This is a genomic window from Frankia torreyi (assembly GCF_000948395.1).
GTDB lineage: Bacteria > Actinomycetota > Actinomycetes > Frankiales > Frankiaceae > Frankia > Frankia torreyi.
In genome coordinates this window covers 115,343-173,013 of sequence record NZ_JYFN01000004.1, presented here as the reverse complement: position 1 = coordinate 173,013, position 57,671 = coordinate 115,343, and the positions used below count along the sequence as shown (strand labels likewise).

General features: G+C 72.3%; 47 protein-coding genes, 1 other RNA gene and 2 pseudogenes (2 of these 50 running past the window's edge). 19 read left to right on the top strand and 31 right to left on the bottom strand.

What is annotated here, in order from left to right; translation table 11 throughout:
• Nucleotides 1–49, bottom strand: a pseudogene (locus FF36_RS37070) (chromosome partitioning ATPase); its annotated part reaches 123 nt to the left of the window's first position; the annotation flags it as partial.
• A 309-nt stretch (nucleotides 50–358) separates the two neighbouring features.
• On the opposite strand from FF36_RS37070, the gene FF36_RS04235 reads away from it, so the two are divergent.
• Nucleotides 359–1,447: an S-(hydroxymethyl)mycothiol dehydrogenase gene (locus FF36_RS04235; RefSeq protein ID WP_044883634.1), complete on the top strand. Its 1,089-nt coding sequence runs from the start codon at nucleotides 359–361 to the stop codon at nucleotides 1,445–1,447.
• A gap of 282 nt (nucleotides 1,448–1,729) precedes the next feature.
• The gene (locus FF36_RS04230; protein WP_044883633.1) at nucleotides 1,730–2,380 is read left to right on the top strand and encodes an MBL fold metallo-hydrolase; all 651 of its coding nucleotides are present in this window, start codon (nucleotides 1,730–1,732) and stop codon (nucleotides 2,378–2,380) included.
• Nucleotides 2,381–2,387: 7 nt separating this feature from the next.
• On the opposite strand, the gene FF36_RS04225 is transcribed toward FF36_RS04230, so the two are convergent.
• The 3 genes from FF36_RS04225 to FF36_RS04215 form a co-directional block, all read right to left on the bottom strand.
• Nucleotides 2,388–2,693, bottom strand: a complete 306-nt coding sequence (locus FF36_RS04225) for a GlsB/YeaQ/YmgE family stress response membrane protein (RefSeq protein ID WP_044883632.1) — start codon at nucleotides 2,691–2,693, stop codon at nucleotides 2,388–2,390.
• Nucleotides 2,694–4,958: 2,265 nt separating this feature from the next.
• Nucleotides 4,959–6,159 (bottom strand): serine/threonine-protein kinase (locus FF36_RS40655; protein WP_422615070.1); only part of this gene is annotated, 1,201 nt, incomplete at its 3' end.
• A 2,067-nt stretch (nucleotides 6,160–8,226) separates the two neighbouring features.
• Nucleotides 8,227–8,754, bottom strand: coding sequence for a lipopolysaccharide assembly protein LapA domain-containing protein (locus FF36_RS04215; protein ID WP_044883692.1), 528 nt, complete (start codon nucleotides 8,752–8,754; stop codon nucleotides 8,227–8,229).
• A gap of 111 nt (nucleotides 8,755–8,865) precedes the next feature.
• On the opposite strand from FF36_RS04215, the gene rnpB reads away from it, so the two are divergent.
• The 6 genes from rnpB to FF36_RS40650 all read left to right on the top strand — a co-directional run bounded on the left by rnpB (nucleotide 8,866) and on the right by FF36_RS40650 (nucleotide 12,726).
• Nucleotides 8,866–9,280: RNase P RNA component class A (rnpB, locus tag FF36_RS31385), an RNA gene on the top strand.
• 612 nt (nucleotides 9,281–9,892) lie between these two features.
• Nucleotides 9,893–10,201, top strand: coding sequence for a hypothetical protein (locus tag FF36_RS04210; RefSeq protein WP_044883631.1), 309 nt, complete (start codon nucleotides 9,893–9,895; stop codon nucleotides 10,199–10,201).
• Between the two features lie 287 nt (nucleotides 10,202–10,488).
• The gene (locus FF36_RS04205) at nucleotides 10,489–10,956 is read left to right on the top strand and encodes a protein kinase domain-containing protein (RefSeq protein ID WP_242422282.1); all 468 of its coding nucleotides are present in this window, start codon (nucleotides 10,489–10,491) and stop codon (nucleotides 10,954–10,956) included.
• 464 nt (nucleotides 10,957–11,420) lie between these two features.
• Complete coding sequence (locus FF36_RS04200; protein WP_128423257.1) at nucleotides 11,421–11,717, top strand: hypothetical protein; 297 nt, start codon at nucleotides 11,421–11,423, stop codon at nucleotides 11,715–11,717.
• Between the two features lie 271 nt (nucleotides 11,718–11,988).
• Nucleotides 11,989–12,531 carry a hypothetical protein gene (locus tag FF36_RS04195; protein ID WP_055864513.1) on the top strand — a complete coding sequence of 181 codons (543 nt, stop codon included), beginning with the start codon at nucleotides 11,989–11,991 and terminating at the stop codon, nucleotides 12,529–12,531.
• Between the two features lie 9 nt (nucleotides 12,532–12,540).
• A complete protein-coding gene (locus FF36_RS40650) occupies nucleotides 12,541–12,726 on the top strand; it encodes an AIPR family protein (RefSeq protein ID WP_082121671.1) in 186 nt (61 codons plus the stop codon).
• Nucleotides 12,727–12,742: 16 nt separating this feature from the next.
• On the opposite strand, the gene tnpB is transcribed toward FF36_RS40650, so the two are convergent.
• Nucleotides 12,743–14,140 (bottom strand): IS607 family element RNA-guided endonuclease TnpB, encoded by a 1,398-nt coding sequence (tnpB, locus tag FF36_RS04190; RefSeq protein WP_044883628.1) that lies wholly within the window; start codon nucleotides 14,138–14,140, stop codon nucleotides 12,743–12,745.
• Entirely contained in the window at nucleotides 14,137–14,712 is a 576-nt protein-coding gene (locus FF36_RS04185) for an IS607 family transposase (protein ID WP_044883627.1), read from the bottom strand. The genes tnpB and FF36_RS04185 overlap by 4 nt, the downstream gene beginning before the upstream one ends.
• Before the next feature lie 31 nt (nucleotides 14,713–14,743).
• Here FF36_RS04185 and FF36_RS04180 point away from each other — a divergent pair, with 31 nt between their 5' ends.
• Nucleotides 14,744–16,018, top strand: a complete 1,275-nt coding sequence (locus FF36_RS04180) for an AIPR family protein (protein ID WP_082121661.1) — start codon at nucleotides 14,744–14,746, stop codon at nucleotides 16,016–16,018.
• Between the two features lie 63 nt (nucleotides 16,019–16,081).
• Here FF36_RS04180 and FF36_RS04175 read toward each other — a convergent pair whose 3' ends face one another.
• The 3 genes from FF36_RS04175 to FF36_RS04170 are packed head-to-tail and all read right to left on the bottom strand — an operon-like array spanning nucleotide 16,082 to nucleotide 22,883.
• The gene (locus tag FF36_RS04175) at nucleotides 16,082–17,641 is read right to left on the bottom strand and encodes a type I restriction-modification system subunit M (protein ID WP_044883626.1); all 1,560 of its coding nucleotides are present in this window, start codon (nucleotides 17,639–17,641) and stop codon (nucleotides 16,082–16,084) included.
• Nucleotides 17,638–19,248, bottom strand: a complete 1,611-nt coding sequence (locus tag FF36_RS32375) for a restriction endonuclease subunit S (protein ID WP_082121660.1) — start codon at nucleotides 19,246–19,248, stop codon at nucleotides 17,638–17,640. The genes FF36_RS04175 and FF36_RS32375 overlap by 4 nt, the downstream gene beginning before the upstream one ends.
• The gene (locus FF36_RS04170; RefSeq protein ID WP_082121669.1) at nucleotides 19,245–22,883 is read right to left on the bottom strand and encodes a DEAD/DEAH box helicase family protein; all 3,639 of its coding nucleotides are present in this window, start codon (nucleotides 22,881–22,883) and stop codon (nucleotides 19,245–19,247) included. The genes FF36_RS32375 and FF36_RS04170 overlap by 4 nt, the downstream gene beginning before the upstream one ends.
• 124 nt (nucleotides 22,884–23,007) lie before the next feature.
• Here FF36_RS04170 and FF36_RS04165 point away from each other — a divergent pair, with 124 nt between their 5' ends.
• Genes FF36_RS04165 through FF36_RS04155 form a run of 3 tightly spaced genes read left to right on the top strand, consistent with a single transcriptional unit; the run spans nucleotide 23,008 to nucleotide 25,071 of the window.
• Nucleotides 23,008–23,850: a hypothetical protein gene (locus FF36_RS04165; protein ID WP_242422281.1), complete on the top strand. Its 843-nt coding sequence runs from the start codon at nucleotides 23,008–23,010 to the stop codon at nucleotides 23,848–23,850.
• Complete coding sequence (locus FF36_RS04160) at nucleotides 23,831–24,217, top strand: hypothetical protein (protein ID WP_044883625.1); 387 nt, start codon at nucleotides 23,831–23,833, stop codon at nucleotides 24,215–24,217. The genes FF36_RS04165 and FF36_RS04160 overlap by 20 nt, the downstream gene beginning before the upstream one ends.
• A 29-nt stretch (nucleotides 24,218–24,246) precedes the next feature.
• Complete coding sequence (locus FF36_RS04155; RefSeq protein ID WP_242422280.1) at nucleotides 24,247–25,071, top strand: hypothetical protein; 825 nt, start codon at nucleotides 24,247–24,249, stop codon at nucleotides 25,069–25,071.
• On the opposite strand, the gene FF36_RS04150 is transcribed toward FF36_RS04155, so the two are convergent.
• The 3 genes from FF36_RS04150 to FF36_RS04140 all read right to left on the bottom strand — a co-directional run bounded on the left by FF36_RS04150 (nucleotide 25,059) and on the right by FF36_RS04140 (nucleotide 28,016).
• The gene (locus tag FF36_RS04150; protein ID WP_044883623.1) at nucleotides 25,059–26,195 is read right to left on the bottom strand and encodes a bifunctional RNase H/acid phosphatase; all 1,137 of its coding nucleotides are present in this window, start codon (nucleotides 26,193–26,195) and stop codon (nucleotides 25,059–25,061) included. The two genes, FF36_RS04155 and FF36_RS04150, sit on opposite strands and share 13 nt — an antisense overlap.
• 37 nt (nucleotides 26,196–26,232) lie before the next feature.
• Nucleotides 26,233–26,976, bottom strand: a complete 744-nt coding sequence (locus FF36_RS04145; RefSeq protein ID WP_044883622.1) for a zinc ribbon domain-containing protein — start codon at nucleotides 26,974–26,976, stop codon at nucleotides 26,233–26,235.
• A gap of 149 nt (nucleotides 26,977–27,125) precedes the next feature.
• A complete protein-coding gene (locus FF36_RS04140) occupies nucleotides 27,126–28,016 on the bottom strand; it encodes a Nif3-like dinuclear metal center hexameric protein (protein WP_199865323.1) in 891 nt (296 codons plus the stop codon).
• Between the two features lie 157 nt (nucleotides 28,017–28,173).
• Here FF36_RS04140 and FF36_RS04135 point away from each other — a divergent pair, with 157 nt between their 5' ends.
• From FF36_RS04135 to FF36_RS37060, 3 genes and pseudogenes are all read left to right on the top strand, one after another.
• The gene (locus FF36_RS04135; RefSeq protein ID WP_044883620.1) at nucleotides 28,174–28,449 is read left to right on the top strand and encodes a hypothetical protein; all 276 of its coding nucleotides are present in this window, start codon (nucleotides 28,174–28,176) and stop codon (nucleotides 28,447–28,449) included.
• A gap of 322 nt (nucleotides 28,450–28,771) precedes the next feature.
• Nucleotides 28,772–29,680, top strand: a pseudogene (locus FF36_RS37065) (hypothetical protein); the annotation flags it as partial.
• Between the two features lies 1 nt (nucleotide 29,681).
• On the top strand, nucleotides 29,682–30,991 hold a 1,310-nt coding region (locus FF36_RS37060), incomplete at its 5' end, for a DUF8189 domain-containing protein (protein ID WP_479686774.1).
• Here FF36_RS37060 and FF36_RS04125 read toward each other — a convergent pair.
• A complete protein-coding gene (locus FF36_RS04125) occupies nucleotides 30,988–31,344 on the bottom strand; it encodes a hypothetical protein (RefSeq protein WP_044883618.1) in 357 nt (118 codons plus the stop codon). The genes FF36_RS37060 and FF36_RS04125 overlap by 4 nt on opposite strands.
• 293 nt (nucleotides 31,345–31,637) lie before the next feature.
• Between FF36_RS04125 and FF36_RS04120 the strand changes: the two genes are divergently transcribed.
• Nucleotides 31,638–32,312, top strand: coding sequence for an LON peptidase substrate-binding domain-containing protein (locus tag FF36_RS04120; protein ID WP_044883617.1), 675 nt, complete (start codon nucleotides 31,638–31,640; stop codon nucleotides 32,310–32,312).
• A 17-nt stretch (nucleotides 32,313–32,329) separates the two neighbouring features.
• Here the strand turns inward: FF36_RS04120 and FF36_RS04115 are convergent, their stop codons facing one another.
• The 6 genes from FF36_RS04115 to FF36_RS04085 form a co-directional block, all read right to left on the bottom strand.
• Nucleotides 32,330–33,070, bottom strand: a complete 741-nt coding sequence (locus FF36_RS04115) for a hypothetical protein (RefSeq protein WP_044883616.1) — start codon at nucleotides 33,068–33,070, stop codon at nucleotides 32,330–32,332.
• Between the two features lie 163 nt (nucleotides 33,071–33,233).
• Nucleotides 33,234–34,202 carry an ABC transporter permease gene (locus tag FF36_RS04110; protein ID WP_370657158.1) on the bottom strand — a complete coding sequence of 323 codons (969 nt, stop codon included), beginning with the start codon at nucleotides 34,200–34,202 and terminating at the stop codon, nucleotides 33,234–33,236.
• Nucleotides 34,203–34,242: 40 nt separating this feature from the next.
• Nucleotides 34,243–35,205 carry an ABC transporter ATP-binding protein gene (locus FF36_RS04105; protein WP_044883615.1) on the bottom strand — a complete coding sequence of 321 codons (963 nt, stop codon included), beginning with the start codon at nucleotides 35,203–35,205 and terminating at the stop codon, nucleotides 34,243–34,245.
• Nucleotides 35,206–35,253: 48 nt separating this feature from the next.
• Nucleotides 35,254–35,898 (bottom strand): DUF6308 family protein, encoded by a 645-nt coding sequence (locus FF36_RS04100; RefSeq protein ID WP_044883686.1) that lies wholly within the window; start codon nucleotides 35,896–35,898, stop codon nucleotides 35,254–35,256.
• Between the two features lie 1,441 nt (nucleotides 35,899–37,339).
• On the bottom strand, nucleotides 37,340–38,296 hold the full coding sequence (locus FF36_RS04090) for an RluA family pseudouridine synthase (RefSeq protein WP_242418205.1): 957 nt from the start codon (nucleotides 38,294–38,296) through the stop codon (nucleotides 37,340–37,342).
• A gap of 17 nt (nucleotides 38,297–38,313) precedes the next feature.
• Complete coding sequence (locus FF36_RS04085; RefSeq protein ID WP_242418206.1) at nucleotides 38,314–38,946, bottom strand: signal peptidase II; 633 nt, start codon at nucleotides 38,944–38,946, stop codon at nucleotides 38,314–38,316.
• Between the two features lie 507 nt (nucleotides 38,947–39,453).
• Here FF36_RS04085 and ileS point away from each other — a divergent pair.
• On the top strand, nucleotides 39,454–42,624 hold the full coding sequence (gene ileS / locus FF36_RS04080) for an isoleucine--tRNA ligase (protein WP_044883613.1): 3,171 nt from the start codon (nucleotides 39,454–39,456) through the stop codon (nucleotides 42,622–42,624).
• 84 nt (nucleotides 42,625–42,708) lie between these two features.
• Here ileS and FF36_RS35855 read toward each other — a convergent pair whose 3' ends face one another.
• The 7 genes from FF36_RS35855 to ftsZ all read right to left on the bottom strand — a co-directional run bounded on the left by FF36_RS35855 (nucleotide 42,709) and on the right by ftsZ (nucleotide 48,177).
• Entirely contained in the window at nucleotides 42,709–42,846 is a 138-nt protein-coding gene (locus tag FF36_RS35855) for a hypothetical protein (RefSeq protein WP_199865326.1), read from the bottom strand.
• Nucleotides 42,847–43,105: 259 nt separating this feature from the next.
• Nucleotides 43,106–44,086, bottom strand: coding sequence for a DivIVA domain-containing protein (locus FF36_RS04075; RefSeq protein WP_044883612.1), 981 nt, complete (start codon nucleotides 44,084–44,086; stop codon nucleotides 43,106–43,108).
• A gap of 93 nt (nucleotides 44,087–44,179) precedes the next feature.
• Entirely contained in the window at nucleotides 44,180–44,434 is a 255-nt protein-coding gene (locus tag FF36_RS04070) for a YggT family protein (RefSeq protein WP_044883611.1), read from the bottom strand.
• An 89-nt stretch (nucleotides 44,435–44,523) separates the two neighbouring features.
• Entirely contained in the window at nucleotides 44,524–45,069 is a 546-nt protein-coding gene (locus FF36_RS04065) for a cell division protein SepF (RefSeq protein ID WP_044883610.1), read from the bottom strand.
• A gap of 10 nt (nucleotides 45,070–45,079) precedes the next feature.
• On the bottom strand, nucleotides 45,080–45,961 hold the full coding sequence (locus tag FF36_RS04060) for a YggS family pyridoxal phosphate enzyme (RefSeq protein WP_044883683.1): 882 nt from the start codon (nucleotides 45,959–45,961) through the stop codon (nucleotides 45,080–45,082).
• On the bottom strand, nucleotides 45,958–46,641 hold the full coding sequence (pgeF, locus tag FF36_RS04055; RefSeq protein WP_044883609.1) for a peptidoglycan editing factor PgeF: 684 nt from the start codon (nucleotides 46,639–46,641) through the stop codon (nucleotides 45,958–45,960). Before pgeF ends, FF36_RS04060 begins: the two co-directional genes overlap by 4 nt.
• Before the next feature lie 24 nt (nucleotides 46,642–46,665).
• Nucleotides 46,666–48,177 carry a cell division protein FtsZ gene (ftsZ, locus tag FF36_RS04050; protein ID WP_044883608.1) on the bottom strand — a complete coding sequence of 504 codons (1,512 nt, stop codon included), beginning with the start codon at nucleotides 48,175–48,177 and terminating at the stop codon, nucleotides 46,666–46,668.
• A 535-nt stretch (nucleotides 48,178–48,712) separates the two neighbouring features.
• Here ftsZ and FF36_RS37055 point away from each other — a divergent pair.
• Nucleotides 48,713–50,449 (top strand): UDP-N-acetylmuramate--L-alanine ligase, encoded by a 1,737-nt coding sequence (locus FF36_RS37055; protein ID WP_044883607.1) that lies wholly within the window; start codon nucleotides 48,713–48,715, stop codon nucleotides 50,447–50,449.
• A 116-nt stretch (nucleotides 50,450–50,565) separates the two neighbouring features.
• Nucleotides 50,566–51,153 (top strand): nitroreductase/quinone reductase family protein, encoded by a 588-nt coding sequence (locus FF36_RS04040; RefSeq protein WP_044883606.1) that lies wholly within the window; start codon nucleotides 50,566–50,568, stop codon nucleotides 51,151–51,153.
• A 78-nt stretch (nucleotides 51,154–51,231) separates the two neighbouring features.
• On the opposite strand, the gene murG is transcribed toward FF36_RS04040, so the two are convergent.
• The 5 genes in view from murG to FF36_RS04015 are tightly spaced (at most 49 nt apart) and all read right to left on the bottom strand, a layout consistent with a single transcriptional unit that may run on beyond the window.
• A complete protein-coding gene (gene murG, locus FF36_RS04035; RefSeq protein ID WP_044883605.1) occupies nucleotides 51,232–52,362 on the bottom strand; it encodes an undecaprenyldiphospho-muramoylpentapeptide beta-N-acetylglucosaminyltransferase in 1,131 nt (376 codons plus the stop codon).
• 3 nt (nucleotides 52,363–52,365) lie between these two features.
• Nucleotides 52,366–53,925, bottom strand: coding sequence for a putative lipid II flippase FtsW (gene ftsW, locus FF36_RS04030; protein WP_044883604.1), 1,560 nt, complete (start codon nucleotides 53,923–53,925; stop codon nucleotides 52,366–52,368).
• A 2-nt stretch (nucleotides 53,926–53,927) separates the two neighbouring features.
• Nucleotides 53,928–55,337, bottom strand: a complete 1,410-nt coding sequence (gene murD / locus FF36_RS04025) for a UDP-N-acetylmuramoyl-L-alanine--D-glutamate ligase (RefSeq protein ID WP_044883603.1) — start codon at nucleotides 55,335–55,337, stop codon at nucleotides 53,928–53,930.
• Nucleotides 55,338–55,341: 4 nt separating this feature from the next.
• The gene (gene mraY / locus FF36_RS04020; protein WP_044883602.1) at nucleotides 55,342–56,409 is read right to left on the bottom strand and encodes a phospho-N-acetylmuramoyl-pentapeptide-transferase; all 1,068 of its coding nucleotides are present in this window, start codon (nucleotides 56,407–56,409) and stop codon (nucleotides 55,342–55,344) included.
• A gap of 49 nt (nucleotides 56,410–56,458) precedes the next feature.
• A protein-coding gene (locus FF36_RS04015) for a UDP-N-acetylmuramoyl-tripeptide--D-alanyl-D-alanine ligase (protein WP_044883601.1) crosses the window boundary here: on the bottom strand, nucleotides 56,459–57,671 show its 3' portion. 191 nt of this gene lie beyond the right edge of the window; the window shows 1,213 of its 1,404 coding nt (coding positions 192–1,404); the start codon falls outside the window, past its right edge; it ends in the stop codon at nucleotides 56,459–56,461.

The window sequence follows — 57,671 nt, the reverse complement described above, 5'->3', positions numbered from 1 at the left end:
TGCGGCGTTTCGGGGAATCGACGGAGGGAGCGTCGGCAAATCGGACCACGGAGGGGTTGCTCCTTCTACAAAGAGCAGAAACGGACCGGTAGGAGCGTACCGACACTCACCCGTTCCCGGCGGCGCTGGGTGGCCGTAAAGCGGCGTGTCGCGCCATCGGGGGCGGTGTGCGTTGGACGGGTCACGCCCACAGGGGTACGAAATCATGCACCAGGGGTCACCGATGCGGTTCGGTCAGGCTTGCACCGCAACGGATACGGTCCGCGAGCGTGCTCGGCGGGGTGGCCGGTGATACGGGCCGAGCCGTGCGGCGGGCCGGGCGACGACGAGGCGTTTTCCGAGTGAAGGGAGCTCTCCTATGGGCGCACAGACGGTGGAAGCGGTGGTGGCCCGACACAAGGGCGCGCCGGTCGGTCTGGAGCGGATCATCGTCCCGGACCCGGGGCCGGGCGAGGCCCGCGTGCGCGTGCGCGCCTGCGGCGTGTGCCACACCGATCTGCATTACCGCGAGGGCGCGATCAACGACGACTACCCGTTCCTGCTCGGCCACGAGGCCGCCGGCACGGTCGAGTCGGTCGGCGAGGGCGTGACGGGCCTGGCCCCCGGCGACTACGTGGTGCTGGCCTGGCGGGCGCCGTGCGGGACGTGTCGGGCCTGTCGGCGCGGGATGGCCTGGTACTGCTTCGACTCCCGCAACGCCGCCCAGCCGATGACGCTCGAGGACGGCACGCCGCTGGCGCCGGCGCTGGGCATCGGGGCGTTCACGCCGCTCACCCTGGTCGCCGCCGGCCAGTGCGTGCCCGTGGACCCGGCGGCGCGACCGGAGGCGGCCGGCCTGATCGGCTGCGGGGTGATGGCCGGCTTCGGCGCGGCGGTGAACACCGGGCGGGTCACCCGCGGGGAGACGGTGGCGGTCATCGGCTGCGGGGGCGTCGGGAACGCGGCGATCGCCGGCGCCGCCATCGCCGGCGCCCGGAAGATCATCGCGGTGGATGTCGACGAGCGCAAGCTGACCTGGGCCCGCCACTTCGGGGCCACCGACACCGTGGACGCCCGCTCGGCCGACCCCGTGCAGGCGGTCCGCGACCTCACCGACGGCTTCGGCGCCGACGTCATCATCGAGGCGGTGGGCCGCCCCGAGACGTACCGGCAGGCGTTCGACGCCCGCGACCTGGCCGGGCGGCTGGTCCTGGTGGGGGTGCCGGACCCGACGATGACCGTCGAGCTGCCACTCGCGGAGGTCTTCGGCCGCGGCGGCCACCTGTCGTCGTCCTGGTACGGGGACTGCCTGCCCAGCCGCGACTTCCCGATCCTCATCGACCTGTACCGTCGGGGCCGCCTCGACCTCGACGCCTTCGTCACCGAGACGGTCGGGATCAGCGACGTGGAGGAGGCGTTCGCCCGGATGCGCCGCGGCGACGTGCTGCGCAGCGTCGTCGTCCTCTAGAGCCCGTCGAGATCCAGAGCCCGTCAAGATCCAGGGCCCGTCAAGATCCAGGGCCCGTCGAGTGTCCCCGCGGGCGGGGACGCCGGCACCCGGACGGGGTGCCGGCGAGGGCCGCGTGCGTCGGCGGTGTCGCGCGGGCGGTGGGTCGATCCGAACCCGCGAAGCGCCCGATACGGTCGACGTGTCGGGGACCGCCGCCACCGGCGGCGCCCCGGTGCACGGCGGGCGGATCCTCCGGGTCTCCGACCCGATCGGGAATTCGGGAACAGAGGAGCGGGCGCCATGACCGGCAATGCGGGGCTTCGGGTGGACCGCGTGATCACCCGCGGCGACTTCACCCTGGACGGCCAGACGTTCACCGTCGACAACAACGTCTGGCTCGTCGGCAACGACCAGGAGGTCCTGGTCATTGATGCCGCGCACGACCCGTCGGTGATCGCGGCGGCGGTCGGCACCCGCGTCGTGACCTCGATCATCGCCACCCACGGGCACAACGACCACATCAACGCGGCGGCGGAGCTCGCCGACCTGGTGCGGGCGCCGATCGCGCTGCACCCGGCCGACGTGATGCTGTGGCGGACGATCTACCCGCACCGCGCGCCCGACCGATCGCTCGCCGACGGTCAGCTCGTCGGCCTGCCCGGCGGCGGATCGCTGCGGGTGCTGCACACCCCGGGCCACTCCCCCGGCGGGATCTGCCTGTTCGGCGAGCTGACCGGCGAACCGGTGCTGTTCAGCGGGGACACGCTGTTCCGCGGCGGGCCGGGGGCCACCGGGCGGTCCTACTCGGACTTCCCGACGATCCTCGCCTCGATCCGCACGCAACTGCTCACCCTGCCGGCGAACACCGTTGTGCACACCGGGCACGGCGACGACACGACCATCGGCGAGGAGGGCGTCGACTACGACGACTGGGTCCGCCGGGGCCGCTGACGGCCAGTCACAGCCGGCCCGCCGTATGCCGCTGATGGCGGTCGCTGCCATGGGTGTGCCGCGTCGCCCACAACGGCGCGACGACGGCGACCAGCCCGACCGCGACACCGACCTGCAGGATGTGCCGAATCCAGTCGACGCCGCCGGTATGGCGCACCCCGATTGCGCTGGCGATCACGTTGCCGACCAGCGCGCCCACGATGCCGAGAGCGACCGTCAGCCAGATCGGAATGTCCTGCCTACCCCGGAGGATCAGTCGGGCCAGCAGGCCGATCACCAGGCCGGCGAGAATAATCCAGATGATTTGAAACACCGCACACCCCCAAGAGAGAGCCTGCCCTGGTTTTCTCCGTCACCGGCCGGCCACAAACCCGTCCGACACGGCCGGACAATAGAGATAAAAAGCCCAGCTCGCCGCCGAGGCCGGGTCGCAAATACGGTCAGCGCGGCAGAATCCGGGCGTCGACCGCGTGCAGATTGACGGTCTGCAGGCCCTGCTGCATCCCGGGGACCACATCGACGAGGAAGTATCCGTGCAGCCGGTAGAAGCCCTGCGCGAAGTCGAAACTGGCCCCGCCGCCGGTCAACCCGGCCAGCCGATAGGTGGTGCCGGTGCAGCCCCGGTCGGGACCGAAGCCCGGCGTCTGCCCACCGCCCGGGGCGTCGCACGACGCGACCAGGGTGAAGTTCGGCAGCGGGTCGCCTCCGAGGTCCGGGCCGGGGAAGAAGGCCCGGGCGTTGTCCTGGCCCGGCGCGAGGACCTCCAGGAAGACGACGCCGGTGTTGTGGGCGGTGACGAAGTCGCCGAACTGCCGGCCCTGCGAGAGCTGCCCGATCACCCCACGGAACGCGGGGACCGCCGACAGGGGCACCATCTGCGCCGCGCTCAGGACGGTGACGACCGGGGACTGATCGGCCCGGGACTGAGCACCCGGGGACGGCGGGCCGCCGGGCACGTTGGCAGGTCGGCCCACGCCCGAGCGGGGTCGCAGGCCCAGTCCGGAGCCGGGGCCGGGAACACCGGAGGGAACAACCTGGATCACGCGCGGCGCCGCGGGTTGCCGGGACGGGGAGTGGTCGGACTCGTCCGCGGCGTGGGCGGCGCCCAGTGCGGCCAGGCCGGCGACCGCCGCAGCCAGCGCGGCCAGGGCCGCCGTCCGCCTGGGGTACCGGGCTGCCTGGCCGGCCCGGCCGCGCGACTCGCCGGTCCCGCCCGGCCCCTCGACGACATCCGGCCCCCCGACGTCCGCCCGCCCCCCGACGTCCGGCTCCCCCGGGCCCATCGGGGCCGCCGAGCTCGGCCCGCTCTGATCGCCGCCCGCCGCCGGCCCGGCCTGCGGCGCGGCCCACGCCTGCTCCGCAGTCCGCCCCGCCGCGCGCGCGCCAGACCGGGCCCCATTAGCCCCATTAGCCCCATCAGCCCCGGCACCGCTCGCCGGCGACCCACCTGCCTGCGTCCCGGCTCCCGCGGTCCCCGTCGCCACGACGGTCCCGTCCGGGCCGGGCAGGGCCGCCGCGTCAACCGGACAGGGCCCTGCGGTCGAGGTGCCCTCGCCCGGGCGGCCCGTCGGGCCTGGCGCCGGCTCCGCCCCGCCGGGGTGATCCCGGCCGGCCGTGAGCTCTGGACCGGCCGAACCCTCCCAACCGGCCGGGCCTCGCCAGACGAAGGAACCGTCCGAACCGGGCGGGGCAGGCGTCTGCGCGGGGAAACCGGCCCTGTTCGTCGCCGGCAGGTGACCCACGGCCCCGGCGGCGACGCCCGCCGGCGAGGACGCCGCGCCCGCGGGCGTCGGTGGGCTGGACCTCGCTCGGCGCCCCGCGCCCAACCGCGCCGGCCGGCCCGCGCGGCCAGACCTCCCGGAACCGGGGAGCTCGCCCGCACCGCCGGGCCCGCCCGAGCCGGCCGGGCGAGCCACCGGTCCCGATCCCTCCCACGCCTCGGCGCCCATCAGGTTCTCGGCGCCGGCGGTCCGCGCGCCGGCCGGCACCGGCGCCCCCGGCGACGACTCCCCCGCTTCCGTCGTGCAGCGCGGCGGCATCGGCATCGGCATCGGCGCACGTGGGTCGGCATGGTCCGGCCCACGCCCGAGCGCGGCGGCAGCCGGCGGCGCGGCGTCGCCGGACGCCGCCGCGGTCCGGTCCGGGACGCCCGGATCCGGCACCCGCCACCAGGGGACGGCCACGGCTGCGGCAGCCGCATCGGCGGGGGCCCCGCCGGATGAGTTCGGGTCGAGTCCGGTGCCGGCCGCCGCCGGATCCAGCTCCTTACGGTCCGCCGGTGCGCCGATGGGCGCCCAGGGGGTCATCGCGTTGGCCGACCCGGGATCCCGGCCCGGGGTCGGCTCGGCGGCCGCGGCCTGACGCTGACCGCCGGGCGCCGGCCCGGAGCCGTCCGCGGCGCGGGCCGCCGCCGCACGCTCGTCGGCGCCCACCCGCCGGCCGACCCCGGCGCGCCGGCCGGCCGGCGATGCCGACGTTCCCGGGGTAACCGGCACCGGCGGCCGCGTGACCTCACCGAAGACATCGGACCGCGGGGAGCCGTCCGGCCGCAGGGAGCCGTCCGGCGGCGAGGCGGGGNCAGCTGGTGTGGGAGGGCCGTCGGGCACCGACGGGAGGGCGTCCCGGGACGGCCCGCGCGGGGCAGGCGGGACCGGCGCGGACGTTCCGGTCGGCGCGGCGAAGACACCCGGCGCCCAGCCACGCAACCGGCGCACCGCACGCGCCGTGGGGCGGCTGGGCTCGGGGGTGCGCTGGGCCGGAGCGATGAAGCTGACCGAAGGCCGCGGCGAGGGCAGCCCGGCCAGCGTCTGGCTGTCGTGGAAGTCGCCGTCGCGCAGCCGGTCACCGGCGCGCGACGAGGTGGGCGACGGGGTGAGCGTGGGCACGTGGACGAACGCCGCGGGGTCGATGGGCGGCGGGTTCCAGGCCTCGCGCAGCAGCCGGCGGGTACCCGTGGCCGGATCGTCGGTGGGCCCGATCAGTCCCCGCAGCAGATCGTCGGCGCTGGGCCGCCCGGCGGGCTCCTTCACCAGCGCCGCGGTCACCGCCGGCCGCAGCTCGGCGGGGACGTCGCCGGTGTCGGCCTCGCTGTGCACGACCCGGTAGAGCAGCGCGTCGGCGCGGCCGGTGCCGAACGGGGGCCGGCCGGTCGCCGCGTAGAGCACGGTCAGGCCCCAGGCGAAGACGTCGGCCGCGGGACCGACCTCGCCGTGCCCGGTGACCTGCTCGGGCGCCATGTAGCCGGGGCTGCCGAGCAGGACCCCGGTGCGGGTGGCGACCGTGGCGTCGACCGCCGCCGCGATGCCGAAGTCGATCACCTTGGGGCCGTCGCCGCCGAGGATGACGTTGCCGGGTTTGAGGTCACGGTGGACGATCCCGGCGCCGTGGATGGCGGTCAGCGCCTCCGCGAGGCCGGCGGCGAGCGCGACGACCTCCCGCGTGTCCATGGCGCCCCGGGTGGCGATCGTCTCGGCGAGGCTCTGCCCGGGGATGAGCTCGGTGGCCATCCACGGGTCCTCGGCGTCGGGGTCGGCGTCGACCAGCCGGGCCGTGCAGGCCCCGCCGACCGCCCTGGCCGCCTCGATCTCGCGGCGGAACCGCGAGCGGAACTCCGGCTCGGCGGCGAAATCCGACCGGATCACCTTCAGCGCGACCAACTGGCCGGTGTCGTCGTCCGCGCCGAGATACACGATGCCCATCCCGCCGGAGCCGAGCCGCGCGGTCAGCGCGAACCGGGCGACCCGCTCGGGGTCACCCGAGCGCAGCGGCCTCGGCGGCACCACGCCCTCCTTACGTCGTTCTTTCCACCATCGGCGATCGTCGGCCCACCCGCCGGACGGCTAAGGTGCCGCCCGGCGCCGGCCCGCTCCCGGCGGGGCCGAAGGTCCGGTCGCCGGCATCACCCCACCGTGCCCGCGGAACCTGTGACGCACATGTGCGCCGGTCGGGCCACGCCTCCCACGCCCTCATCAGACGACTCCGGGGGCCGGGGAAGTTCCGTCGCCGGACGCGGCGCGACCAGACGTGGCACGAATCTCCGCCGGGTGACGGGACCCTCGACGCCGCCGTTAGCGCAGCTCCGCTCCGCTGTCGGTGAAGGCGCGGGCCGGAAGTCCGACTGCTCACCACCGCCAAAGCAATGGACAAAGCGCGCCGGCAGGGGGTACCGGGCCTCGGTACCTTCGCCGGAAGCGGCGCGAGGTATGCCCCCGGAGGCGGGACGGTGCGCTGCGGTGTCACAAATCGGACTGTACCGATGGAACCGCAGCTACCCGGCCATTCGACTCCCTGGACACCCACCTATCGGTTACCCCAACCGGCCACCTCTGCCGGCGGCCCCCCCGCCCTTCGGCCGAAAACACCCCCAAACCGCGACGGAGAAGCCGGTGACGCCGCCCCGGAGGCTTCTCCGCCGCGGGATCGATCAGCTTTCGGGGATGTCCCGCCGAGCCCTCACGAGAATGACTCGATCAACGAGTTCGACCCGTTCCTCGGAGACGGCGGCCACACTCGGCGACAGGTCGCGACCGTCCTCGCCGCCGGCACCGCCGCGCACGACGATGATCCTTGCATTCCGGCCGGTGGCGGCGCCCGGGACGCCCGAACCGGTGATTCCCGCACATGCGGTCCGACCCAGTCGGCGAATGGCCCTCGTTTCTGCCATGAAACCTCCCAGATCAAAGTTGCTCGAAACATTACCCGACAACAGGAGAACGATGAACGCCCACCCGGTCGACTCCGGTGAATGTGAGGAAAACAATGATCCTCCGGCGCCGACCGCGTCCCCGCTTCCCGCCGGCAGAATTCCGCTGCCACGCTCGTGCCGGCGGTAAAACGCGAGGTCCAGGGGTGCTACGACGGGCCGGGCACCCGGCCCGCACCAGGGGTCGCAACCCGGCCGGGCAGGGCACCGACAGCACCGCGGGAGCCGTTCGGGCCCCCACCGCGGTGCGGCGCACACGCAGAGCCGTTCACAAGGGTCACCCACGAAACGGGCTTGTCCACCCCACCAGAACGCCCCAGGGCTACACCTACACCCCGCCCGCCCTAGCAGGGAACATCTTGTGCCGACGAGGCGGGTGGGCCTCCGGCATCCTGCACCGATGGCCCGTAAGGGTGATCCGTGGCCGGTCCCGCCGCCCGGCCCGGCGCCTCGCGGGCCGTTAGTCCTGCCGGGTCGGAGCCGGACGACCCGGGTCACCCCGGCCGGGGGGAGGGGCAGTGGCCGCGCTCTCCGGCGCGAACGCTCCCCGGCGCGGCCGGGCGGGGCGGGCATGGGCGACGGGACCGCGCGGAAAGTCGCCGGCCTGGATTGCCACTCGATGGTCGTGCACATGCGCGTGCCGCTGCCGAAACACGGCACGTCGATGACTCATCTGCAACAGGTGCGGCCGCGTTTCGTCGGCGGACAGGAGCGGGATCTTCATCGGGTTCTCACGCTCCGCCCGGGCCCCGGTTATGCAACCTCGCGGCCGGTTGGGCGGCGGCGAGGAGACGGCAGCCGACCGGATGCCGACCGGAAGTCGACCGGAAGGAAGCCCCGTTCTTCGGCCGCGGCGGGACGGACGGCTGAGCGAGATCGGTAACCTCGGCCGGTAAGCCGGCCATCGACCCGTCGTCCCGCACGCTGGTACTGCCGCCGACAGCGGGCTCGGAGCGAAGACGGATATACCAGCGCCGACGACGCGCGGAGTGCGCGTTTTCACCCCGTCGGAGTGCCGGAGAACTCCGCGGCGAACGCGACCCTGACGATCGGCGGCGCGCGCCGCCGATCGTCAGGAATACCCGCGCGACGCCCACCGCAGCACCGACCGCCGCGCGGGAGTTCGTTTCCCTTGTTCGGCGTCCTACCGGCCGCGAGCCGCCTTGCGTAGCTGACGCAGCTCGCGGCGCAGCCGGATCTGCGGAATCACCCCGATGAGCAGGCCGATGACGAGCCCCGCGGCGGCCGCGGCGGCAAGCGCCGCGGCAACCGACATCTGCTGGGTGGAGCCGAAGAGCCAGATGCTCACCCGCGCGTCGTTCTTGACCACAAACACGACGACGGCAATCGCGATGACCAGTACCAGCACCGTGATCGCGTAGGTGGTGTAGGCGACCCCACGCCGCCGCGGCGGCCCCTCGGCCGGCGCGCCGGGCGCCGGCGGCGTCCCCGGCGCCGCCGGACCGCCTGCTGTCCCCGCCACCCCGGGAGCCCCGGCAGCCCCGGTCGGGTAGGCGGTGCCCGCCGGGTAGGGCGCAGGCACCGTGCCCGGCGAGGTGCCGCCGACCGGCGCCGCGCCCAGCGCCGGGACCGCGGGGCCGCCGGGGGGCGGCGGCGGGCTCGTGGGGCGGGTGTGGTCGATCCTCTTGCCCGGCTCGTCGGATCCCGCCATCGTCGCCCCATCCATCATGATCGCCTGCACGGCCGTGCCCCGCGCCGTCCAGTTCCGTCCCCTGTGCCCAGGGATTCTAGGCGGGCGCGTGCCCTATGCTGAAGACGCGGACGAGGTGGCCGGGCGGCCGCGTCGGCACCGGTTCACGCCGGTGCCGCCGAGGAAAGTCCGGGCTCCACAGGGCAGGGCGGTGGGTAACACCCACCCGGGGCGACCCGCGGGACAGTGCCACAGAAAACAGACCGCCGGTGCCGGTCACGGCGCCGGTAAGGGTGAAACGGTGCGGTAAGAGCGCACCAGCGCCCAGGGTGACCTGGGCGGCTCGGTAAACCCCGCCCGGAGCAAGGTCAGAAGGCCCGCGGCCGTAACCGGTCGCGAGCCGCGCAGGCGTTCGAGGGCTGCCCGCCCGAGCCTGCGGGTAGACCGCTGGAGGCTGCCGGCAACGGCAGCCCGAGAGAGATGGCCGCCACCGGCGAGCCGCAAGGCGACCCGGCCACAGGACCCGGCTTACAGGCCACCTCGTCCGCACTACCAGCACGTTCTCGCGGATCACGCGATCTACCAGGAACTTTGGTCTTTCGCGATCTCCCCCCTGTCTCCCGGCTGCGCGGGTTCGGCCCTGCGAGGCCGTGGGACGCCGCGCCCGAGGTCAGTGAGTCTCCCGCCGCCGGGAGCACGCCGCCGGGAGCACGCCGCCGGGAGCACGCCGCCGGCCGGATGACCTGCTACTGGCCGCCCTCGCTCCGACACCGGTGACACCCGAGGTTGCTTCCACCTCGGCGCACTTCAGCCGCGTAGCTGTCGGTCCACCACGAAGACCACGAAGCGGTAACCCGGAGCGAACTACCGTGGTGTAGTTCGCCACCAATCCAAGTGCCAGCGACGATGCCCGGGTAGGTTCGAGTGGAGGTCGATGGATGCCACGACCGCGGCACCCGATCAAGGAGCTGGAGGCACTCCTCCGAAACGGGGAAGCCCAAGGTTGGAAAGTCACCAAGGGTAGCGGGTACTTCCGGATGTTCTGTACGTGCGGCGATGGTCACTACAAGTGGGTGCACCTAACACCGTCGAACCCGCGATACGAACGGAACCTACGGAGCTACCTGAGGAGCAGGACCTGCTGGAAGGAGGGCGGACTATGAAGTATGAAGGCCTCGTCGAGCTCACGGTGACCGGTCCCATCGGCGACTTCGAGACTCGCACCGACCAGCTCATGGATGCCCTGCTCACTCTGGAAGACCTCATCGACCCCGACATCGGCGGCAACCTCACCGAGGGCCGGATGGACATCACCATGACCATCGAGGCTGACACCATCCCTGATGCGGCCTACAAGAGCCTCTGCGCAGTGCGGACCGCGATTCACGCCGTTGGCGGGGCCACTCCGGGCTGGGAACGCCTGATCCAGAAGATGACCGCAGAGGCTCGACAGCCCGCCGACGCCTAGAGACCCGCGGCCCTTCACTGCACGCAGGCGGCGGCCATCACGCAACTCCAGGAGATGCTCGACCGGGTACGCGGCGAGCCGGTGTCCCGGACTCGGGCGCAGGTGATCGCCCGACCTGAAGGGCGTCCCGGACCCGCTGATCAGCCGTCCGTCCGCCGAGGACCCGCGGCGGCGCCCGTGGGCCGACGTCGAGGAGTGGCTGGACGGGCATCGTGGCGATGCCCTACACGGGCAGGTCGCGATCCGACAGCTCATCGATGGCGGTGGGCCACGAGCGGAGGGGTCCGATGCCGGTGAGGCCGTTGCGCGCCATCGATCCCCGGGCGGTGGGGCCGTACCGGCTGCCCGCGCGCCTGGGCAGCGGCGGCCTGGGAATGGTCTACCTCGGCGAGGACGCCGACCCGGAGGCGGAGACTCCGTGGCTTGCGACCGAGTACATCGAGGGCCCGACCCTGACGGCCGAGGTGGCGCGCAGCGGCCCGCTGTCGACCGCGGCGCTGCAGACGCTCGCGGTGGAGCTGGCGACGACCCTGGTCGCCATCCACGGCGCCGGCGTGGTGCATCGCGACCTCAAGCCCGGCAACGTGATGCTGGCCGACGACGGCGCCAAAGTGATCGACTTCGGGATCGCCACCGGGGTGCCGGGACCGTCACGGTCACCGGCGTGGTCCTCGGCAGCGTCGGCTACATGGCGCCCGAACTGCTCACCACGACCGGTTCGCCCGGACCGGCCGCCGACATCTCCTGGCCCCTGACCCTGTCGGAGGTCACTGGCACCGGCGACGGCGGCAAAGTCGGTGGGAGCCGGAGCATCCTTTCCGCCCCGCCTTCGAACAGCAATGTCGACGGCCGCGATGGCGAGCCAAGACTGCCATCTCCGCACGCAAGGCCACAAAAGAGCTACACACAGTGAACTACAGTCGTGTAGTTGCCCATGTAGCGCTGCGGCCGGCCCGGGAACCTAGGTAAGTTCATGCGGAGGTGGCGGGATGCCACGATCGAGGCACCCGATCAAGGAGCTGGAGGCGTTCCTCCGACAGGCGGAGAGTCAGAGCTGGAGAGTCGAGAAGGGCAAAAAGTACTTCAAGATCTACTGCCCGTGTGGAGAGCACAAGCACACCGTGCATCTCACTCCATCCGACCCGCGCTACGAGAAGAACCTCCGCGGACACCTGAAGAGCCGAACATGCTGGGAGGAGGCCCCGTGATGAAGTACCAGATGCTGATCGAGCTGCAGGTAGTCGGCCCGCTGGACGACCTTGACGAGGTTTCTGACCGGCTGGCCGACGCGCTGTACGAACTTCATGACGTGATCGACCCCGATCTCAGCACCAACCTGAAGACGGGCCGTCTCGACGTCACGATGATCGTGGATGTCGCGACTCTCGAAGAAGCCCTACGCAAGACGCTCGCGGCGACACGCGCGGCCGTCCACGCGACCGGTGGCTCGACCCCGGACTGGGACCAGATGTTCCGCGAGGTTGGAACGCAGGCCCGCGAACTCACCGACGCCTAGCCGGCCGGGGATCGTCGACCGGCCGGGGCTCCGCCCTCCCCGGCCAGCCAGCCGCCCGGGCCGAGATCCACGGGTCAGGGNCGGTGGATATCAAGTGGTCTACCACCCCGACGACGACTGAATATGGCCCGAAGCCCCTCGCACGCCGTCGAGTAGACGGCCAAGGCGGCAGCCTCGGCGGTCGGTCCGCCGCAGCGGGACTACTGCGTACCGCAAAGGGGACGCCCCGTAAGCTTGCATGCACGATGCGGCGAAGGGGGCGTTCGGTCGGATGAGCGGAAAGCCTGGTAAGGCGATTCCCGGGGCCGTCATCGCGGTCCAGTCCGCGCTGACCCGCGAGTTCGAGGGGCTCATCGACACAGCCGACGTCACCCACCCGGACCCAGGCGAGCGCCGCCGGAAATTCCTGTCCCGGGCGCTCGCCGCGCTGGTCGCCCGGGACCGGGCCGCGTGCGACACGGCCGACGCCGCCGAGCTGGTCATCGACGGGCGGGATGATTTCGGTATCGACGCCATCGCCGTGGCCGCGGGTGAGCCGAGGCTCTGGTTGATCCAGTCGAAGTGGAGCGACCGCGGCGAGGCCGGCCTGAACTCCGGCGAGGCCCTCAAGACCCTCGAAGGGCTCCGCCTGATCGACCAGCACGAGTTCGACCGCTTCAACGAGCGGCTCCAGGTGCTGGCCGAGCGCATACGTGCCGTGCTCAGCGACGCCAACCGGCGCATCACCTTGAGCGTGGTCCTGATGGGCAGTCAACAGCCCTCCCAGGAAGTGCGGCGGAAGTTCGACGACGCCGTGAAGAGCTTCAACGAGTAGGCCGGGGAGATCGCCCACTGGCACGCCGAGCACGGCAGCCTCCTGTTCAGCAAGAACATCCGCACCAGTCTCGGCATCACAAAGATCAACAGTGGAATCATCGAGACGCTGCTCAAGACCCCCGAGAACTTCTGGTACTACAACAACGGCGTCACCGTGCTCTGCGACGGCCTCACCTTCAACCGTTGCATGTGAGCGTCATATAGCGCTCTCATGCCGCCTCGCCTCTCGGCGAGGCACCCCCGGTCTGATCCGCTCGCGCGGTGCCGGGTTCCCGCTTCGCGGCCACCTGCCGTCGCGCCGGTACTGCTAGCGCACTGGTCTTACGGTCGGCTCCACGAGCAGTTTTAACGTCGCCGATGTACTCGCGGTCGACGAGCCGCCTGAGATTGATCGCCGCGTTCTCATCACGGTCGATCACCAGTCCGCAGCGTTTGCAGGTGAAGGTGCGGTCCGACAGGGTCAGGCTTGGGTTTCGCCAGCCACAGCCGGAACAGGTCTTGCTCGACGGGTACCATCGGTCGGCGACGTGCAGGTGCGCGCCGTGCCAGCCGGGCACGTACACATCGGTCCCGGTCTTCGGGTTGCGGACGGTCCGGCCGCACTTGTACTCCAGCTGGCGGCGCAGCTCGCCCATGCCGACGTCGAAGACCGCCTTGGCCAGATGCCGGTTGCGGACCATGCCGGTGACGTTCAGGTCCTCGATGACCACCGTGCGATGGGTTCTGGCCAGTTCGGTGGTGAGCTTGTGCAGCCCGTCGCGCCGCTGGTTGGCGGTGTGCGCGTGCTGCTTCGCGAGTTCGGCAGCGAGCTTCGCCCGGCCGTTGCTGCCCGGCTGCGACCGTGCGTAGGCCCGGGATGTCCGGCGCAGTTCCTTCTCCGCGCGGGCGGCATGCTTCGGGTTCGGGACCTTCTCGCCGGTCGAGAGCACCGCGAGGTGCTTCACGCCCAGATCGATCCCGACAACGCCGCCCCTGACCTGCCGCGCCGACGGGGTGTCCGGAATCTCCCGCTCGGTCTCGACCGTGAACGACACGAACCAGCGGCCGGCGGTCCGGGACACGGTCGCACCCCCCAGCCGTGCCCGGCCGTCCACGAGCCGGCTGGTCAGCGCCCCCATCGGCTCGTGGACCTTCACCGGGCCGATCCGGGGCAGCTTGACGTGCAGCTCCCCGCACGGTCCGTAGGACCCGGTGGTGTAGCGGAACGAGTCGCGGGCCTTGCCACGCTTCTTGAAACGCGGGAAGCCGACCTTCCCGCCTTTGCACTTGCCCTTCTTCGAGTCGGTGAAGTTCTTCAGCGCGTTGGCCAGATCCGCCAGCCCGGCGGAGAACGCCTCCTTGGAGCAGCCGGCCCACCAGGGGGCGATACCGTTCTTGATCTGGTTCCAGCGCAGACGTAGCGCGGGCAGCGTCCACGGCACCGGAGTCAGATCATCACCGGACAGCCCGTAGGACTTCTCCGCCTCCCGCTGCCCCAGCGCGGCCTTCACGAACGCCAGGCCCCAGTTGAAGGCATAGCGCCGGGCACCGGCATGCCGGTTGAGGTTCGCGGCCTGGACGTTGTTCGGGTCGAGCGCGAACCGGTACGCCTGCAGGACCCGACTCACGAGGGATCCTCGGTGGCCGCCGCGACCGCGCGGGCGGCCCGGTTCGCCGCGGCGCGCCGGCCGTAGAGCCGGGCACACATCGACGTCAGGACCTCGGTGATGTCGCGGACGAGGTCGTCGTCGACCTCGGACGGGTCGACGACCAGCAGGCGGCGTCCCTGCGCGGACATCGCGGCCTCGACGTACTCGGCGCCGAACCGAGCGAACCGGTCCCGGTGCTCGACGACGATCGTCGCCACCGTCGGGTCGCGTAGCAGCGCGAGGAACTCGCGGCGATGGCTGTCCAACGCGGAGCCGACCTCGGTCACCACTCTGCCGACGGGCAGGTTCTGTCCGGCCGCCCACGTGGTGACCCGGGCGACCTGCCGGTCAAGGTCCGGCCGCTGATCGGCGGACGACACCCGGGCGTACACCGCCGTCACACCGGACGGTGCCGGCCGCGCCTCGACGTCGCCGACGAGGATCAGCCGACCGACCCGGCGGGTCGGGACGGGGAGTGTGCCTTCGCGGTGCCAGCGGCGCGCGGACGTGTATGACACGCCCTGCGACTCGGCCCACTCCTTTAGGTTCACCTGGCCACTATACGACGCCAAAAGACGCTAGATGACGCTCGACAGACAGCAGCTTTCAACCCCCTTCAGTCTGAGTGCGCCGAACGGCGCGGCCAGGCTGACGATCGACGGGGCGAGCGTGGTCAACGGAGCGCAGACCGTCGTCGCCATCAGCGAGGCGGTGAAGAAGAACCCGGCGGCCGCCGCAGCGCGTGTCGGCGTCCGCGTCATCGTCGTGCGGGAGGAGGCCACCGGCCTCGCCACCACCATCACCCAGACGACGAACACGCAGAACGACGTCGAGCTGCGCGACTTCGTCGTCCTGGACCCGGTGCAGACCGACATCCGGGACGACTTCGCCCTCACCCTCGACAAGACCTATGTCATCAAGCGAGGGGAGATCGACCCGCCGCCCGAGGGCGGCTGTTCCGTCGTGCACGCCTCCATCGCCCTCGCCTGCGCATATCCCGATGTCGAACTGGCGGTGCGGGCGAAGAAGGACACCGCCCTGCTGTGGGAGCGCGACCCGAAGGGCGCCTACACCCTGCTGTTCGGCGGCCGCCGCCCGTCGGCACTGCGGATCTGGCGATGCGTCCAGACCCTGCGCGCGGTGCAGCAAAGCCTCCTCGACAGCCGCGACGACCGCCGCGGCCGTGCGCAGGCGGTCGCGGAGCACGGTGACCTGCTGATCGCGCACATCGTCTTCGCCAAGATCACCCTGGACGGGGTCGATGATCCTGACGTCGACTGGTCCGCCCGGCTCGCCGACGTGCCGGAGCTGGTCCGGCAGACGATCGGTTGGCTCGTCCTGCACATCGACGTCCACTTCAGCCAGACCGCCTTCATCGGCAGCACGCTGACTAGCACCGAGCGGTGCAAGACCCTGGTCGAGCTGGTGCTTCGCAACATCGCAAGCCCCCAGCCGGAGCCGACTCTGCCCGACGCCTACAGCCCGCCGAAGGCGGAACGGCGTAGCCGCCGGCCGAACTCGGTGGGGGTCCTGGTCGACGCGAACAGGATCGGAAACGGCGCACGGCTGGTGTTCTCCACCGCGAGTAAGGCCGAGGAGCGCGCGATCGGAAGCTGGTTGGCGGCCAATCCGCGGCGGGCCGAGGCGACGTGGACACCCAGTCGCTCGAGGCCGTTGGTCTGGGCGGCGGACGGCCACCAATACGCGCCGTCCGGCCTGGTCATGGAAATGTGGCGGCAGGCGGGATGGAAGCGCTCCCCCGTCTCCGTGCAGGGGCCGGCGCGGTGGTCGCTGCCGGGTGAGGGCTCGCTCGCCGAGCTGGCCGAGGCGGTGCTGCGCGCGAACGAACCCGACTGACGCATCGCCGCGCCGAGCGCACCCGCGAACGCATGACGTCGCTGCGCGGGTGCGCCGGACTCGTCAGAGGGGAAGTTCCCCGACCGCGGGTGCGTCGTCGGCCGACGCGGAGCCGTCGGGTTCCGCGGAACCGTCGCTGCGCGGACCGGCGGCGAGGGACTCGGCGATGGCGGCGAACTCGGCCAGCGCGGCTTCGAGATCCTCGACGATCTCCCGGGCGATGACGTCGGGAGGCAGCAGGCTGTCAGCGTCGTCGAGGCTCGGGTCGCGTAGCCAGGTGATGTCGAGGTTCGCCTTGTCCCGGGCGACCAGCTCGTCGTAGGTGAACGGACGGAACCGCTCGGACTCGACCCGGGTCTTCCGCGGTTCCCCAGGCCGGTAGCAGGCGACGAAGTCGTCAAGGTGCTCTCGGCGCAGCGGGTTCTGCTTGAGTGTGAAATGCTGGCCGACCCGCAGGTCGTAGACCCACATCGTCGTCGTCCACGGCGTGCCCGGCCGGGCTCGGCGCTTGTCGAAGAACAGCACGTTCGCTTTGACCCCGCCGGCGTAGAAGATGCCAGTGGGCAGGCGCAACAGGGTGTGGACGTCGTAGTCAAGCAGCAGCCGGCGGCGGACAGTCTCCCCCGCGCCGCCTTCGAACAGGACATTGTCGGGGACGACGACGGCCGCCCGACCGTTCACGTCCAGCGACGTCGCGATGTGCTGCACGAAGTTGAGCTGCTTGTTCGTCGTCGTCGTCCAGAAATCCGTTCGACTGTAGGCAATGTCGTCCCGGCCGGCGCGGCCATCTTCCCCGATCACCGTGATCGACGACTTTTTCCCGAACGGCGGGTTGGCGAGGATGACCGTCGGGTTGCCCCCGTACCGCCCGGCAAGCGCGTCCCCGACGTCGATGAGCGTGTTGCCGTTGGGCTGGCCGATGCCATGCAGGATCATGTTCATCGCGGCGAGCCGGGCGGTACCGTCGACCAGCTCCGTGCCCTTGATCGCCCCCCGGCTGAAGGCGCTGCGCTGCTCCGGCGTCATGTCGGCGCCGTGATGGCGCTGGATGTAGTCGGCGGCGGCCAGGAGGAAGCCGCCGGTGCCACACGCCGGGTCGTAGACGGTGTCGCCGGGCAGTGGCTGGAGGCAGTCGACCATGGCCGCGGTCAGCGCCCGCGGGGTGAAGTACTGCCCCGCGCCGGACTTGATGTCCTCGGCGCTTTTAGCCAGCAGCTCCTCGTAGGCATCACCCTTGACGTCGACACCGGTCGAAGACCACTGCTCCTTTTCGATCAGATCCACGATGAGCCGCTTCAGCTTGGCCGGATCCTGAATGCGGTTCTGCGCCTTCCGGAAGATCACCCCGAGCATGCCCGATTCCTTGGCAAGCTCCTCCAGTGTATGCCGGTACTCGACCTCCAGATCGTCGCCGTCGTAGTCGAGCAGCTTCTGCCACCGCGCCGCAACCGGCCTCAGAGCGATGTCCGGATTCAGCTTGCGTTCGGCCCGCTCGTGCGCCATCTTCAGAAACAACAGGTAAGTAAGCTGCTCGACGTAGTCGATCGTGGAGACACCGTCATCCCGCAGCACATCGCAGTATTTCCACAGCTTCGCAACCAACCGCCGTGCGTCCGCGCTCACCCCAGCACGTCCTTATCTTGATCTATGCCCATGTCGCCAAGCGGCAGCATCGGCACGGATGCGGCAGCGACGGAGTCCCAACCTCTGGCCGGTCGGACTGTAGCCGGGCCGGCCCCAGCCGACTTTGGAGTCCGCCGCCTTGGTGGCACCTTCGCCATACCGGCGCGCTCTCCTTGGATCTGCGCCAATAGCATCGATGCCGGCTCATCCCCCGGATCCTGCGTCACCAACCGCCCCGCAAATGCCTCCGCCAGTAATGCGCCTCGCAAGCGTCGAGACCGAGCATCAACTATAGCAGTCGAATTTTTCCAGATTTCCACCACCGACAGACAACGCTCTACTTCTCGAACAATCTCCCGTTGCACTACAATCGGCGGTATCACTACTGGAAGTGCTCTTATCGCCGAAATATTTACCCCTTTAACCGCAACCCCTCTCGCGTGGCGCGCGAAATACTGGCGGCTAAAGCGGCCCTGCAGATAGAGATGCAGATAATCGGAAGCCAGGTCGGGCAGCGGAGAAATTCGAGCAACATCGCGACTAATATTTACGCCGGTCAAATCGGAAGATATAACCGCGGAGCGTTCATATGAGCCTCTGATAGCCATCACAACATCACCGGCTCGCAACCTTGAACCCGGGAATTGGGTGTCCATCTCCTTCGACGTTCGCTTCAAAGATTCGCGAACCAAAGACCCCGCAGACAAATCCCGAACTTCGACGTATGGAACTTCTCGCACGCCGGGAGAATTTGGCTTTAGGATACCATAACGAATAGTTCTGATGGGGTCAGTTGCCGCCTCAAGACTGACAAGAGCCCATCCGCGCGGGATCGACGGGGGCGGCTCTATATTCGGAGCTACGGGAGAATTATAATTTGATCTTCGCGCCGCAGCCCAAGAAACCTCGCGTTGCCTAGCCAGCTTAGCGGCAATTTCCTCACTGGAAGATATACATGAGGTGGAGTGCTTCACGAGCCGCCCCTCCACGGCGCTTGAGATTATCGAAAGCGCAAGATCTCGGCTGCGGATGTTGACACGACCAAGCGAGTCAGCAGCCTTCGCAAGTCGCGGCAAATATTCATCGAGGACGGTAACGATGCGGCGCTGTTCGGCCAACGGTGGGACCGGTAGGGGCATACGCCGCAACTCTCCGAGACCCAGACGAGGCCGACCAACCCCTCTAATCCTGGAAGCCGCGTAGCTTCGAGACTGTGGCGCACTCAAAAAGTAGAGCAGCCAATGCGGATCGATGGAGTGGTGAGGACGAACACGAATGCAATCAGCCTTCACGATCGCCGATACATCGAACTTCGGCATAATACAAACGCGAGGAAGATTGTCGCCCAGCGAAGCGACTATGAGATCTCCTGCACACACCTCATGCGCGCGCAGAGATTCAAAATGATCATCGGCGATATAGGCTCGATCTTCGTCATTGAAGATTCCATCACCGATGTTCTGCAGTCGAATTACCCTGACACCCGAGGCAGTGTAATGGCGAGAGGCTAGATTCGAGCCAAAAGGTCCGTCAGTGATAGCCCTCGACTCCACCGCAAGAAGATCTTCGAGGCAAGCCCATTCCCAGCCGAGGGGGAGGTTGGTCATGCGGTGAGGGCGGTGCGGAGGGTGGTGAGGACGGTCTCGGCACGGTCGTTGCCGAAGGCGGCGAGGAAGCCGTCGGTGCCACCGTTCTGGGTGAAGGGCGACTCGTCGAGGTCGCTGTCGTTGAAGGTCGCCGAACTCACCACGATGTCCTTGATCCTCTCCAGCCACCATTCCTGGTCGGCCGTGAACGTCACGCCGGCCTGCCGCTGGGCGGCGAGCCAGGAGGCAAACCGCTCGTCAACCACCGCCCGATGTGGCCGCGGCTGCTCCTCGATGCCCAGCTCGTAGCGGATCAGGCCGATCAGATCCAACGTTCCGTAACTTACCCCCGGTGCCTCGGGCGCGAGCCCGAGGACCTGGTACGAGTGCCACAGGCTGAGCGGAGACCACAGGTGCGGTGGCCGGGCGATCCGCGCGGCCAGTTCTTTGAGCCGGATGTACACCGACCGCGGGTCGCCGCCGTGCTCGTAGGCCGCCTCGATCAGGGCGATCTCGTCATGGTTAGCCTTCAGGTACGCCCGCCAGGAGGTCACCTGGTCGCGGGCCAGCTCGGACCGGTCGACGCCACCCGCGGAGAGCAGGACGTCGGTGTTCACCTCGTCGATGGTGATCTCGTGGGCGCGGCGGATCTCCAGCAGCCGGGCGCGCAGATCCGGGTTCGCAGCGAGCGGGCGGACCGCGGCAACGACCAGCTTCCGTACCTCCGTCGGGCCCTTCCTCTCCGCGTCGGCGAGCAGGTCCGGATCGGCGGCCCGAACCAGGCTGCCGACCACCTCTGCGAGCGGCATTTTCGCGAGAGTCTCCAACTCCGTGCGTTCCTCCGCGGTGAGCCGCTGATCGAGACGGGCGAGACGGGAGGCGAGCGTCGCCGTCTCGTCGGCGGTGATCTCCAGGCTGCCGGCCTTGCGCAGCAGCGCCTCCAGGCTGATCTGCCGTTCGGTGTGCCGGGCCAGCGGGGCCGCGTCGACCCGTTTCGTGTCGACGACGCCGATCGCGTCGACGAGCACGAAACGATCCTTGGTTCGCGCATCCGGCGTGACACTCTGAAACTCCGCCGGGTCGATGGTCCGCGCCCCGCGACCCTTCATCTGTTCGAAGGCGACCGGGCTTTTCGGGTTGCGCAGGAACAGCAGGCATTCCAGCGGGCGCACATCCGTACCGGTGGAGATCATGTCGACGGTGACAGCGACACGCAACTCCGCCGAGTTACGGAACGATGCCAGCAGCTCGTCGGTGTTGCGCACCGAATAGGTGATCTTCACGGCGAACTCGTTGCCGCGGTTGAAGACCTCGCGGATCCGGCGGACGATCTCGTCGGCGTGGTTGTCATCGCGGGCGAACACCAGCGTCTTCGGCACCTCGGTACGCCCCGGGAAAATCTCGGTGAACAGCCGGTCCCGGAACGTCGCGAGCACCAGGTCGAGGTTCCCCTCGCTGATGACGGTCCGGCCGAGCTGGTCCGGGCTGTAGCTGAAGTCGTCGTCGAGCTCCTCGTAGCGCTGCTCCCGGGTCCGCCGGTCGCGGCGCGGCACGGTGATGCCGGCCTCGATGGTGTCGCCCTGCTCGCCGTGCTTCGTGCGGATGCGGTAGACGTCGAAGTCGACGTTCACGCCGTCCGCGACCGCCTGTTGATTGGAGTACTCGCTGACCACGTTCCGCTGGAAGTAGCCCAGGGTCTGCTTCGTCGGGGTGGCGGTCAGCCCGGTCTGGAAGGCGTCGAAGTACTCCAGCACCGCCCGCCACTTCCCGTAGATGGAGCGGTGGCACTCGTCGATGATGATGAGGTCGAACGTCTCCGGCGGTAGCGCGGCACTGTAGGTGACGGCGGCCGGCTCGACATCCTCGTCGCCCGACGCCTCCATCCCGTCGTCGAGGTCCGGGTCGTCGGTGTCGGCATCCGGCACGCTGCGGCCCGACAGCACCGCGTACAGCCGCTGCACCGTCGAGATGACGACCTGCCAGGAGTCGGCCACCCCGGAGCCGGCCAGGATCTCGGCGTTGTAGAGGTCGGTGAAGCGGCGACCATCGTCCGGGACCATGTAGCCGCCGAACTCGGTGCGCGCCTGACGGCCCAGGTTGTTGCGGTCGACGAGGAACAGCACGCGCCGGGCCCGCGCATGGCGCAGCAGGCGGGCGCTCGTCGTCACCGCCGCGTACGTCTTGCCCGCGCCGGTCGCCATCTGGATGAGCGCCCGTGGCCGACCGGTGGCCAGCGAACGCTCCAATCCGGTGACGGCGTCGACCTGAGCCGGCCGCAGGGACGCAGTGGCCAGCGGAAACGTCGCCGGCAGCGCGGCGAGCCGGGCCCGCAGGGTCGGGTGGTCCGGGTCCTCGTCAGCCTCCCGCATCCAGCGAGCCAGCGTCGCCGGCTGGTGAAAGGAAAATACGCGCCGGGATCTCGGCACGGGATCAAGGACGTTGGTGAACTGCGTCTCGATCGCCGTCGACTCGTACCGGAAGGGCAACGGGGAGCGCCAGGTAGCCATCTGCTGTTCCTTGGTCAGCGTGCCGGCGTACCGGGCGGACTGGCCCTCGACCTGTGTCAGCGTGGTGCCTTCCCGCTTCGCCTCGATCACGCCGACGAGTGCCTGATCGACGTACAGCAGGTAGTCGGCCGGGCCGGAGGCAGTGCGTCCCTCCCGGACCGCGACACCTCCACCCCCCACGAACAAGTTCAGCGCGGACACGTTCTGGACGACCCAGCCGGCGGCCTGCAGCATCCGATCGATCTCGGCCCGGACCTGCACCTCCGTACGCGGTTCGCGGGCGGCCACCCGGGCCCGCTCGATAAGCGCCTCACGCTGGTCCGCATTCGTCGACCGCGGCTGCATCCCGGGTAGCCCGATGCCCGCCTCGACGGACAGCACCTCGCGGACCGCCATCGCGTCGGCGTCGGCCGACTCGGTCGCTACGGTTGCCGGCGTCAGGGTCGTCTGCCGCGGGGAGTCCGCCACCAGCGCTGAGATGCGCCGGTGCAGCTCGGCGACGGTCTCGTGCAGCGCCTGTGCCTCCGATCGGGCGCGCTCGGCGGCCTGCTCGGCCTCGGTTCGCGCCGCCTGCTCGGCCGCCAGTTCATCCAGGCGTCCGTCGAGGCGGACCTTCGTCTGGGCGAGCCGGTCCCGATAGGCCGCCAGCTCCTCCCGCAGCTGGCGCAGCTCGTCGGCGTCGACAGCGGACGACGCCGCGGTGCCCGATTCCGGCGGGGCGGGCGGGACGAAGGCGATGACGCTGCGGTCCTCGGTGAGGAAGCGGTGGAACCACACGCCGAGCTCGAAGCAGTGGCCCACCATGGCGAGCGCTACCCGAACCTCGCCGAAGTAGCCGTGCACTGCTTCGTTGCCGGCGCGGCGAACGGCGTCGAACGCGCGCTTGATCCGACTGTCCAACAGACCGGACCTGGCCAGCGCGGCGAGGCGGTCCACCTGCCGGTCCCCGCGCACCCGCGTCTCGGTCTCTGCGACCATGCGCGCGGCCAGCGTCTCTGCGAACTGACGCGCCTTCATCAGGGACGTGTTCGGATCGGGATAGATGTAGGACTCCGCGCTCACCCCGAACAGGACGAGCAGCGGCTCGTGCTCGAGCAGGAACCCGAAGTTCTGGGACGCCTGAGCCAGCTTCACGATCTGTGCGTGCAACGCGCCGTCCACCACGCCCCCACGTGTTCAAGCCGCGAAACCGGTCCCGGAACGAGACCAGCCGCCTACCATAACGTATATCCGTCCCATCAGCAGACAAGCCCGCTCACGGACGGTTCGCGACATGCATGTGGCAGCACTGCTACTTTGGGTGGCGATGTCTATCGAGCGGCCGGCGGCGACTCCCGAGCGGTCGCCGGTACCAGACCAGTCCGGAGAGCCGCGCGTCGACCGTCCCTCGGGGCCTACCGAGCGGTCGAGAATCGAGTCGAAGCTGGATGCGCTGGAACGTCGCGCACTGTCGGATGATCGGCCGCAGCCGGCCGATCGCCGGACGGCGGTCGAGCCCGAGACCCGCCTTTCACCGCTGGAACGCAAGCTGGCACTGCTTGACGACGCTACCCGTGATGATCCGGCCGGGGACGTGGGCCGGGACGCGACAGCCAGAAAGCGGGATGGGTCGGACGGACCGGAAAGGCTCGGCTGGAAGCTGACCCGGATCTGGCGGGACAGCCTGCCGACCACCGACGGACGGGCCTTCTACGAGAAGTCCGACGTGGAGATGCGCACAACCGCTGCGGAAGCTAGACCGGCCCCGGGTCAGTACACCGCCGACCTGCACGGTACCCCCTCGGAATTCCGGGTCGGCCGGACACGACTCGACGCCCGGCAGCTCAGCGCGCTCATCCGCGCGGACGAGAACTGGCGCGGCCGACCGGTGCGGCTGGTGTCCTGCGAGACTGGACAGGGCGACGACCCCGTCGCCCAGAAGGTCGCCGACGAACTCGGCGTCACCGTGACCGCACCGACCGAACTCGCCTTTAACGACGAGAGAGGTAATGTCGTCACGACGTCAAGGCGACGGAACGAGTTCGGAATCCTGGTGGCAACCCGACCACACGACGGCCATTGGATCGATTTCCACCCGACAACCAAAGGTGATGGCAATGCCCCAGATTATCGGTGATCTGAAGATGGCCAAGGTCTTCGATGGCACAGCGGACGGCACCCCCTTCATAACCGACCGCCCAGAGCTGCCCCCCGGTCGCGAACGCAGCGAGGTTCTGGCCTACCTGCGACACGCGGCAGTCATCCTACGGGCCGCCGGCCTCGACGTCGACCAGCTCGACCCGGCCCGACCGAAGCAGGTGCCCATGGCACTCCTGACGGATGGATTCTGGATCTGGGACGCCTCCGTCGCCTACTACCTGGAAGCGCACGATCTTCCACCCGAACCGGAGTTCCTCGAGTACCTCCGCGGCCGAGACTTCACGTATGTGGCGCCCACGAGAGAACAGATTACGGCAGCGGCGGACGCACTCCGATCGCAATAATCACGGGCTGGAAGCGGGACGGTGATGGGGTGGGCGCAGGGAGACGTCTGGAGGCGTCGATCGACCCGCCGCCGTGGTTCGTGACCTGGTCGTTCACCGCAGCCGACGGCGGACCGGCGCCGATCCGGGCAGAGGCGTTTCTCATCTCCGCTCAGATTCCTCCGGCCACCAGCTTCGTGTTCGACGAAGACGCGGCCGACTCCTCCTCCTGGGCCGCCTGGCCGGTCGCACTCGACCAGGACAAGCACGATCAGCCCACCGGGCCGGCACTTCTCACAGCACGCCCGCAGATAGCCGATCAGTTCCGCCCGGGACGGGTCTTCGACCATCTCCCCTCGCCCAACGAAGATCCCACCATCCGCCAGCCGGGCGGCACGCTCCTCGAGCCGGCCATCGCACCGGAATGGCTCATCCGGCGTCTCCTCGCGCGGCTCGCCACCCTCCCGTGCGACCCGACCGCCTTTCAACCCTGGGAGACTACCGTCGACCGCGCACGGGTCAGTCACGACGGACGTGAACTCCGGTTGTGCGTCGCCACGAACCGCGGCGAGATCCCGGCCGGCGTCGACGTCGCGGAATTCGGCGACCGGATCGAGGTGCGCGTCCGCGTCGGCATCGACCGGCAACAGCCACCACGACCGATCCGCATCAGGAAGGTGCCTGGTACGGCTCATGGCCGGAGCGCCCGCCACGGTGGAGTTCAACGGCGATGGTGGATCGGCGTCGCCCTCGCCCGGCCCCTCGCCGACCGCCCCGTCTTTGACGTCGGCACCCGCGATCGGGCTGCCTGGTGGGCTGCCCGCCTGGCCTGGCAGGCAGCCCACCAGCAGACCTGCGGTGACTACTCGCCGTAGGTGGTCAGGTTCACGGAGTGGTGGGTGTCGTTGAAGCCGCGCAGCACGGCGGGGCCGTCGGAGTACCAGTCGATCGTGGTCAGCGAGACCAGGTCCAGGTGCAGGCGGTACAGGACGGTCGGCTCGGCGGCCAGTGCGAGCTGGGTCAATCCCTTGATCGGCGTGACGTGCGAGACGACGAGGATCCGCTTGCCGGGCTGCTCGGCGAGCAGCCGGTCGCGGGCCCGGGTCACCCGGGTCACCGTCGAGATCAGGCTCTCCCCGCCGGGCGGCGGCACGTTCGGGTCGGCGAGCCAGGCGTTGAGCTCGTCAGGGAAGCGCTCGCGCACCTCGCCGAAGGTCATCCCCTCCCAGGCGCCGAAGCTGGTCTCCCGCAGGTCGTCGTCGACGACATAGTCGCGGCCCAGCGCCTCGGCGGTCTGCCGGGCCCGCTTCAGCGGCGAGCTGACGATCAGGTCGAACGGTTCGTCGCGCAGCCGGTCGGCGACCGCGGCGGCCTGGCTCATCCCCAGGTCGGTCAGCGACGCCTCCACCGTCCCGCTGAACCGCTTGTCCACCGACAGCGGGGTCTGGCCGTGGCGCAGCAGCACCGTCGTCGTCGGTGGGGCGGGCGGAGCCATCCAGCCGGAAAGCCGGTGGGTGGTGGGGGCGCGGTGCGGCGCCGGATCCGGTGACTGTGGGACCGACGGCTCCCAGCTCCGCCCGGCCGCGGCGGCGTCCATCGCCTCGTTGGCGAGGCGATCGGCGTCGGCGTTGCGGGCGCGGGGCACCCACTGGTAGCGCACGGCGGGGAAGGTGCGGGCGAGCGCGGTCGCCTCGTCGGCCAGGGGGCGCATCGCCGGGTGCTTGATCTTCCAGCGGCCGCTCATCTGCTCGACGACGAGCTTGGAGTCCAGCCGGGCTTCCACCTCGGCGTCCGGGGCGATCTCGGCGGCGGCCCGCAGCCCGGCGATGAGGCCCGAGTACTCGGCGACGTTGTTCGTGGCATGCCCGATCGACGCGGCCCGCTCGGCGAGCACCGTCCCGTCCGCGGCGTCACGGACCACGGCGCCGTAGCCGGCCGGGCCCGGATTGCCCCGGGATCCGCCGTCGGCCTCGACGACCAGCCTGCGCACCGTGCTCATCTGCCACTCCCCTCGCCCTGCCCGAACCGACCTGCCGCTACAGCCCCGACTCGGGGGTACGGACCAGGATGCGCCGACATTCCTCGCACCGCACGACCTCGTCGACGGGGGCCGCGGCGACCGCCCGCAGGTCGCCGCCGGAGAGTTCAAGATGGCAGCCCTGGCAGCGCCGACGCAGCAACGGCGCCGCGCCGACCCCGCCGGAGGACGCCCGGATCCGCTCGTACAACGTCACCAGCGCCTCGGGCAGCCGGGGCGCGAGGGCCTCCCGGTCCTGCCGCAGCCGGGCGGTCTCGGTGTCGATCTCGGCGTACGCCTTGTCGCGGGCGATGGTCGCGGCGTCGATTTCCGCCTGCAGGTCGGCGCGGCGCTGGCTGAGGGCCGCGAGCTGTCCCTCCAGGCCCTCGACGGCCTCCATCTTCTCCAGCGCGTCATCCTCGAGCACGCCCTGGCGGCGGGCCAGGGAGGCGAGCTCCGCCTGAAGGTTCTCCAGCTCCCGGGAGTTCGTCACCGCCCCGGACTCCAGCCGCTGGGAATCGCGGGCGGAGCGGGTCCGGACGAGCTCGATCTCCGTCTCCAGCTTGCGCTGGGCGCGGGTGACGTCCCCCAGCTCGGTGCGCACCCCGACGACCTCGTCGTCGAGGGTGCCCAGGGCCGCGGTGCGTTCGGTGATGACGGCGAGTTCGGGCAGCCCGCGGCGGCGGGCGGCCAGCCGGTCGAGGCCGGCGTCGAGGGCCTGCAGGTCGAGCAGGCGGAGCTGGATTGCTGGGTCGGCCTTCATGGACTCCTCACCGGTATGTCCTTCATCGGCGTCGGCCGCGATCGACGACGCCCTTGCCGGTACCGCGCCGCCCGGCCCGCGAGCCGGAGCGGTCGGCGGGACCGTGACGAACCCGGCCCGGCGAGCCGGGCATCCGCCTGCGACGCCGACTACCGGGACGGAACGTGCAACCGCCAGGGATCGGTCACGATAGCGGACACCGATGTGCTCACCGTACGTCCCCGGGTCCGCAGACCGGCCTCCAGACGCGCGGCGGCCTGCGTGAGCCACGGCCATTCGCTCGCCCAGTGGGCGACGTCGACGACGGCGATCGGATGCTCCCCCACCGTGTCGAGCACGTGGTGATGCCGCCCGTCCGCGGTGACCAGGACGTCCGCGCCCGCGGCCCGCGCCGCGCCGGCCAGTTCCCCGCCGGAGCCGCCGCAGACCGCGACCCGGCGCACGAGCCGATCCGCGGCCCCGGTCGCCCGAACCCCACCGGCCGTCGCGGGCAGCGCCCGGGCGACGCGGGCGCAGAAGCGGTCCAGCGGCTCGGGCTCGGGCAGCTCGCCGATGCGCCCCAGCCCCCGACACACCGTCGGCCCCGCCCCCGCGCCATCCCCGGCCGGCTGCGCGTCAGCCGGGTGCACGTCAGCCGAGTGCCCCGGGTCCAGCGGGCCGACCCGGCGCAGCCCGAGGGCTGCGGCCAGCGCGTCGCTGACCCCCGGGTCGGCGACGTCGGCGTTGGTGTGCGCCGTGTACAGCGCGACCCCGGCGCGGATGAGGGTGGCGACGACCCGCCCGCCGGGTCCGGTCTCGGCCACCCCGTGGGTCCCGCGCAGGAACAGGGGATGGTGGGTGACGAGCAACTGGGCGCCGCCCGCCGCCTCGACGGCCACCTCGACGGTGGGATCGACGGCGAACAGCACCGCGGAGACGGGAGCCTCGGGGTCACCGACCGCCAGGCCCACCGCGTCCCATGACTGCGCCCAGGCCGGCGGGAACGCCTGCTCCAGCACGGCCACGCAGTCACTGACCGTCGCCACCCTAGTGCTCACCACGGTGACCCTACCCGCACGGTCGCGGGCGTCCACCAGCCGGTCACGGCGGCCGCCGAGGTACCGAGGTCCCGCACGCGACGCACCGTTCGCCCCGTAACGTCACCTCTGGCAACGCGCCTGCGCAGGGGTGGCGAGCCACGAGGAAGGGGAACTCGGCATGGCGGACGTTTCGGTGCGATTCCAGGTCGCGGGGGATTCGGAGATCGTGCTGAACCTCTCGACCCCCCAGGCCGTCCGCCTCGTTGAGGCCATCATGCGCAAGGTCGCCGATGCGATGGCCGCCTCCCCGGCGGGTGGTGCCGGGTTGGGCGGTCCCGGGACCGGCGGCGCCGGGCTGGGCGGTCCGGCGATGGGCGCGCCGGACCGATCGGCCGTCGGTTCCGGCTGGCCGGACATCAATCCCGGGCAGAACTCCTTCCCGCCCGAGCGGTGACCCCACCCGGGCGGTGACCCCACCCGGGCGGTGGACCCGGCGGACCCGCCGAAGCGTCTGACCGCACCCGAGCGGTGAACCCGCCGGTGGTCGGCCGCTCTGCCGGACACCGGCGACGCCGCAGCCACGGCCGGCTCCGGCCGTCCGCGCACGGTGGCAAGCACCCGAACCGGAACTCCGTGCGGCCGCTATGCGGATAAAACGGGTCGTATATGACGGACCGGCACTCCCGGCACTTGCTTCCGTAAAAGCCGACACAACAAAGCCGCAACACGATACAACTCCGCACAGCCATTCCTCACCGAAGGGAAAACGATCACGCATGGCGGGGGACGTACCGGTCGACGAACGCGCCCTGATCACCCCGGCCGACGCGGCGGCCAGCCGTTCGCTGTGGGCCGCTCCCGCGAGGGCTGACGCGACCGATCCGGCCACGGGCGGCAACGCGGCGACCGACGACGGCACGCCCGCCCCGCCCGCCGCCGCCGGCGCCGGTGGCGAACGGACCCTGCACCGCTACGGCCGGGTCCAGGTGCTCGGCCGGCCGCGGGACGACGCGCCCGGCGGGCCGGGGCTGCTCGCGGCCCGCGCCGGCGCGGGCCTGCTGCCCCCGGCCGACGGCAGCGTCGTGTCGACCACGGGCGTCTCCCCCGGCCTGAACCGGGCCGAGACGCTGGGTCTGGATGCCTTCCGGCTGCGCGCCAGCGCCGCCTACCGCCGGCTGAAGCAGGATCGCCCGCGCGACGGCCATCCGTGGGACATGGACCGGCCCTGCACCGACGTTCCGCCCCCGCGGGGGTCCTTCGGGCCGGACCCGGACCGCCCGACACCACGCGCCTTCGCCAACGGTCAGTCGCTCCTGCAGAGCCCGCTGATGACGCTGACCGCCACAGGCGCCGCCGCCGACAGCGGCCCCGCCACGGGCCCCGCGGCCGGCGCCGCCGGCTCTCCGACCAGCTCGAAGCTGGAGGGCTCCGTCGCCATCGGCCTGATCCTCGTCGAGGGGCCCACCGCGGACCTGCAGTTCGCGGCGGCCGAGCGGACCAAGGTCGTGGCCGAGGTGCAGAACGGGCTGTCCTGGTACGCCACCACGAACCCGGCGGCCGGTCTCACGTTCTCCTACGACATCCAGCTCGTACGCCTGTCCGTGCCGGCGGACCCGAAGGCGGCCGATCTGGAGGCCCTGTGGCGGGATCCGGCGATGAGCCGGCTTGGCCACGCGGCCACCTTCNACGGCGTCTACGACTACGTCGACGCGCTGCGCGCCCGGCTCGGCACCCGGTGGGCCTACTGCGCCTTCTTCACCAAGTACCCGCTGGGCTACTTCGCCTACTCGTCGGTCGGCGGCCCCCGGATCGTCATGTCGTACGCCAACGACGGCTGGGGCCCCGACAACATCGACCGCGTCTTCACCCACGAGACCGGGCACATCTTCGGCGCCCCGGACGAGTACGGCGGCGCGGGCTGCGACTGCGGCGGTGCGTGGGGGGCGTTCGGCGTCCCGAACGGCAACTGCGACGCCTGCGCGCCGGCGCCGGCGGACTGCCTGATGCGTTCCAACAGCTTCGCGCTGTGCCGCTACACCCCCGGCCAGATCGGGTGGGGCCACGGCGTCGGCGGCAACCCGGCGATGGTCCAGTCGAAGGGGCTCGGCCGCGCCGGCAACTTCGACGTCGTCGTGCCGTCGGCGTTCGCGGGGATCACCCACGTGTGGCGGGACAACGACGCCGCCGGCTTCCCCTGGCGCGATCCGTGGCAGACCGCGCAGTCCCTCGGCCGCGTCGACGCACTCACCATGGTCCAGAGCACCCTGGCCAACCCCGGGCCGCTGGAGGTCGCCGTCCGGGTCGGCTCGACACTGTACTTCCTGTGGCGCGACAGCACCGGGGCGTTCGCCTGGCACGACCCCAAGCAGCTCACCCAGGGCGTCGGCGGGGTACCGTCGCTCGTCCAGAGCCGACTGGGGACGAAGGGCAACTTCGAGCTGCTCATCCCGGCCGCGGACGTCGGGATCCTGCACCTGTGGCGCAACCACGACGTCTACGGCTACCCCTGGAGCGCGCCGCGGCTGTTCGGCGCGAACCTGGGCCGGGTCGACGCGGTCAGCCTCATCCACGGCACCCTCGGCGGCGGCGCGGGCATGCTCGAGGCCGTCGCCCGGGTCGGCAGCCGGCTGGTGCACCTGACCCGGGACAACTCGGCGGTGTGGCGGACCGGCCCCGTCTTCGGCGAGGGGGTCGCGGGCAACCCGTCGCTGATCCAGAGCTCCTTCGCCGACGGGGCGCGCAACTTCGAGGTGGTCGTCCCCGCCGCCGGCGGCGGGCTCATCCACTACTACCGCAACAACGGCGCGCCCACGCCGTTCTGGAGCGGGCCGCGCCCGTTCGCCGCCACCCTGGGCAACGTCGACGCCGTCTCGATGATCCAGAGCAACTTCGACGGCCACCTGGAGGTCCTCGCCCGCGTCGGCGACGAGCTGCACATGGTGTGGCGCACATCCGGAGCCGGGGCGACCTGGTCGACCCCGCGCCGCGTGTTCTAGCCGACCACGGAACCGGGCGGCGGGTCGGGGGGTGAGGCGCCGGGGGCGTCCCAGGGAAGTCCCTCGGCGGGTCGGTCCTTGGCGCTGCGGCGCGCCAGCCAACCGTCGACGAACAGGGCCTCCGCGGGGCTGAGGGTCTCCCGCAGCGCCGGGGGCACCCCGTCGACGAAGACGCCGCGCACGCCGGCGCAGGCCCCCAGCTCCGCCGCTCGCGACGCCGGCACCGCCAGCAGTGCCAGTCGCGGCGGCAGCTGCGAGGTCACCGGTCCGAACTCGGCGAGCGTGGCCAGCGGACCATCGGCGCGGCCCGCTCCTTCGAGGACGACCAGGAGCTCAGGTTCGGTTCCCCACACCGGTCCATTCTCGCCCGAATGGCGACCGAAGGAGGACCCCGGGCCCGGTGGCGCCACCCCGGGCGGACCACCCGCGGCGCCGACACGCCCTCGTTCGGCGAGAATCACAGGGGTCGGCCGATGGACACCGCGGCCGGCGCGGGACAAGGTTGGATCGAACGGCCGGCTTCGGCACGCGGATCCGCCGCGGTGCGTCACCCCGGCGGCGAAGGCCGACCGGCCGCGGCCGACCGGCGGCGGCCGGCTCGGGCGTGGGCAGGATCCGGGTGGGCCAGAAGGGGAGGGCACCGGCGATGAGCGCGCGACTCCCGCTGTTCCCGCTCGGGACCGTCCTGCTTCCCGGGCTCGTGCTGCCCCTGGAGATCTTCGAGGAACGCTACCGGGCGCTGGTCCGGGAGCTGCTCGCCCAGCCCGCCGACGAGGCGCGCAGTTTCGGGGTCGTGGCCATCCGGCGGGGCCGCGAGACGGGGCCGGCGCTGCCGGCGATCCACGAGGTCGGCTGCACGGCCGTGCTGCGCCGGGTGCAGGAGCATCCGGACGGCCGGTTCTCCCTGATCACCGTCGGCGGGCAGCGGTTCCGCATCGGCGCGGTGGATCAGCGCAGCGCGCCGTATCTGGTGGGGGACGTGGAGTTCCTGCCCGACGAGGTCGGTGACGCCGAGTCCGCCCGCGAGTCCGTCGCGCCGGTGCAGCGGCTGATGCGCGCCTACGCCGAGCGGCTGGCCGCCACCGGCACGGTGCAGATCTCCCTGCCGGACCTGCCCGACGATCCCGTCGCCCTGTCCTACGTGATCGCCGCGGCGGCCGTCACCGATCTCACCGAGCGCCAGGGCCTGCTCGCGGCGGCCGACGCAGCCACCCGACTGCGCGTCGAGCGGGCGCTGCTACACCGGGAGGTCGGCCTGCTCCAGAAGATCACCACGATCGGCTCCAGCGAGCTGCGCCGGGTGGATCCGAGCCCCAACTGAGACAGGCCCGGCCAGGGTCAGCCGGATACCCGGGGGGCGTCGGGTCCGCTAGGGGCCGGCTCGCCCGCGGCGTCCGCCGGACGCTGCGGGCCCTCCGCGCCCTTGGTGCTGGCGGCCCCGGACTCGGTGCCAGGACCGGAGAAGGGCGCGGGCGGACGCGCGCCGCGTGGGCTCCGACGGGGGCGGGAGGTCGCCCACAGGCCGATCGCGAAGACGCCCAGGGCGACCACCGGCATGACCAGGTAGAGCCCGTGCGCGCGGACCCGCAGGTCGACCAGGTCCACCAGGATCGGCGAGGCGTTGCTCGGCAGGCTGTGCAGCAGGTCCGGAGAGCGGCGAAGATGACCGATCCAGCCGACGATCAGCGCGCCGCCGAGGCCCCCCACGGCAAGCCCCAGCGGCACCAGGAAGCCGGCGTCCCGGGCCCGCCAGAACGCCACCAGGCCGCCGACGAGCCCGGCGACCCCGCAGATCAGCGCGAAGCGGGCGTCGATGTCGCTCTGGACCGCGAACGCCGACTCGTTGCCGTGCAGCGCGCCGGGGACGTCGAGATGCGGCGCGACGGCGGCCCACAGCAGGCCGAGAGGGAACCCGGCGACCGCCATCGCCGCCGCGCAGATCAGGCCGGCGATCAGGTCCGGGCGGACACCGAACGGCAGTGGCCGCCGCGAGCGGGCCGGCAGCGGGGAGGTCTCAGACGGCTCGGCTCCCGGGCTGTCCGTCGGGACCCCCCGGAACTCCGCTGAACTCTCCGTCACGTCGCCCGTCCCGCCAAGAGGTGTCCGTCTCCTCGTCCACATCACCTACGGCGGCGTCGTCGGCCACCGCGGACGGTTGACACTATCGTGCTGGGCGGTCGTCCCGGCCACACTGGTGTGACAGTGGTCCCGGGCGACGCGATCCTGGACGGTTACGCTCTGGTCAGGAGGTTCCGACGCGGCGCAGCGTCACCGCCGCGACGGCCAGCGCCGCGATCCCCACGGCGGCGCAGACGGCGAGGTCGAGGACCACCTTCGACCAGTCCACGCCCGGTTGGAAGGCGGCCGCGAGGGCGTCCACGGCGTAGCTGCTGGGCAGCACGTCCCGCGCGACCCGGCCGATCTCGGGCAGCCGGTCGGCCGGGATGACCCCGAGAAACAGCACGATGCTCATCCCGAGCTGACCGGCGATGGTCGCCAGCTCCGGGCGCGGGGCGAGCAGACCGACCACGGCCCCCAGGCCCGCCAGGCACACCCCGGAGAGCACGACGACGGGCAGGAGCAGCCACAGTCCCGTGATCGGCAGGTTGTAGAGCAGGGCGCCGAGTACGGCCGTGATGACCGTGCCGGGCGCGGCGAACGTCGCGTAGGAGGCGGCCGTGCCCAGCACGACCGCCGCCGGCGGGATCGGCAGGGTCAGGTAGTAGTCGAGCGCGCCGGCCGCCCGCAGGGCACCGAAGCGCTGGGCGAGCAGGTTCAGCGCGACGAACGCGACCACCAGCACGGTGGAACCCGCGACGACCTGGCCGGCGGCGGTGGTGTTGTCGACGTCGAGGATGCCGCGCAGCAGGACCAGGATCCCGATCGACTGGAACGACGCCACGAACAGCAACGGGATGCGGCCGACCTTCGACCGGGCGAGCTGCCCGCGGTAGACCGCGCCGAACGCCGTGCCGAACCGGGTGGCCAGCGGCATCTTCGGCGGCCCGAGCCGCGCCGGCATCGGGATCGGCAACGGCAGCGGCACCGTGGACGGCCCCGACGTCGACTCCAGAGACGACTCCAGGGACAGCCCCGACGTCGACTCCAGAGACGGCTCCAGGGACGGCTCCGACGACGGTTCCAGGGACGGCGCCGGCTGCAGTGCCGCGAGAATCGCCGGCGCGTCGCGCGCGTCCGGGACGATGGTCATCGGGGCCACGCCTGCTGGCCCGGACGACGCACGTGCACAGTCATGTCCGCTCCAGGTCTCGGGACGCCCCGCCGAGGGTGAGGTAGACGTCCTCCAGGGATGGGGTGGCGAGGCTGAAATCGTCCAGCGCGGCGAGGGCCGCGCCGGTGGTCAGCCGGCCGAGGGCCTCGCGGGCGGTCGCCGGGTCCAGGCGGACCGTCCAGCGCCGGCCGTTGGTCGTCGCGAGGCCGGCCAGCATGGCGACGGTGGGGTCGTCGGCGGGGGGTTCGTGGCGCCAGGCGAGGTCGAGCCGGACGTCGCCGGACACCGACGCCTTGAGCTGGCCGGGTGTGTCGCAGGCGATCACCCGCCCGGACTCCAGAACGGCGACCCGGTCGAGCACCGACTCCGCCTCCAGCACGTTGTGCGTGATCAGCACGACGGTGGTGCCGGCCGCGTCACGGCGGCGCTGTAACGCCCCCCACACCGCGCGCCGGGCGACCGGGTCGAGCCCGGTGGTCGGCTCGTCGAGGACGAGGACCGGCCGATCGCCGACCAGCGCCGTGGCCACGCAGGCCAGCCGCCGCTGCCCGCCGGACAGCCGGGCCAGCGGCCGGTCCGCCACCGCGGTGAGGCCGAGCTCGTCGAGGATGGCGTCGCGGACCTCCCGCACGGCCGCGCGGGGAACGCCGCGCATCCGCGCGGTGGTGGCCACCGCGGTGGCGACGGGCAGCTCCGCCAGCGCAAGATCGTCCTGACCGAGATAGCCGGCCAGCCGGGCGGGCAGGTCCGGGGCTGCGCGGACATCGCGGCCGAACATCGTGATCGTGCCGGCGTCGGGGCGCAGCAGCCCCATCAGTTGGCGGACCAGCGTGGTCTTCCCGGCGCCGTTCGGGCCGAGCACCCCGAACACCTCGCCCTGCCGGACGTCGAGATCGATCCGGTCGTTGGCGAGGACGGAGTGCCCGCCCACCCCGTGTCGTCGGGTGAGCCCGCGGACGGCGTAGCTCAGCACGTCACCCATTCTCGCAGCCGGCTGCGGGCGATGGCCCCGGGCCGTCGTCGGGACGAGTCACACTGCGCTGCTCATCCACACCACGACGTCAAGCATGCGCAGCGGGGTGACCGGCGGGCCGCTCGACGGCACCAGTGCGGCGAGCCGGCGGAACTCCTCGGCGTTCTCCCGAAGGTCGTACTGCATGGCCCGGACGAGCAACCCCATGTACTGCCGCCAGCTTCGACCGTCGCGCGGGGACGGCGGGACGCAGTCCTCGTGCTGGTAGAAGATCCGAACCTTGGAGTCGAACAGGGGGACGAGCGCGGGCCGCTTGCGGTGCAGCACCTTGGCGATCAGCGAGCCCTTGACGTCCCGATCGGAGACGTCGGGGTCGTCGAGCGGGTCGTAGAGAGCGGCGACCAGGTCGAGGGTCACCTCGTCGGCCTCGATCAGCTCGATGCCGGGCGGCAGCTTGTCCAGCGCCCGTTGCAACAGCGGCGTGAGCGCGGTCAGGGTGTGCATCCGGTCGACGTCGACGTGCACGCCGAGCAGGCTGGGCGCCAGCAGGTCGCCCGTGCACAGCAGATCCGGGTCGTCGTTGGTGACCAGTCCGTCGTAGTAGGGGTAGGCGTAACGCAGCCCGCGCTTGCGGGGACCCAGGTACTCCTCCACCAGGCTCTCCGCGTCGAAAACCTCCCGGGTGCCTTTCGCCAACTTCACCCCTGGGCTCCTTATCGTCCTGTAGTCGTCGCTGTCGTCGTCATCGTCACTGCAGTCGTCATCGTCACTGTCGTTGCCATCGTCGCCGTGGTTGCCATCGTCGCCGTGTCGTCCGGGGTGCTTGCCCGCGACACCGCGACCGGCGTCGTCCGAGCCCGGCAACCCGCGCTGACGAGGGCGTTGTGCCTCATCCTCCCTTGTGGCCGCCGCGACCGGTACGGGGGTCGACGCCGGCGGCGGCCGGCAGGCCCGCGCCTCGTCCACCGGATGGCAGTGACCCGGCCAGATGATGAGGGACGGCGCGCCCCAGGTCAGCGGCGATCCGGCGACAATGGGAGGAATCTCACGCTGGGCGGCCCGGCGCCGGGTGGCGCGGGATCGACGACCCGGACCCGGGGATCGGCCGCGAGCTGCGACAATCGCCCGGCCGGCGCCCGGACCACGGCGGCGAACAGGCACGCGCACCCGGCCCGTAGCTGCGCCTCGGCCTGGCGGTCCCGCTCCTCCGCGCCGGCCTCGCCGGCTCCCGCCTCGGCCGCGGCCCGCGTCTGCGCCTGCGTCGCCGCCGAGGCGAAGGCGGCGTGGACGTCGGCGACCGGGTCGCGCACGGTGGCCTGCNCGNCCNCCCCGCCGGTCCCGGCAGTGAAGAACACCTGCACGGCCCGGTACGCGCCGAGAACCCCGAGCATCTCGTCGGGGGTGACCGGGGCGGCGAGGCTCGCGACGGCGTAGAGGTCCGCGGCGGGGGCTGCGGCGGTCAGGGACGCGAGGTTCTGCCGGCTCGCCCCGAGGTACTCGGCGACCGAGTCGTGCGCACCTGGGCCGATCGTGACCGTCGGCGTCAGGGGCTGCGCCGCCGGCGGGGAGCCGGTCGGCGCGTCGGCGGGCGCCGTCGCGTTGGACGGCCGATCCCGGTCGACGCTCTGCAGCATCGCCGCCGCCGCGCTCACCACGATCAGCACGACGAGCCCGAGAACGAGCACCCGCGCCCCCCGGTCCACCACGCCACCGGGCGCGACGCCGACCACGTCGAGCAGGGCCGGCGAGCCCTCGGCCCCGGCGTCGGCCGGCCCGTCCCGGCCCACCCGCCCGCGCCGGGCCCGTTCGGCCAGCCGGCGGGCCCGGCAGGCCTCGCGATCGGCGGTGCCGGCGAGGCGGGACCGGGCGGTGTCGAGGATGCGGAACACGGGCGGCAGCGCGGCGTCGTCGAGCCGGTCGAGCGGGTTCACCGCGGGCCGGGCCGTCACCGGCCGTGCCTCGACGGTCGCGTGGAGGACCGCCGTGGTCAGCCCGCCTGAGGCCGGCCCTCCTGAGGCCGGCATGGCGACAGGCTCGGCCTCGGCGGGCACGAGCGGCGGAACCTCGGGGGTCGGCGGAACCTCGGGGGTCGGCAGTACGTCGGGGGTCGGCAGGGACGGCTTGCCGATCGCCACCGGTTCGGTCATGCCTGCTCCCGCAGCCGTTCCACCGCCTCCGCCAGGTCGGCCGGGTCCGGGCTGGTGAACTCGACGGGGCCGCCGTGACCGGGATGGTCGAACGACAGGCGGGCCGCGTGCAGCCATTGCCGGGTCAGGCCGAGACGCTCGGCGAGGGTGGGATCGGCGCCGTAGGCGAGGTCGCCGACGCAGGGATGGCGCAGGGCCGACATGTGCACCCGGATCTGGTGGGTCCGGCCGGTCTCCAGGCGTATCGACAGCAGCGAGGCCGAGCGGAACGCCTCCACCAGGTCGTAGTGGGTCACGCTGGGTTTGCCGTCCGCGACGACGGCGAACAGGCCCGGCCGGCGCGGATGGCGGTCGGTCGGTGCGTCGACGGTGCCGCTGAGCGGGTCGGGATGGCCCTGCACGACGGCGCGGTAGCGCTTGTCCACCTGGCGCTCCCGGAAGGCCCGCTTCAACAGCGTGTAGGCACGCTCGCTCTTGGCGACGACCATGGCCCCGGAGGTGCCGACGTCGAGGCGGTGCACGACCCCCTGCCGCTCCGCGGCGCCCGAGGTGGAGATGCGGTAGCCGGCCGCGGCCAACGCCCCGATCACGGTCGGCCCGGTGAAACCGGGGGCCGGATGGGCGGCCACGCCGGGCGGCTTGTCGACCACCACGATGTCGTCGTCATCGTGCAGGATGCCGAGACCTGCCACCGGGGTGGGCTCCACGGTGACCGGGCGCGGTGGCGCGGGCAGCCGCACCTCCAGCCAGGCGCCGCCGCGGACCCGGTCGGATCGGCCGCGGACCCGACCGTCGAGGCTGGCCTGGCCGTCGTCGACGAGGGTGGCGGCCGCGGTCCGCGACAGCCCGAACATCCGCGCGATCGCGGCGTCCAGGCGGATGCCGTCGAGCCCGTCCGGGACCGGCAGCGAACGCAGGTCTCCTCCGGCACCCAGGTCTTCCCCGGCGCTCACGTCTCCCCCGGCGCGGGTCACTGGCCGCCCGGCCCGGTGCCGCCTCGGCCGGCGGCATCGGCGGGCGGGTCGGCCCGCAGCGCGCCGCCGTCCCCGACGACCGGGTCGGGATCGCCGTAGTGGGTGCCGTCCAGCCCGATGCCCCGCAGCGACAGCACGACGGCGAGGATGCCGCCGCAGACGATCGCCGAGTCGGCGGCGTTGAAGATCGGCCAGTGGTGCAGGTAGACGAAGTCGACAACGTGGCCGCGCAGCGGGCCGGGGGCACGGAAGATCCGGTCGGTCAGGTTGCCCAGCGCGCCGCCGAGCAGTGCGCCGAGCACGATCGCCCAGCCCACCGACCGCAGCCGGCGGGCGGTGAAGACCACCACCGAGATCACGGCCAGGGCGACGAGGCTGAGCACGACCGTCGCCCCGCCCGCGAGGCTGAACGCGGCCCCGGAGTTGCGGGTGAGCCGCAGGTCGAGGACGCCGGGAATGATGTTGACCGGACCACGGTCGGACAGCGTGGCCACCGCGATGTGCTTGGTCACGATGTCGAGCAGCAGGATCACCGCGGCCGCCGCCGTCAGCGTGGCCACCGGACGCCGGGCTGGGCCCCCGGCGCCGCCCGCGGCGGCCGACCCACGGTCGGCGGGATCTTCGGACACACTGCTCCCGATGGTCGTCTCCGCCCCCACCCGATCCACTCTACGGGCCAGCCCACACGGGGCGCCCCGATGGATCCCCACTGGGCACCGGCCGAGCGCCCGAGCGGTCGACTAGACTCCATCTGGTAGCGGCACGGCATCGACGGGGACGAGTAGCGGCGGGCGCAGCCCGAGCGAGCCGGGGTTGGTGGAAGCCCGGTGGCCAGCGCGTTGCGAAGATCACCCCCGAGCCGCCGGCAGAACGGGACCCCGCGGGCGCGAGCCGGCGGAGCCCCCAGTAGACCCGGCCGCCGCGAGCTTTGACGAGAGGCCGTCCCACGGCCCGCTCCGCCTCCGGCGGAGCGGTCGAGCGGGGCGCGCAAGGAGGGTGGTACCGCGGTACCCCCGGTCCCGGGCGGGACGCGGCGGCGGGCAGGCCCGCCGGCCGTCGCCACGCGCGGCCGGTGAGGCGTCGTCCCTCCGTTGGTCCGACGCCAGCCACGACCGAGGAAGACCGGGTCCGCCACGATGACCACCGCCCCGCGTACCCCCACCTTCGCCCCGCTGCCCGCGCAGGTGGACCTACCCGCCTTCGAACGCGAGACGCTCGCCCGCTGGCGCGACGCGAAGGTCTTCCACCGCTCGCTGGAGTCCACGGCGGACCGCCCGCTGTGGGTCTTCTACGAGGGGCCGCCGACCGCGAACGGCAAACCGGGCGCCCACCACGTCGAGGCGCGGGTCTTCAAGGACCTGTTCCCCCGCTACCGGACGATGAAGGGCTTCCACGTCCCCCGCCGCGCCGGCTGGGACTGCCACGGGCTGCCCGTCGAGCTCGCGGTGGAGAAGGAGCTCGGCTTCACCAGCAAGAACGACATCGAGGCCTACGGCATCGCCGAGTTCAACGCCCGCTGCCGCGAGTCGGTGCTGCGCCACGTCGCCGACTTCTCCGCGATGACGGAGCGGATGGGCTACTGGGTCGACCTCGACAGCGCCTACCGCACGATGGACACCAGCTACATCGAGAGCGTCTGGTGGTCGCTGAAACAGATCTTCGACAAGGGTCTGCTTGTCGAGGACTTCCGCGTCACCCCGTACTGCCCGCGCGACGAGACGCCGCTGAGCGACCACGAGGTCTCCCAGGGCTACGCCGACGTGGACGACCCCTCGGTCTACGTCCGTTTCCCCCTGGTCGCCGACGACCTCGGGCTCGCCGAGCGCGGCGCGGAGCTGCTGGTCTGGACGACGACGCCGTGGACACTGGTGTCGAACACCGCCGTCGCCGCCCACCCGGACGTCGACTACGCCCTGGTCCGCGCCGCCGGCGGGGAGCTGTTCGTCGTCGCCGAGCCGCTGGTCGCCGCCGCCGTCGGCGAGGACGCCGAGGTCGTCGAGCGCTTCCGCGGCACGGCGCTCGCCGGCGCCCGCTACGCCCGCCCGTTCGAGCTGCTGGCCGCCGAGCGGTTCGCCGCCGGCACCGGCACGCCGCACTCGGTCGTGCTCGCCGAGTACGTCACCACCACCGACGGCACCGGCCTGGTGCACCAGTCGCCGGCGTTCGGCGCGGAGGACCTCGCGGTCTGCCGGGCCGCCGGCCTGCCCGTGGTCAACCCGATCGGCACCGACGGCCGGTTCCTCGCCGACACCCCGCTGGTCGGCGGCGTGTTCTTCAAGGACGCCGACGCGGCGCTGACCGCCGACCTGCGCGAGCGGGGCCGGCTGTGGCGGGCCCAGACGTACACCCACAGCTACCCGCACTGCTGGCGCTGCCACACCCCGCTGATCTACTACCCGCTGCCGTCCTGGTACATCCGCACCACGGCGATCCGCGACCAGCTCCTGGCCCAGAACGCGGCGACGGACTGGCACCCGGAGCGGATCAAGAACGGCCGCTACGGCGAGTGGCTACGCGGCAACGTCGACTGGGCGCTGTCCCGCAACCGCTACTGGGGCACGCCGCTGCCGGTCTGGCGCTGCGACGACGACCCGGACCACCTGGTGTGCGTCGGTTCGATCGCGGAGCTGTCCGAGCTCGCCGGGCGCGATCTCGCCGCTCTCGACCCGCACCGGCCGTTCGTCGACGAGGTCACCATCGCCTGCCCGACCTGCGGCGCGACCGCGCACCGGGTGCCCGAGGTGATCGACGTCTGGTACGACAGCGGCGCGATGCCGTTCGCCCAGTGGGGCGCGCCGCACCAGGGCGCCGAGCAGTTCGCCCGCCAGTACCCGGCGCAGTACATCTGCGAGGCGATCGACCAGACCCGGGGCTGGTTCTACACCCTGATGGCGATCGGGACCCTGGTGTTCGACCGCTCCTCCTACGAGACGGTGCTGTGCCTCGGGCTGCTGCTCGACGCCGAGGGCCGCAAGATGAGCAAGCACGTGGGCAACGTCCTCGACCCGTTCGAGCTGTTCGAGCGGCACGGCGCGGACGCGGTCCGCTGGCTGATGCTCGCCGGCGGCTCCCCGTGGGCGGACCGCCGGGTCGGCCACGAGGCGATCGAGGACATCGTCCGCAAGGTCCTGCTGACCTACTGGAACACCGCCTCCTTCTTCGCGCTGTACGCGGGCGCGGCCGACTGGCGTCCCGGTGAGGGCCCGGCCGCGGCGGCGCCGGCCGAGCGGCACGTGCTGGACCGCTGGGCGCTGTCCGAGCTCGCGGCCACGGTGGACGAGGTGGACGAGGCGCTCGCCGGCTTCGACTCACTGCGCGCCGGGCGGCGGATCGCCCGGTTCATCGACGACCTGTCCAACTGGTACGTCCGCCGCTCCCGCCGACGGTTCTGGGCCGGCGACCCGGATGCCCTGGACACCCTGTACACCTGCCTGGACGCGCTGACCCGGGTGATGGCCCCGTTCACGCCGTTCCTGACCGACTGGCTGTGGGTCCGGCTGTTCGCCGACGCGTCGGCGAAAGCGCCCGACTCGGTGCACCTGGCCGCCTGGCCCGAGCTGCCGGCCGGCCTGCACTCCCCGCGGCTGTCCACGCAGATGGACCTCGTGCGGCGCATCGTCGAACTCGGCCGCGCCGCGCGGGCCGGCAGCGGGGTGCGCACCCGCCAGCCGCTGCCGCGAGCCGTCGTCGGCGCCGCCGCCTTCGGCGAGCTGTCCGCCGAGCTGCGCGCCCAGATCGCCGAGGAGCTCAACGTCACCGTCGTCGAGGCGGCGACCTCGGACGTCGTGGACATCACCGTGAAGCCGAACTTCCGCGCCCTGGGCCGGCGTTTCGGCAAGAACACCAAGGCGGTCGCGGCCGCCATCGCCGCCGCCGGAACGCCGGTGGACGGCCGGCTGACCGTCACCGTCGACGGCGAACCCGTCGAGCTGTCGGGCGACGAACTGATCATCACGGAGACGCCGCGGCAGGGCTGGGCCGTCACCGCCGAGTCCGGCCTGTCGGTCGCGCTCGACCTGGAGATCACCCCGGAGCTGGCCCGGGCCGGGCTCGCCCGCGACGTGGTGCGGGTGCTGCAGGACGCGCGCAAGGCCGCCGGCCTGGAGATCACCGACCGGGTGGATGTGCGCTGGTCGGCGACCCGCGAGGACACCGCGCTCGCCCTGCGCGCCCACCGCGCCACCGTGGCCGAGGAGGTGCTCGCGGTCTCCTTCACCGAGGTCACGGGTGGTGAGGCGGGTCTGCGATCGGCGGCGGAGCTGGGACTGGTGTTCAGCCTGGCGCGCCACGCTCCCGCGGCCGTTTAGGCACGCGGCCGGTCAGGCACGCGGCCGGTCGAACATGGGCGGGTGGCCGGCGTCGATCCCCGGCGCCGGCGGGCGCCGCGGCGCTCAGGAAGGCGTTCGGCGCAGCGCGCCGAGCGGAAGCAGCGCCGCGGCGATGAGTGTCAGGATCAGGGAGGCGTAGACGAAGCCGCTGCCGGCGACGATGCCGGCGATCGCCAGAACCGCACAGAGTGCGAGCAGCACACCACAGAGCGTTAGCATGGCGCGTCCCGACGAGGCGGGGATACCGGCGGCAGGCCAGGGCACCGGGCGTCACCGCGGCCGAAGGCCGGGTCGCTCTCGGCGCTGGCGGGGCGGGCCGGCGGGTCTGGCGGCACCGCGGCGGCCACGGCGGTGCTCGCCGACACCGGACTGACAGGCCAGGCCGCACGCGGCGTGGTCACGGACGACGCGGCCATGGCAGAGACGATCTCGACGGGGCGCGGTGCCGCGACGCGACGGATCAGAACTCCTGCATGCCGGGCGCGTCGCGCCGGCTGGGGTCCAGATCCGGGCGGCCGCCGTGGCCGTTGTCCCGGGCGATGGCACCGGCGGGCATGGGCGGACCGGGCGGGAACGTCGGCTGGTGGCCGGGGCTCTGCTGGCCGCCGTTCGGGCCCATTCCCACCGCCGGGGGCGGCGTCGGACCACCGGGGTTCAGGCCGGGACGAGGGGTGTTGCCCGCGCCGACTGCCGGCGGCTGGGTCGGCATGCCGTCCAGGTCCCGCAACTGCATCTCCAGGTAGGCGCGCAGCCGGGTGCGGTACTCGCGCTCGAATGCCCGCAACTGCTCGACCTGGCCCTCCAGGCGGCGCTTGTCGTCCTCCAGGCCGCCGAGCTGCTCGGCGACGTGGGCGCGGGCCTCGCCGATGATGCGGTCGGCGTCGGAGCGGGCCTCGCGGCGAGCCCGCTCGGACTCGGCGCGCGCCTCGCGCAGCGCCTCGTCGGCGGTGCGCTGGGCCAGCACGAGCGTGCGGGCAACCCGCTGCTCGATCTCGGCCTCCGAGGCCTGGCCGGAACCGGTGCGAGCCGGCACGCCGCCGCCGCCCGAGCCGACGGCGGGGATCACCGTGGTCGGTGCGCCACCCTGCGGGGCGCCAGGCGGGGGCACCTGCTGCTGTTGCTGCTGTGCGCGTTCCCGGGCGGCCTGAGCAGCCTGCGCGGCCTGCGCCTGGACCTGGGCGAGCTGGCGGCGGGTCTCCTCGACCTGGCGACGCAGCCCCTGGTTCTCCTCGAGGATCTGCGCGGGGACCCCAGGGCCGCCGCCACCGGAGCGGCGGGCCTCGTCGAGCTGCCGGCGCAGATCGCTGTTCTCGTCGAGCAGCCGGGTCAGCTCCGCCTCGACCTCGTCGAGGAAGGTGTCGACCTCATCCTCGTTGTAGCCGGTGCGGAACCTCGTCGGACTGAAGACCTTGTTCTGTACGTCCTGTGGTGTCAGAGCCACGTCGCCTCCTCGTGCGGCATCGCCGCTCCCCGAAGAGAGGGCGGTCTGCGGGCAGTCTGCCGCGCCCGCGTTCGCGGTGTGCACACAACCCCGTCACAGCCTCTGGGCATAGCTCCGCAGCACCAAGATCACCAAGAAGAGCACCAGATACCCGAGGTCAAGCGATACGCTACCCACCCTCAATGGGGGCAGGACACGCCGGATGAACCGCAACGGGGGGTCAGTCACCGTGTACACGGATTCGAAGATCAACAACAGTGGGCCGGTCGGACGGAACGATCGACCGAGGACGAGAACGAGGTCGGTGATCCACCGCGCTATCAGGAACAGGAAGTAGACCAGCAGCACCCATGAGATCAAGTCGCCTAGTGTGCTGATGGTGCTCTCTCCTGGGAACCTTGGGGACCTGGGGACGCGTCAGTGGTCCGCGTTCCCCGTCATGACTGGTTGTAGAACCCACCCTCACGGATGCGTCGCTTGTCCGTCTCGGTGACCTCGACGTTGTGCGGCGAGAGCAGGAAGACCTTGTTGGTCACCTTCTCGATGTCGCCACGCAGCCCGAAGATCAGCCCGGCGGCGAAGTCGACCAGCCGCTTGGCGTCGACATCGTCCATGTCGGTGAGGTTCATGATAACGGGGGTACCGTCCCTGAACTCCTCGCCGATCTGCCGCGCCTCATTGTAGCTACGTGGCTGAAGCGTCGTGATCCGGTAGGGGTGTGCCTCCTCGACGGGCATCACCCGCCGCATCGGCACAGGTCCGGCAGGGCGCAGTGGTTCGACCGGTGGACGTCGCGGCATGGCGACCGGCTCCTCCCGTGCGTCGATCCGACGGACCGTGCGATCCATCGGGACCGGTTCGTGCATGGCACGCCGATCGTCATGACCGACCGCACGACCGTCGTCGTAGTCGTCGTCGTCGAGATAGTCCTCGTCCTCCTCGGCCAGACCGAGGTAGACCATCGCCCTGCGCCCGAGCCCCATGGGCGCGACTCTAAGGGACACCAGGCCGTTCACCGAACAAAGCGGTCCCGATCCGAAGGTGTGTCGCGCCCTCGGCCACCGCGGCCTCAAGATCGCCCGACATGCCGGCGCTGATGACGGTGGCCTGAGGGTGGTCCACGACCAGCCGTTCGGCAACGGCCCGCAGCCGCTCAAATGCGGGACGTGCTGGTTCGCCACGAGGAGCAACCGCCATGACGCCACGCAGTGTCAGCCCGGGCGCCCCGTCGACGAGATCAGCCAGCGCCGGGAGCTCCGCCGGATCGGCGCCGCCCCGGCCCGAATCGGCGACCACGGACCCCACCCGCCTCCCGAAATCACTCCGCAAGTCCAACGATACCTGCAGACAGATCGACAGCGGGCGGCCTCGCTCAACCGCGAGCCGGGACAGGACGCCGACCAGGCCCGATCGGTCCACCGACTGAACCCAGTCCGCCCAACGCAGGACGGATCGGGCCTTGTTGCGCTGGAGTTGGCCGACGAAGTGCCAGGTGAGATCCGATCCTCCCGGCGTCCCGCCCGACGCCACGCCCGCCCCGCCGGGCCCGCCTCCGCCGCCGACCGTCGGATCGCCACGCGACTGTTCGAGCTGACGCGTGACCATAGTCACCTTCGGGCCAGCCTCCTGCTCGCGGTTCTCGGCGAACTGGCGCGCCCCGAGTGTGCGCAGCATCACGACATCCTCGGCCGGATAGGTCTTACTCACCGCGATGAGGGTTAACCCGGCCGGATCGCGGCCGGCCGCGCGGGCCGCGGCGGCGATCCGCTCCTCGATCACGGCCAGCCGGCGGGCCAGCTCCGCCCGGCGCACCGGGTCGACGCCCGCCGCCGCGGCCGGATCGGCCCCGGTGAACGGATCCGGACGCCCGATCACGCGGCCGGCCCGAGCCACGCCACCCCGGCGAACCGACCGGTACGGCCGTCCCGGCGGTAGGAGTAGAGCTCCGGGTCCTCCGCGGTGCAGCGGGCGGCGACGGCGATGTCGGTCACACCCGCCGCGACGAGCTGATGGTGGATGCCGGCCCGCAGGTCGATCGCGGCGGTCCCCCGCCGCGTCGCCGCCGCGCTGCCCGGCACCCGCCGCTCGACCTCCCGGCGCAGCTCCGCCGGCACCTCGTAGCAGCCCGCGCAGACACACGGGCCGACGGTGACCATGAGCCGATCCGCCGGGACACCGAGCCGGTCGAACGCCGCCAGCGTCGCGTCGATCACACCGTCGGCCATGCCGACCCGCCCGGCGTGCGCGACCCCCACCGCCGTCGGGGACTCGAACAGCACCGGCGCGCAGTCGGCAACCATCACCGCCAGCGCGAGGCCCGGCACATCGGTCACGAGGGCGTCCGCCTCTGGTGGCGGAGCCGGCTCGCGCGCGACGACGACCCGCGTGCCGTGCACCTGGCGCATGTACTGCACCGGCATCCGCAGCCGCTCGGCCAGCCGGCGTCGGTTGGCGGCGACGGCATCCTCGGCGTCGCCGACATGATCACCGAGATTGAGCCCGCCGAACGGCGGCGCACTGACCCCGCCCGCGCGGGAGGTGACGAGAACCGGCATGGCCGGAAGTCTGCCCGGCGCGGGTTATTTGAGGAAGTCCGGCACGTCCAGCTCGTCGTCGTCGACCACCGGCCGGACGGGGCGGCGCGGCGGCGGGTAGGTCGGCCGCGGCCCCGTCGCCCGCGGCGGATCGACCCGGTGCGGCTGGGCGTAGCCGGGGTCGGCCGCCGGCTCCACGGATTCCCGCGCGGGCGGAGCGATGCGCGACTCCACCGTCGGGATCACGGTCGACTCGCCGGGAGAGACGCGCTCGTGGGCGGCCGGCGCCCCCGGCAGCGGCTCGGGGTGGTAGTGCCCGACGTTGGACTGGCCGATCGGCGACGGCGGCGTCTGCAGGTAGCTCGGCGTCGGCGGGGCCGGCTGGACGGGCGCGGGGGTGGGCGGCGGCGGAGGGGGCGGCGGGGGCGGCGGCGCGGCCTGGGCCACGCGAGCCGAGGCACTCGGGATCGTCGGCAGCGGCGGCAGGATCGTCGTGGCCGGCGAGGCGGCCGGAGCCGGAGGCGCGCTCCCGGTGCCGCCACCGGCGGTCCCACCCTGGCCGGGGGACCGCCGCGGCTGCTGCGCATGGGACGGCCTGATCCGCCGGTCCTGCACCGTGTCGAACCCGGCGGCGATGACTGTCACCCGCACCTCGTCGCCGAGGGCGTCGTCGATCACCGCACCGAAGATGATGTTCGCCTCGGGATGGGCCGCGTCCGCGACGAGCTCCGCGGCCGCGTTGATCTCGAACAGACCGAGGTCCGAGCCGCCGGAGATGTTGAGCAGGACGCCCTGGGCGCCGTCCATGCTCGCCTCCAGCAGCGGGGAGGCGATGGCCTGTTCGGCGGCCACCGTGGCCCGGTCGTCGCCGCGGGCCCGACCGATGCCCATCAACGCGCTGCCGGCGTGCGACATGACCGTCTTCACGTCGGCGAAGTCGAGGTTGATCAGACCGGGGGTGGTGATCAGGTCGGTGATGCCCTGGACACCGGAGAGCAGGACCTGGTCGGCGCTGCGGAAGGCGTCCAGGACGCTGATGTCGCGGTCGGTCATCGCCAGCAGGCGGTCATTCGGGATGACGATGAGCGTGTCGACCTCGTTGCGCAAGGTGTCGATGCCCGTGTCCGCCTGGGTCGCGCGGCGCCTGCCCTCGAAGGTGAACGGCCGGGTCACGACACCGATGGTGAGCGCGCCGAGCGAACGGGCCACGTTCGCCACGACGGGGGCGCCACCCGTACCGGTGCCACCGCCCTCACCGGCGGTGACGAAGACCATGTCGGCCCCCTTGAGGACCTCCTCGATCTCCTCGCGGTGGTCCTCGGCGGCCTGCCGGCCCACCTCGGGATCGGCCCCGGCGCCGAGGCCCCGGGTCAGCTCGCGGCCGACGTCGAGCTTCACGTCGGCGTCGCTCATGAGCAAGGCCTGGGCATCGGTGTTGATGGCGATGAACTCGACGCCCTTGAGACCGACTTCGATCATCCGGTTGACGGCGTTGACGCCACCACCACCGATCCCGACGACCTTGATGACCGCGAGATAGTTCTGTGGGGCAGCCATGCGGTGTCGGTCCTCCAGCGGCGTCGGTGGTCGGACGGGGGGTTACCCCGCCCCTGCGGCGCCGCGGGATGGCGGATTCACGCGGCGAGCGGGGGAAACAGTCACAGTCTCAACCTTCACCGTCAGCTAGACGGTTACAGTTATGTCAACTTCCGACTGTGAATCGGACAGTAGGCACGGCTACGTCGGTGGTCAAGGAAGCTGTCGGCGCGTCACACCCCTTCCTGGCACGTCCGCTTCGTCACAGCCTTCCCCACGCATCGCCTTCGGCAATGCGCGGGGCCCCCTGGCCTACTGTGGCAGCCTCCTTCCGTCAGATCACCTCCGGCGATCTTCCTGGAACGACAGCGCCGCCTTCGGCAATGCGCGGGAACCCCTGACCTACTATGGCAGCCAACTTCCGTCAGATCACCTCCGGCGATCTTCCAGGCACGCCAGCGCTCCCCTCGGCGATTCGCGGGGGGGCCTGGACGGTTCGGGGGGCGCGATCAAGGGGGAGCGTGGTGGGGCGGGGGCGTGATGGTGTACTGCCTGCGTGACCCGTCAGCGCACCCAGCACGTCCATTTCCTCGGCATCGGCGGCGCCGGCCTGTCGCCGCTGGCCCAGATCCACCTCGCCGGCGGCGGGGGGGTCAGCGGCAGCGACGCCGAGGACTCCCCCCGCGTGGCGACCCTGCGTGCCCGCGGAGTGCCCGTCCGCGTCGGACCCGCGCCGACAGCGGAGGCGATCGCCGCCGAACTCGCCGGGGTGGATGTCGTGGTCGCCTCCAGCGCCCTCGCCGACGATCACCCGGAGATCGTCACCGCCCGGTCGCTGGGCCTGCCGGTCCGCCGCCGGTCCGAGTGGCTACCGGAGCTGACCGCGGGTTACCGGCTGGTCGCCGTGGCGGGCTCGCACGGCAAGTCGACCACCTCGGCGATGTTGACCCTGGTGCTGCGCGCGGCCGGGCTCGATCCCACCGCCGTCATCGGCGCGGAGGTCTCCCAGCTCGGCGGCAACGCCCTCGCCGGCTCCGGCGACGTGTTCGTGCTGGAATCCGACGAGTACGGCGGCGCGTTCGCCGGCCTCGAACCCGCCATCGCCGTGATCACCAACGTCGAATGGGAGCACCCGGACATCTTCCCGGACGAGGCGTCGGTCCGGGCCGCCTTCACCGCGTTCGCCCGGCGAGTGCGCCCCGACGGCCGGCTGGTGGTCTGCGGGGACGATCCGGGGGTGGCCGCCGTGCTCGCCGAGCTGCGCCGGCAGGCGCCGTCCGCGTCCGCGCCCGTGCTCGACTACGGCTTCGGCCCCGATCGTCGGTGGCGCGCCGTGGACGTCGCCACCGCGGTCGGGGACGACACGGCCCGCGCCGTCATCCTGCACGCCGGCCAGGAGATCGGCACCCTGACGCTGGCGGTCCCCGGCCGGCACTCGCTCCTCAACGCACTGGCGGTCCTCGCGGTCGCCACCGAGCTGGGTGTCGCGCCGGCGCAGACCCTCGCGACGCTCGCGACCTACACCGGCGCGGCCCGCCGCTTCGAGTTCGTCGGCTTCTGGCGCGCCGGCACGCCCGATCCCGTCACCATCCCGGCCGCCCCGAGGCCACCCGACACGACGCCAACGGCGGCCGCCGGCACAGCAGCCGGGGCCACACCGCCCGACTCCGCCCTCCCCCGGGCCGTACCCTCGGCCGCGGGCGCGCCGGCGGCGGCGACCGCGCTGGCCCCCGCGCCCGGCCTCGGCCGGTCGGCTGCCACACCGGCCCAGACCGGCACGCCCGCTGCGCGATCGCAGCTCCGGCCGGCGGCCGCCGTCGCCGACCCGGTGGGCGGTCGGAGCCTGGAGATCATCGATGACTACGCGCACCATCCGACCGAGATCCGGCTGACGCTCGCCGCGGCCCGCTCCCGGGCCCGCGGCCGGGCGGTGTGGGCGGTGCTCCAGCCGCACACCTACAGCCGGTTCGCCGCGCTGCTCGACGGCTTCGCCACCGCCTTCGCCGACGCCGATCGGGTCTACGTCACCGACATCTACGCCGCCCGGGAGACCGATGACCTCGGCCGGCACCCGACGGATCTGGTCGAGCGGCTGGCCGGGCCCGCGGCGGTCGGCTACGTGCCCTGGCCGGAGCTGGTCGACCGGCTCGCCGCGGACGTCCGTGACGCGCTCGACGGCCCCGTCCCCGCCGCCCCGGCCGGCGGCATCCTGCTGCTCACCCTGGGCGCCGGGACGATCACCACGGTCGGCCCGCGGCTGCTGGCGGCACTGGACGAGCCGCCGGCGGGCTGACGCCGACGCGGCGGCACCCGGCCTGATCCTCCCGGCCGTGACGCTGCGTCGATGGTTGACTGCCGCAACACGCCCACCGCCGGCACGGCCGGCGGCGACCGGTGAGGATCAGGTAGATGTCCGACACTCAGGACCCGCGCAGCCCCGGCTTCGACATCCGGGCGGTCAACCAGACCGTGATCGCCGAATACCGGGCCACCGGCGGAGCACTGGAGAAGACGCTGCCCGGGTCCCGACTCGTGCTGCTGACGACGACCGGCCGGCACAGTGGGCGGGAACACACCACGCCGCTCGGCTACGTCACCGACGGCGCCCCCGGCACCGCGGCGGGCGAGAACCCGGCTGGCGACGAGAACCGGGCTGGCGACGCGGGCGACGAGGACCGGGCTGGCCGAGCGGCCCAGGTGGACGGTGCGGACCAGGCCGGCGGGCGCGGGCAGGCCGGCGGGCGCGGCCGCATCATCGTGTTCGCGTCCAACATGGCGGCCTCCCGGCATCCGGATTGGTATCGGAACCTCACAGCCAACCCCAAGGTCACCGTGGAGCTCGGCACCGCCCGGTTCGCCGCGGAGGCGTCCACCGCCACCGGGGCCGAGCGGGAGCGGCTCTACCAGGCACTGGTGGAGACGATGCCGGGCATCCGCGGCCACCAGGAGCAGGTCGAACGCGAGATCCCCGTCGTCGTCCTGGCCGCCCTGCGCTGACGGATCCCCACCGCCGACGGCGGCCCTCCGCGGGAGTCGCCCCGGGGTGGTGTTCCGCGCAGCCGCGTCACGCCTCCGTCAGGAGGCGGCGTGGCGGGGCCGGGACCGGCGCCGGGTCGCCGCCGCGTCGCGGACCATGGCGACGATCGCCGCGGCGGCCTGCGGGTAACCGCTGCCCGCGCACGCCGCCGACATCTTCGCCAGCCGCTCCGCCGAGGTGAGCACCGGCAGCACGTTCGCCAGCAGCCAGTCCGCGTCGAGTTCGGCGTCGTCGACGAGCAGGCCGCCGCCGGCCTCCACCGTCGGCAGGGCGTTGCGGCGCTGCTCGCCGTTGCCGTGCGGGAGCGGCACGTAGGCCGCCGGCAGGCCCACCGCGGCGAGTTCGGCGCAGGTCATCGCACCGGAGCGGCACAGCGTCATGTCGGCGGCGGCGTACGCGGACATGATGTCGTCCAGGTAGGGCCGCAGCTCGTAGGGAGCCGGCAGGCCGTGGGGCAGCGCCGCCGCGACCTCCTCGAAGTTCTTCGGTCCGGCCGCGTGCAGCACCTGGACGCCCGCGGTGGTCAGCGGGTGCGCCGCCGCGGTCATGACCTGGTTGAGGCTGCGGGCCCCCTGGGAGCCGCCGAAGACGAGCAGGGTCGGGCGGTGCGGGTCAAGCCCGTAGCGGGCCCGCGCGGCGCGGGCGGCGGCCGGCGAGCGGTCGAGGGTGAGGATCTCCGCGCGCAGCGGGATCCCGGTGAGGGTCGCGCCGCGCAGCGGGGTGCTCGGGTACGAGGTGGCGACGAACGGGGTGAACCGGGCACCGAGCCGGTTGGCCATCCCGGGCAGCGGGTTCGCCTCGTGGACCACGATCGGGATGCCGCGGCGCCGGGCGGCGAGGTAGGCCGGCACCGACACGTATCCGCCGAAGCCGATGACGACGTCCGCCCGGACCCGGTCCAGCGTCGCGCCTGCCTGGCGCACCGCGTCGACCAGGCGGACGGGCAGCTTCAGCAGCGCCGGCGTGGGCCGGCGCGGCATCGGTACCTTCGGCACCGTCGCCAGCTCGTAGCCCCGGGCCGGCACCAGGCGCGCCTCCAGGCCGGTGGCCGTGCCCAGCAGGGTCAGCCGCGCCCGCGGCTCGGCGGCGCGCAGGGCGTCCGCCACGGCGAGCGCGGGTTCGACATGGCCGGCTGTCCCGCCGCCGGCGAGCACTACGCTTCGCAACATCGCTCAAGACGATGACACATCGGGCCGGCCCACGGACAGCCCGGTACCGGTCGCTCGCCCACCGGTGCCGGGTGCTATGTCGGGACCGTCGACGGGCACGAGCTCCAGGTCGGGTCGGCGGGCGCGGCGGGCGCGGCGGCCGGGCAGCCGCGGCCGCCGGCGCACACCGGCGCGCTCGGCCCGGGCCGCGCGGCGCTCCTCGGCCCGTCGGGCCAGGTACTTCGCCGCCGCCGGCTCCGAGCGGGCGAAGGACAGCAGCATCCCCAGGGCGGCGAGGGTGGGCAGCAGCGCGGACCCGCCGAAGGACACCAGCGGCAGGGTGACGCCGGTGATCGGCAGCAGGCCGACGACCGCCCCCATGTTCACCACCGCCTGGACGATGATCCAGGCGGTGACGCCGGCGGCGGCCAGCCGGACGAACAGGTCGTCGGAGCGGTGGGCGATGCGCAGGCCCGCGTAGCCGAGCACGCCGAACAGCCCGACCACCACGAGGCTGCCGACCAGCCCCAGCTCCTCGCCGATGATCGCGAGGATGAAGTCGGTGTGCACCGCGGGCAGCAGCTCCGGCCACTTCGCCCGGGAGGCGCCGAGCCCGTCCCCCCACCAGCCGCCCGTGGACAGCGCGTAGATGCCCTGGACGGCCTGGAAGCCGTCACCGTTGGCGTCGGCGAAGGGGTCGGTGAACGACAGCAGCCGCCGGATCCGGTAGGGCTCGACGACGGCGAGCACCGTCGCCGCGATGATCATCGAACCCATCACGGCGCCGTAGAAGCGCTTCGGGGTGCCGATCACCCACAGGATGGTCAGCGGGACGACCGTCACGCAGATCGCGCCGCCGAGATCCGGTTCGAGCAGCATCAGCAGGTCGATGAACAGGAACACCGGCACGAGCGGGACGAACAGGTGCTTCGGGTCGGACAGCCGCCGCCGCTTGCGCACCAGCAGGTCCGAGCACCACAGCACCAGCGCGATCTTCGCCAGCTCGCTGGGCTGGATGGTGATCGGGCCGACAACGATCCACTGCCGGGCACCCCCGCGCACGCTGCCGATGCCGGGGACGAGCACGGCCATGAGCAGCAGCACCGTGCCGGCCAGCAACGGGTAGGCCAGGGCGCGGAAGGCCCGCACCGGCAACCGGCTGGCCGCGACGACGATCGGCAGGCCGATGCCCACCCAGATCGCCTGCCGGATGAACAGCGTGTACGCCGAGCCGAACAGGGCGTAGGAGCGCACACTCGACGCCGAGAGCACCATGACCAGCCCGAGCAACAGCAGCAGGCCGGCCGAGGACAGCAGCAGGTAGTAGGAGGCCAACGGCCGGTCGAGCAGCGGCACCCGCAGTTCGGCGGTTTCTCTGTCCACCGGGCCGTCGTCATCGCCGGCCGGCGCCTCGCCGCGGGCGCGGCCCGGGCCGCGGGCCGACGCCCTGCCCGAGCCCCGCCCCTGCCCCCCGTCACGGCCGTCTCGAGCGTCTCGAGCGTCTCGGCCGGACCGGACGGATCGGCCGGCGATCGGCCGCACCGACAGCCCGGTAGAGGGCGACACCGGCCTTGAACCAGCCACGGCTACCCCTCTCGTGCGCGCACCGCCTCGGCGAACAGGTCTCCGCGGGCCGCATAGTCGCGGAACATGTCCATCGAGGCCGCGGCCGGCGCGAGCAGCACCGTGTCACCGGCGCGCGCGAGCGCCGCCGCGGCCTTCACCGCATCGTCCATGCCGGCGGCCCGTTCGACGGGGACATCGGGGGCGTGTCGGGCGAGCGCGACGGCTATCTCGTCGGCGCAGCGGCCGATGAGCACCGCGCCGCGCAGCACGCCGCGGGCGTCGCGGACGAGCTCGTCGAACTCGAGGCCCTTGTTCAGGCCGCCGGCGATCCACACGACCGACGGGTAGCCGGCCAGCGAGGCGGCGGCGGCGTGCGGATTGGTCGCCTTGCTGTCGTCCACCCAGCGGACGCCGTCGATCACGGCGACCTCGGCGTTGCGGTGGGCACCGGCGCGGAACTCGGCGAGCGCGGCGCCGATCGCCGCGGGGTCGACGCCCTCGGCGCGGGCGAGCGCCGCCGCGGCCAGCGCGTTGGAGATCAGGTGGGGGCCGGCGATGCGCAGGTCGCGCACGGCGACGAGCCGGCCGCCGCCGAAGGCGCGGTCGACGAGGTGACCGGCCTCGACGGTCAGCCCCGGGGCGGGGCGGGCCGCAGGGTCCCGGCCGAACAGCACGCGGCGCCCCGGCGCCTGCGCGAGCAGCCGGGTACTCGCCGCGTCGTCGGCGTTGCCGATCGCGATCGTCGCGGGATGGCGCCAGATCCGCGCCTTGGCCTCGGCGTAGGCGTCCGCGCCGCCGTGCCAGTCGAGGTGGTCCGGCGCGACGTTGAGCACGGCCGCGGCCAGCGGGGCCGCGGTGTGGGTGTAATGGAGCTGGAAGCTGGACAGCTCGACGGCGAGCGTGTCGTAGGGCGGCTCGGCGGCGACGGCCTCCACGATCGGCGTGCCGATGTTGCCGGCGGTGGTCGCGCGCCGACCCCCCGCGGCGAGCATCGCCCCGAGCATCTCGGTGGTCGTGGTCTTGCCGTTCGTGCCCGTCACGGCGAGCCAGCGGGTGGCGCCGCGCCAGCGCCAGGCGAGCTCGACCTCCCCCCACACCGGCACCCCCGCCGCCGCCGATCCGATGATCAGCGGCGCGGTCGGCGGGACGCCGGGCGACGTCACGACGAGCCCCGCCCCACCGGGATCCGCCGGCAGGCCGCCGAGCTCCACCGTCGCCCCGAGCGCCCGCAGGTCGGCGGCGGCCGCTCGGTGCCGCTCGGTGTCGCCGGCGTCGACGACCCGCACCCGGGCGCCGCGGCCGAGCAGCGCCCGGGCCGCGGCGAGCCCCGACACCCCCACCCCGACGACCAGCACGGGCAGCCCCGTCCAGGTGCGCGGCTCCGCTGCGGTCACGGGGTCAACCGCCTCCGTGGGGCCAACCGCCGTCATGGGGCTAGCCACCTCCGTGGGAGAGGAACTCGGCGTAGAACAGGCCGAGCCCGAAGGCCACCGCGAGGCCGGAGACGATCCAGAACCGGATGATCACCGTTGTCTCGGGCCATTCGGCGAGTTCGAAGTGATGGTGGATCGGCGCCATGTTGAACACGCGTTTCTTCGTCGCCTTGAAGAACGCCACCTGGATCATCACCGACAGGGTCTCGATGACGAACAGGCCGCCGAGGACGACGAGCAGCAGCTCGGTCCGGCTGACGATGGCGATGCTGGCGAACGCGCCACCGAGCGCGAGCGAGCCGGTGTCCCCCATGAAGATCTTCGCCGGGCTGGCGTTCCACCACAGGAAGCCGAAGCAGGCCCCCATCGCCGCCGCCGCGACCAGCGCCACGTCCAACGGGTCGCGCACCGCGTAGCAGCCGGCCGGCGAGTCCCCCGGCTCGCACAGGTTGCCGAACTGCCAGAACGAGATGACCACGTAGGCGCCGAAGACCATCGCCGACGTGCCGGCGGCGAGGCCGTCGAGGCCGTCGGTGAGGTTCACCGCGTTCGACGTCGCGGCGATGATGATCCACGCCAGCAGCGGGAAGGCGATGATGCCGACTGACAGGGACGTGTCGCGCACGATCGAGATGTACGTCGACCCCGGCAGCAGCCCGGCATGGTTCTTGAACCGGACCGCGAGCAGGCCGAACGCGATCGCGACCGCGGCCTGGCCGGCGAACTTCATCCGGGCGGTGAGCCCGAGGCTGCGCTGCTTGCGGATTTTGATGTAGTCGTCGAGGAAGCCCACGACGCCGAGTCCGGTCATCACCAGCAGGACGAGCAGACCGGAGGCGGTGAAGCCGATCCCGGTGACCAGGTGGGCGAGGAAGTAGCCGACCAGCGTCGCCACGATGATCACGGTGCCGCCCATGGTGGGCGTGCCGCGCTTGGTCAGGTGGCTCGACGGGCCGTCCTCGCGGATCTCCTGCCCGTACCCCTGCCGGCGGAAGAACCGGATCACCCAGGGCGTACCGAGCAACGACACGACCAACGCGACCATGGCCGCGATAAGAACGCCTCTCACGCGTGTGTCACCCGCGCGTGTCCGCCCCGGTGCACCCAGCGGTCCGTTCTCATGCCCCCTCGATCCCGGCGCCGACCACGCCGAACCTCGTCACCACGTCCTCGGCGACGCGCTCCAGTCCGTAGGACCGGCTGGCCTTGACCAGCACGACGTCGTCCGGCCGGGCGAGCGCGACCACCATCGCCACCGCCTCGTCGGCGTCCGCCACCCACCGCGACTCGCCGTCCCAGGAACCCTCCAGCGACGCCGCCAGGTGGATGCGCCGGGCCGCCGGCCCCACCGCGATCACCTGGTCGATCCCGAGCCGGACGGCGAGCCGGCCGAGCGCGTCGTGCGCGTCGTCGGCGGCGTCGCCGAGCTCTCCCATGCCCCCGAGCACCGCGATCGCCCGGCCCACCCCGCGCATGTCGACCAGGGTCGCCAGGGCGGCGCGCATCGACTCGGGGTTGGCGTTGTAGGCGTCGTTGACGACGACGACCCCGGCGGCGGTCCGGGTGACCTCCATCCGCCAGCGGCTGCGCGCCCGCGCCGCGCCGAGCGCCGCCGCGGTCCGCGTGGGGCTCAGGCCGAGGCGCAGGGCGACGGCCGCCGCGGCGAGGGCGTTGGGCACCTGGTGCGTGCCGACGAGGCCGAGGGTGACCCGGTGGCGCTCGCCGCCGGCGAGCAGGTCGAACGAGGCGTGCCCCAGCGGGTCGACGCGGACGTCGGCGCCGCGCACGTCCGCCGCGGCGTCCTCGCCGAAGGTGATGACCTCGCCACGCGCCCGCGGCGCCATCGCCGCCACCAGCGGGTCGTCGGCGTTGAGGACGACGGCGTCGCGGGCGGCCTCGGCGAGCTCACCCTTGGCCGCGGCGATGCCGAGCCGGCCGTCGGCGTACTCGCCGACGTGCGCGCTGCCGACGTTGAGCACCGCCCCGACGGACGGGCGGGCCACCGCGCACAGGGTGGCGATGTGCCCGAGGCCGCGCGCGCCCATCTCCAGCACGACGAACGCGGTGTCCGGTTCGGTGCGCAGCAGGGTCAGCGGCAGGCCGATCTCGTTGTTGAACGACCCGGGCGCGGCCACGGTCGGGCCGAGCTCGGCGAGCAGGTCCGCGAGCAGATCCTTGGTCGTGGTCTTGCCCGCCGAGCCGGTGACGGCGACGATGGTGGCGCGGGCGATGTCGCGCACGTGCGCCGCGAGGGCGGCGAGGGCGGCGGACGGGTCGGCCACGACGACCGCCGGCACGCCGAGCGGCCGGGCGGCGAGCACCGCCGGCGCC

What these genes read in the sequence shown, in the direction of transcription:
- ftsZ (WP_044883608.1), bottom strand. Translation starts at nt 48,177, where the DNA reads ATGGCTGCCCCACAGAACTATCTCGCGGTCATCAAGGTCGTCGGGATC.
- FF36_RS04150 (WP_044883623.1), bottom strand. Translation starts at nt 26,195, where the DNA reads ATGAGCACGGTGCGCAGGCTGGTCGTCGAGGCCGACGGCGGATCCCGG.
- ileS (WP_044883613.1), top strand. Translation starts at nt 39,454, where the DNA reads ATGACCACCGCCCCGCGTACCCCCACCTTCGCCCCGCTGCCCGCGCAG.
- FF36_RS04145 (WP_044883622.1), bottom strand. Translation starts at nt 26,976, where the DNA reads ATGAAGGCCGACCCAGCAATCCAGCTCCGCCTGCTCGACCTGCAGGCC.
- FF36_RS04120 (WP_044883617.1), top strand. Translation starts at nt 31,638, where the DNA reads ATGAGCGCGCGACTCCCGCTGTTCCCGCTCGGGACCGTCCTGCTTCCC.
- FF36_RS04230 (WP_044883633.1), top strand. Translation starts at nt 1,730, where the DNA reads ATGACCGGCAATGCGGGGCTTCGGGTGGACCGCGTGATCACCCGCGGC.
- FF36_RS04135 (WP_044883620.1), top strand. Translation starts at nt 28,174, where the DNA reads ATGGCGGACGTTTCGGTGCGATTCCAGGTCGCGGGGGATTCGGAGATC.
- FF36_RS04165 (WP_242422281.1), top strand. Translation starts at nt 23,008, where the DNA reads ATGCATGTGGCAGCACTGCTACTTTGGGTGGCGATGTCTATCGAGCGG.
- FF36_RS04110 (WP_370657158.1), bottom strand. Translation starts at nt 34,202, where the DNA reads ATGACCATCGTCCCGGACGCGCGCGACGCGCCGGCGATTCTCGCGGCA.
- FF36_RS32375 (WP_082121660.1), bottom strand. Translation starts at nt 19,248, where the DNA reads ATGACCAACCTCCCCCTCGGCTGGGAATGGGCTTGCCTCGAAGATCTT.
- murG (WP_044883605.1), bottom strand. Translation starts at nt 52,362, where the DNA reads ATGTTGCGAAGCGTAGTGCTCGCCGGCGGCGGGACAGCCGGCCATGTC.
- FF36_RS04200 (WP_128423257.1), top strand. Translation starts at nt 11,421, where the DNA reads ATGCTGATCGAGCTGCAGGTAGTCGGCCCGCTGGACGACCTTGACGAG.
- FF36_RS04160 (WP_044883625.1), top strand. Translation starts at nt 23,831, where the DNA reads ATGCCCCAGATTATCGGTGATCTGAAGATGGCCAAGGTCTTCGATGGC.
- FF36_RS04065 (WP_044883610.1), bottom strand. Translation starts at nt 45,069, where the DNA reads ATGGGGCTCGGGCGCAGGGCGATGGTCTACCTCGGTCTGGCCGAGGAG.
- FF36_RS04180 (WP_082121661.1), top strand. Translation starts at nt 14,744, where the DNA reads ATGACGCTCGACAGACAGCAGCTTTCAACCCCCTTCAGTCTGAGTGCG.
- pgeF (WP_044883609.1), bottom strand. Translation starts at nt 46,641, where the DNA reads ATGCCGGTTCTCGTCACCTCCCGCGCGGGCGGGGTCAGTGCGCCGCCG.
- FF36_RS04215 (WP_044883692.1), bottom strand. Translation starts at nt 8,754, where the DNA reads ATGGCGGGATCCGACGAGCCGGGCAAGAGGATCGACCACACCCGCCCC.
- murD (WP_044883603.1), bottom strand. Translation starts at nt 55,337, where the DNA reads ATGACGGCGGTTGGCCCCACGGAGGCGGTTGACCCCGTGACCGCAGCG.
- FF36_RS04195 (WP_055864513.1), top strand. Translation starts at nt 11,989, where the DNA reads ATGAGCGGAAAGCCTGGTAAGGCGATTCCCGGGGCCGTCATCGCGGTC.
- FF36_RS04040 (WP_044883606.1), top strand. Translation starts at nt 50,566, where the DNA reads ATGTCCGACACTCAGGACCCGCGCAGCCCCGGCTTCGACATCCGGGCG.
- FF36_RS04205 (WP_242422282.1), top strand. Translation starts at nt 10,489, where the DNA reads ATGCCGGTGAGGCCGTTGCGCGCCATCGATCCCCGGGCGGTGGGGCCG.
- FF36_RS04210 (WP_044883631.1), top strand. Translation starts at nt 9,893, where the DNA reads ATGAAGTATGAAGGCCTCGTCGAGCTCACGGTGACCGGTCCCATCGGC.
- FF36_RS04105 (WP_044883615.1), bottom strand. Translation starts at nt 35,205, where the DNA reads ATGGGTGACGTGCTGAGCTACGCCGTCCGCGGGCTCACCCGACGACAC.
- FF36_RS04235 (WP_044883634.1), top strand. Translation starts at nt 359, where the DNA reads ATGGGCGCACAGACGGTGGAAGCGGTGGTGGCCCGACACAAGGGCGCG.